The 57,671-nt window shown below is 31.8% G+C and carries 53 protein-coding genes, 1 tRNA gene and 2 pseudogenes (2 of these 56 cut by a window edge); 28 read left to right on the forward strand and 28 right to left on the reverse strand.

What is annotated here, in order from left to right; all coding sequences use genetic code 11:
• A protein-coding gene (locus tag LFT63_RS08225) for a cell wall anchor protein (protein WP_029055908.1) crosses the window boundary here: on the reverse strand, positions 1 to 1,327 show its 5' portion. It extends 692 nt beyond the left edge of the window; 1,327 of the gene's 2,019 nt are visible here — the first part of the coding sequence; its start codon is at positions 1,325 to 1,327; the stop codon falls past the left edge of the window.
• A gap of 230 nt (positions 1,328 to 1,557) precedes the next feature.
• Between LFT63_RS08225 and LFT63_RS08230 the strand changes: the two genes are divergently transcribed.
• The 6 genes from LFT63_RS08230 (at position 1,558) to LFT63_RS08255 (ending at position 8,823) form a co-directional block, all read left to right on the forward strand.
• Positions 1,558 to 1,986 (forward strand): organic hydroperoxide resistance protein, encoded by a 429-nt coding sequence (locus LFT63_RS08230; RefSeq protein WP_017637249.1) that lies wholly within the window; start codon positions 1,558 to 1,560, stop codon positions 1,984 to 1,986.
• A gap of 479 nt (positions 1,987 to 2,465) precedes the next feature.
• Positions 2,466 to 5,180, forward strand: coding sequence for an MMPL family transporter (locus tag LFT63_RS08235; protein WP_208970291.1), 2,715 nt, complete (start codon positions 2,466 to 2,468; stop codon positions 5,178 to 5,180).
• Positions 5,181 to 5,203: 23 nt separating this feature from the next.
• Complete coding sequence (locus LFT63_RS08240) at positions 5,204 to 6,130, forward strand: glycine betaine ABC transporter substrate-binding protein (RefSeq protein WP_029055906.1); 927 nt, start codon at positions 5,204 to 5,206, stop codon at positions 6,128 to 6,130.
• A gap of 212 nt (positions 6,131 to 6,342) precedes the next feature.
• Positions 6,343 to 6,933, forward strand: coding sequence for a TetR/AcrR family transcriptional regulator (locus tag LFT63_RS08245; RefSeq protein ID WP_017637252.1), 591 nt, complete (start codon positions 6,343 to 6,345; stop codon positions 6,931 to 6,933).
• 51 nt (positions 6,934 to 6,984) lie between these two features.
• Positions 6,985 to 7,542, forward strand: coding sequence for a TetR/AcrR family transcriptional regulator (locus LFT63_RS08250; protein ID WP_017637253.1), 558 nt, complete (start codon positions 6,985 to 6,987; stop codon positions 7,540 to 7,542).
• An 87-nt stretch (positions 7,543 to 7,629) separates the two neighbouring features.
• The gene (locus tag LFT63_RS08255; RefSeq protein WP_029055904.1) at positions 7,630 to 8,823 is read left to right on the forward strand and encodes an MFS transporter; all 1,194 of its coding nucleotides are present in this window, start codon (positions 7,630 to 7,632) and stop codon (positions 8,821 to 8,823) included.
• A gap of 50 nt (positions 8,824 to 8,873) precedes the next feature.
• Here the strand turns inward: LFT63_RS08255 and LFT63_RS08260 are convergent, their stop codons facing one another.
• Positions 8,874 to 9,560: a flavin reductase family protein gene (locus tag LFT63_RS08260; protein WP_017637255.1), complete on the reverse strand. Its 687-nt coding sequence runs from the start codon at positions 9,558 to 9,560 to the stop codon at positions 8,874 to 8,876.
• Between the two features lie 162 nt (positions 9,561 to 9,722).
• A complete protein-coding gene (locus LFT63_RS08265) occupies positions 9,723 to 10,898 on the reverse strand; it encodes an MFS transporter (RefSeq protein ID WP_046466935.1) in 1,176 nt (391 codons plus the stop codon).
• A gap of 249 nt (positions 10,899 to 11,147) precedes the next feature.
• Between LFT63_RS08265 and LFT63_RS08270 the strand changes: the two genes are divergently transcribed.
• Both LFT63_RS08270 and LFT63_RS08275 read left to right on the forward strand, forming a co-directional pair.
• On the forward strand, positions 11,148 to 12,200 hold the full coding sequence (locus LFT63_RS08270) for an LLM class flavin-dependent oxidoreductase (RefSeq protein ID WP_017637257.1): 1,053 nt from the start codon (positions 11,148 to 11,150) through the stop codon (positions 12,198 to 12,200).
• Between the two features lie 14 nt (positions 12,201 to 12,214).
• Positions 12,215 to 12,574 carry a hypothetical protein gene (locus LFT63_RS08275; protein WP_029055901.1) on the forward strand — a complete coding sequence of 120 codons (360 nt, stop codon included), beginning with the start codon at positions 12,215 to 12,217 and terminating at the stop codon, positions 12,572 to 12,574.
• A 38-nt stretch (positions 12,575 to 12,612) separates the two neighbouring features.
• On the opposite strand, the gene LFT63_RS08280 is transcribed toward LFT63_RS08275, so the two are convergent.
• Positions 12,613 to 13,089 (reverse strand): peptide-methionine (S)-S-oxide reductase, encoded by a 477-nt coding sequence (locus LFT63_RS08280; RefSeq protein WP_029055900.1) that lies wholly within the window; start codon positions 13,087 to 13,089, stop codon positions 12,613 to 12,615.
• 215 nt (positions 13,090 to 13,304) lie between these two features.
• Between LFT63_RS08280 and LFT63_RS08285 the strand changes: the two genes are divergently transcribed.
• From LFT63_RS08285 to LFT63_RS08300, 4 genes are all read left to right on the forward strand, one after another.
• Positions 13,305 to 13,604: an LPXTG cell wall anchor domain-containing protein gene (locus tag LFT63_RS08285; protein WP_029055899.1), complete on the forward strand. Its 300-nt coding sequence runs from the start codon at positions 13,305 to 13,307 to the stop codon at positions 13,602 to 13,604.
• A gap of 292 nt (positions 13,605 to 13,896) precedes the next feature.
• The gene (locus LFT63_RS08290) at positions 13,897 to 14,781 is read left to right on the forward strand and encodes a trypsin-like serine peptidase (protein ID WP_029055898.1); all 885 of its coding nucleotides are present in this window, start codon (positions 13,897 to 13,899) and stop codon (positions 14,779 to 14,781) included.
• A gap of 54 nt (positions 14,782 to 14,835) precedes the next feature.
• On the forward strand, positions 14,836 to 16,026 hold the full coding sequence (locus LFT63_RS08295) for a C47 family peptidase (RefSeq protein WP_029055897.1): 1,191 nt from the start codon (positions 14,836 to 14,838) through the stop codon (positions 16,024 to 16,026).
• A 40-nt stretch (positions 16,027 to 16,066) separates the two neighbouring features.
• Positions 16,067 to 16,390: a cysteine protease inhibitor staphostatin B gene (locus LFT63_RS08300; RefSeq protein WP_029055896.1), complete on the forward strand. Its 324-nt coding sequence runs from the start codon at positions 16,067 to 16,069 to the stop codon at positions 16,388 to 16,390.
• Between the two features lie 83 nt (positions 16,391 to 16,473).
• Here the strand turns inward: LFT63_RS08300 and LFT63_RS08305 are convergent, their stop codons facing one another.
• The 12 genes and pseudogenes from LFT63_RS08305 to LFT63_RS08360 all read right to left on the reverse strand — a co-directional run bounded on the left by LFT63_RS08305 (position 16,474) and on the right by LFT63_RS08360 (position 29,027).
• On the reverse strand, positions 16,474 to 16,815 hold the full coding sequence (locus LFT63_RS08305) for a DUF4870 domain-containing protein (protein ID WP_029055895.1): 342 nt from the start codon (positions 16,813 to 16,815) through the stop codon (positions 16,474 to 16,476).
• Between the two features lie 122 nt (positions 16,816 to 16,937).
• The gene (locus LFT63_RS08310; protein WP_029055894.1) at positions 16,938 to 17,975 is read right to left on the reverse strand and encodes a glycosyltransferase; all 1,038 of its coding nucleotides are present in this window, start codon (positions 17,973 to 17,975) and stop codon (positions 16,938 to 16,940) included.
• Between the two features lie 100 nt (positions 17,976 to 18,075).
• Positions 18,076 to 19,287 carry a glycosyltransferase family 4 protein gene (locus LFT63_RS08315; RefSeq protein WP_029055893.1) on the reverse strand — a complete coding sequence of 404 codons (1,212 nt, stop codon included), beginning with the start codon at positions 19,285 to 19,287 and terminating at the stop codon, positions 18,076 to 18,078.
• A gap of 48 nt (positions 19,288 to 19,335) precedes the next feature.
• Entirely contained in the window at positions 19,336 to 20,655 is a 1,320-nt protein-coding gene (locus LFT63_RS08320) for a hypothetical protein (RefSeq protein ID WP_029055892.1), read from the reverse strand.
• On the reverse strand, positions 20,639 to 21,937 hold the full coding sequence (locus LFT63_RS08325) for an O-antigen ligase family protein (RefSeq protein ID WP_029055891.1): 1,299 nt from the start codon (positions 21,935 to 21,937) through the stop codon (positions 20,639 to 20,641). The genes LFT63_RS08320 and LFT63_RS08325 overlap by 17 nt, the downstream gene beginning before the upstream one ends.
• A complete protein-coding gene (gene wecB, locus LFT63_RS08330) occupies positions 21,938 to 23,062 on the reverse strand; it encodes a non-hydrolyzing UDP-N-acetylglucosamine 2-epimerase (RefSeq protein ID WP_340768687.1) in 1,125 nt (374 codons plus the stop codon).
• Positions 23,063 to 23,064: 2 nt separating this feature from the next.
• The gene (locus LFT63_RS08335; protein WP_340768689.1) at positions 23,065 to 24,201 is read right to left on the reverse strand and encodes a polysaccharide biosynthesis C-terminal domain-containing protein; all 1,137 of its coding nucleotides are present in this window, start codon (positions 24,199 to 24,201) and stop codon (positions 23,065 to 23,067) included.
• Between the two features lie 25 nt (positions 24,202 to 24,226).
• The gene (locus LFT63_RS08340; protein ID WP_108017151.1) at positions 24,227 to 25,249 is read right to left on the reverse strand and encodes an SDR family NAD(P)-dependent oxidoreductase; all 1,023 of its coding nucleotides are present in this window, start codon (positions 25,247 to 25,249) and stop codon (positions 24,227 to 24,229) included.
• A gap of 161 nt (positions 25,250 to 25,410) precedes the next feature.
• Positions 25,411 to 26,178 carry a tyrosine-protein phosphatase gene (locus LFT63_RS08345; RefSeq protein WP_029055890.1) on the reverse strand — a complete coding sequence of 256 codons (768 nt, stop codon included), beginning with the start codon at positions 26,176 to 26,178 and terminating at the stop codon, positions 25,411 to 25,413.
• A pseudogene (locus LFT63_RS08350) lies at positions 26,175 to 26,867 on the reverse strand (polysaccharide biosynthesis tyrosine autokinase). Before LFT63_RS08350 ends, LFT63_RS08345 begins: the two are co-directional and overlap by 4 nt.
• 11 nt (positions 26,868 to 26,878) lie before the next feature.
• Positions 26,879 to 27,550, reverse strand: coding sequence for a Wzz/FepE/Etk N-terminal domain-containing protein (locus tag LFT63_RS08355; protein ID WP_017637274.1), 672 nt, complete (start codon positions 27,548 to 27,550; stop codon positions 26,879 to 26,881).
• Positions 27,551 to 27,857: 307 nt separating this feature from the next.
• Positions 27,858 to 29,027, reverse strand: a complete 1,170-nt coding sequence (locus tag LFT63_RS08360) for an MFS transporter (protein WP_029055889.1) — start codon at positions 29,025 to 29,027, stop codon at positions 27,858 to 27,860.
• Positions 29,028 to 29,413: 386 nt separating this feature from the next.
• Between LFT63_RS08360 and LFT63_RS08365 the strand changes: the two genes are divergently transcribed.
• A complete protein-coding gene (locus LFT63_RS08365) occupies positions 29,414 to 29,557 on the forward strand; it encodes a hypothetical protein (protein WP_017637276.1) in 144 nt (47 codons plus the stop codon).
• Between the two features lie 312 nt (positions 29,558 to 29,869).
• Positions 29,870 to 29,959: transfer RNA gene (locus tag LFT63_RS08370), tRNA-Ile, on the forward strand.
• Positions 29,960 to 30,071: 112 nt separating this feature from the next.
• On the opposite strand, the gene LFT63_RS08375 is transcribed toward LFT63_RS08370, so the two are convergent.
• Both LFT63_RS08375 and lip read right to left on the reverse strand, forming a co-directional pair.
• The gene (locus LFT63_RS08375; RefSeq protein ID WP_029055888.1) at positions 30,072 to 30,410 is read right to left on the reverse strand and encodes a cell surface protein; all 339 of its coding nucleotides are present in this window, start codon (positions 30,408 to 30,410) and stop codon (positions 30,072 to 30,074) included.
• Between the two features lie 300 nt (positions 30,411 to 30,710).
• Complete coding sequence (gene lip, locus LFT63_RS08380; RefSeq protein WP_123186381.1) at positions 30,711 to 32,897, reverse strand: YSIRK-targeted triacylglycerol lipase; 2,187 nt, start codon at positions 32,895 to 32,897, stop codon at positions 30,711 to 30,713.
• Between the two features lie 385 nt (positions 32,898 to 33,282).
• On the opposite strand from lip, the gene LFT63_RS08385 reads away from it, so the two are divergent.
• Both LFT63_RS08385 and LFT63_RS08390 read left to right on the forward strand, forming a co-directional pair.
• Positions 33,283 to 35,541: an excinuclease ABC subunit UvrA gene (locus LFT63_RS08385; protein ID WP_340768691.1), complete on the forward strand. Its 2,259-nt coding sequence runs from the start codon at positions 33,283 to 33,285 to the stop codon at positions 35,539 to 35,541.
• Between the two features lie 363 nt (positions 35,542 to 35,904).
• Positions 35,905 to 37,470 carry a YfcC family protein gene (locus LFT63_RS08390; protein WP_445684204.1) on the forward strand — a complete coding sequence of 522 codons (1,566 nt, stop codon included), beginning with the start codon at positions 35,905 to 35,907 and terminating at the stop codon, positions 37,468 to 37,470.
• Between the two features lie 2 nt (positions 37,471 to 37,472).
• On the opposite strand, the pseudogene LFT63_RS08395 reads toward LFT63_RS08390, so the two are convergent.
• Both LFT63_RS08395 and LFT63_RS08400 read right to left on the reverse strand, forming a co-directional pair.
• Positions 37,473 to 38,283, reverse strand: a pseudogene (locus tag LFT63_RS08395) (alpha/beta hydrolase).
• 54 nt (positions 38,284 to 38,337) lie between these two features.
• Positions 38,338 to 38,865, reverse strand: coding sequence for a VOC family protein (locus LFT63_RS08400; protein WP_340768693.1), 528 nt, complete (start codon positions 38,863 to 38,865; stop codon positions 38,338 to 38,340).
• A 223-nt stretch (positions 38,866 to 39,088) separates the two neighbouring features.
• On the opposite strand from LFT63_RS08400, the gene LFT63_RS08405 reads away from it, so the two are divergent.
• Complete coding sequence (locus tag LFT63_RS08405; protein WP_017637283.1) at positions 39,089 to 39,604, forward strand: YceI family protein; 516 nt, start codon at positions 39,089 to 39,091, stop codon at positions 39,602 to 39,604.
• A 112-nt stretch (positions 39,605 to 39,716) separates the two neighbouring features.
• On the opposite strand, the gene LFT63_RS08410 is transcribed toward LFT63_RS08405, so the two are convergent.
• The 3 genes from LFT63_RS08410 to LFT63_RS08420 all read right to left on the reverse strand — a co-directional run bounded on the left by LFT63_RS08410 (position 39,717) and on the right by LFT63_RS08420 (position 42,740).
• Positions 39,717 to 41,126 (reverse strand): DHA2 family efflux MFS transporter permease subunit, encoded by a 1,410-nt coding sequence (locus LFT63_RS08410; RefSeq protein WP_340768694.1) that lies wholly within the window; start codon positions 41,124 to 41,126, stop codon positions 39,717 to 39,719.
• A 162-nt stretch (positions 41,127 to 41,288) separates the two neighbouring features.
• Positions 41,289 to 41,738, reverse strand: a complete 450-nt coding sequence (locus LFT63_RS08415) for a MarR family winged helix-turn-helix transcriptional regulator (RefSeq protein WP_029056206.1) — start codon at positions 41,736 to 41,738, stop codon at positions 41,289 to 41,291.
• Between the two features lie 30 nt (positions 41,739 to 41,768).
• A complete protein-coding gene (locus LFT63_RS08420; protein ID WP_340769025.1) occupies positions 41,769 to 42,740 on the reverse strand; it encodes an SMP-30/gluconolactonase/LRE family protein in 972 nt (323 codons plus the stop codon).
• 269 nt (positions 42,741 to 43,009) lie between these two features.
• Between LFT63_RS08420 and trhO the strand changes: the two genes are divergently transcribed.
• Positions 43,010 to 43,972 carry an oxygen-dependent tRNA uridine(34) hydroxylase TrhO gene (gene trhO, locus LFT63_RS08425; RefSeq protein WP_340768697.1) on the forward strand — a complete coding sequence of 321 codons (963 nt, stop codon included), beginning with the start codon at positions 43,010 to 43,012 and terminating at the stop codon, positions 43,970 to 43,972.
• A 127-nt stretch (positions 43,973 to 44,099) separates the two neighbouring features.
• A complete protein-coding gene (locus LFT63_RS08430; RefSeq protein WP_340768699.1) occupies positions 44,100 to 45,080 on the forward strand; it encodes a choloylglycine hydrolase family protein in 981 nt (326 codons plus the stop codon).
• A 75-nt stretch (positions 45,081 to 45,155) separates the two neighbouring features.
• On the opposite strand, the gene LFT63_RS08435 is transcribed toward LFT63_RS08430, so the two are convergent.
• Positions 45,156 to 46,529 carry an MFS transporter gene (locus LFT63_RS08435; protein WP_029056210.1) on the reverse strand — a complete coding sequence of 458 codons (1,374 nt, stop codon included), beginning with the start codon at positions 46,527 to 46,529 and terminating at the stop codon, positions 45,156 to 45,158.
• 158 nt (positions 46,530 to 46,687) lie between these two features.
• Positions 46,688 to 47,878 (reverse strand): NADH-dependent flavin oxidoreductase, encoded by a 1,191-nt coding sequence (locus LFT63_RS08440; RefSeq protein WP_108000445.1) that lies wholly within the window; start codon positions 47,876 to 47,878, stop codon positions 46,688 to 46,690.
• A 243-nt stretch (positions 47,879 to 48,121) separates the two neighbouring features.
• On the opposite strand from LFT63_RS08440, the gene LFT63_RS08445 reads away from it, so the two are divergent.
• The 6 genes from LFT63_RS08445 (at position 48,122) to pcp (ending at position 53,211) form a co-directional block, all read left to right on the forward strand.
• On the forward strand, positions 48,122 to 49,126 hold the full coding sequence (locus LFT63_RS08445; RefSeq protein ID WP_029056212.1) for an LLM class flavin-dependent oxidoreductase: 1,005 nt from the start codon (positions 48,122 to 48,124) through the stop codon (positions 49,124 to 49,126).
• Positions 49,127 to 49,147: 21 nt separating this feature from the next.
• The gene (locus LFT63_RS08450) at positions 49,148 to 49,480 is read left to right on the forward strand and encodes a glycine cleavage system protein H (RefSeq protein ID WP_029056213.1); all 333 of its coding nucleotides are present in this window, start codon (positions 49,148 to 49,150) and stop codon (positions 49,478 to 49,480) included.
• A complete protein-coding gene (locus LFT63_RS08455; protein ID WP_029056214.1) occupies positions 49,481 to 50,278 on the forward strand; it encodes a protein-ADP-ribose hydrolase in 798 nt (265 codons plus the stop codon).
• Positions 50,265 to 51,155, forward strand: a complete 891-nt coding sequence (locus LFT63_RS08460) for an SIR2 family NAD-dependent protein deacylase (RefSeq protein ID WP_017637293.1) — start codon at positions 50,265 to 50,267, stop codon at positions 51,153 to 51,155. The genes LFT63_RS08455 and LFT63_RS08460 overlap by 14 nt, the downstream gene beginning before the upstream one ends.
• An 11-nt stretch (positions 51,156 to 51,166) precedes the next feature.
• Positions 51,167 to 52,189, forward strand: coding sequence for a lipoate--protein ligase (locus LFT63_RS08465; RefSeq protein ID WP_340768704.1), 1,023 nt, complete (start codon positions 51,167 to 51,169; stop codon positions 52,187 to 52,189).
• Positions 52,190 to 52,572: 383 nt separating this feature from the next.
• On the forward strand, positions 52,573 to 53,211 hold the full coding sequence (gene pcp / locus LFT63_RS08470) for a pyroglutamyl-peptidase I (RefSeq protein ID WP_029056216.1): 639 nt from the start codon (positions 52,573 to 52,575) through the stop codon (positions 53,209 to 53,211).
• Positions 53,212 to 53,269: 58 nt separating this feature from the next.
• Here the strand turns inward: pcp and LFT63_RS08475 are convergent, their stop codons facing one another.
• Positions 53,270 to 53,830 (reverse strand): tubby C-terminal domain-like protein, encoded by a 561-nt coding sequence (locus tag LFT63_RS08475; protein WP_017637300.1) that lies wholly within the window; start codon positions 53,828 to 53,830, stop codon positions 53,270 to 53,272.
• Positions 53,831 to 53,992: 162 nt separating this feature from the next.
• Between LFT63_RS08475 and LFT63_RS08480 the strand changes: the two genes are divergently transcribed.
• Together LFT63_RS08480 and LFT63_RS08485 are read left to right on the forward strand one after the other, a co-directional pair.
• Positions 53,993 to 54,460 carry a bacillithiol transferase BstA gene (locus tag LFT63_RS08480; RefSeq protein WP_029056217.1) on the forward strand — a complete coding sequence of 156 codons (468 nt, stop codon included), beginning with the start codon at positions 53,993 to 53,995 and terminating at the stop codon, positions 54,458 to 54,460.
• 174 nt (positions 54,461 to 54,634) lie between these two features.
• A complete protein-coding gene (locus LFT63_RS08485) occupies positions 54,635 to 56,053 on the forward strand; it encodes an anion permease (protein WP_126567708.1) in 1,419 nt (472 codons plus the stop codon).
• Positions 56,054 to 56,120: 67 nt separating this feature from the next.
• On the opposite strand, the gene rarD is transcribed toward LFT63_RS08485, so the two are convergent.
• Entirely contained in the window at positions 56,121 to 57,020 is a 900-nt protein-coding gene (gene rarD, locus LFT63_RS08490) for an EamA family transporter RarD (RefSeq protein ID WP_340768709.1), read from the reverse strand.
• A 154-nt stretch (positions 57,021 to 57,174) separates the two neighbouring features.
• The gene (locus LFT63_RS08495) at positions 57,175 to 57,381 is read right to left on the reverse strand and encodes a zinc ribbon domain-containing protein (protein ID WP_029056220.1); all 207 of its coding nucleotides are present in this window, start codon (positions 57,379 to 57,381) and stop codon (positions 57,175 to 57,177) included.
• Positions 57,382 to 57,619: 238 nt separating this feature from the next.
• Here LFT63_RS08495 and LFT63_RS08500 point away from each other — a divergent pair, with 238 nt between their 5' ends.
• Positions 57,620 to 57,671: the 5' end (the start) of a HoxN/HupN/NixA family nickel/cobalt transporter gene (locus LFT63_RS08500; protein WP_117238824.1), read on the forward strand. The gene runs 956 nt beyond the window's last position; the window shows 52 of its 1,008 coding nt (coding positions 1-52); the start codon lies at positions 57,620 to 57,622; its stop codon lies beyond the right edge, outside the window.

Below are 57,671 nucleotides of genomic sequence, written 5' to 3' on the forward strand. Positions count from 1 at the left end.
GGGTAGAAAGTAATTGTTTAATCAATTGTTGCTTATCTTTAGACTGGTCTAGCATTGATTTTAAAATGTTATCTGATGAAGTATGGGATAAGTTATCAAATTGTTTTGCAATTTGATTAGCGATTTGTTCATCTGATCGACCTTTGGTTTGTATTTTTTTCAGTGTTTGATTCGCTTCATTTTGGCTCATAACGTTATTTAATATCGCTTTAACTGATTTATTTTTGTCTTTAGAGTTATTGAGCTCATCAAGTATTAAATCACGTTGTTGATTTGTACGATTTTGAGTTTGACGAATATCTCGTTTCAATTCCTTTTTACTTTGAGTAGATAATTCACTTTGTTGATTAACATTATTTTCTAATTGCTTTAAGGCATCTTGTTTATTATTCAAATATTGACCATTATTTGCATGACTTTCAGCTAATTTTTTAGAAATATCATGATCAATTTTGTCGCTGCCTTCTAACTTTTTAGTAACATCATTCACTTTATCTTTAGCTTTATTATTAGTACTCTCTGAATTTGTATCTTTGATTAATTGTTGAACTTGAGATGATGTTTGATTTTCTTTATCTTCAACATTATTTTGCTTTTGCAAATTACTCTTCGTTTGTTCTTTATGATTGGATTGTACTTTCTTAGAATTGTTTGATGGTTCAACTTTTTCCAGTTGATCATTGTTGTTATCTTCTTCGCCATTTATTGTTGCATCTTGTTTGATTTTATCCAAATCATCGATGATATTGCCCTTTTTATCATCTGAATTCGTTTTATCAAGTTGTTGATTTTGTTCCTCGGTCACATCTTTATCATTATCGGAATAGGAATCTCCTTCACTTAGTTGACTATTATCAACTTTCGAGGATGAAATGTCTAAATCCTTTAACATTTTGTCTAAATTCTCTGTCACATCTTTATTATCATCAGTATTACTGGAATGATTTACTTGTGAATTTGATTTTTCATTCTCAGTACTCTTAGCAGTCTGTTTCTTTATTGTTTTTATTTTTGTATCTTCTTGCTTAGCATTTTTAATAATTTTGTCCAAATTAGTATTATCAGTCACGTCATCCAATTGTTCTAGATAATCTTGCTGTTTTTCTTCATTCAAATGGCTGAGTTGTTTAATGTCATGTTTAGCTTTTTTGATTTGACCTTGCAAACTTTCTTCTTTCGATTCAAGTGTGCTATAAGATGATGAATCCTTTGCTTGGACTTTCATATTATTTGTAAAACCATATCCAATCATTGAGCCACTGATTAAAAGCGCTGAACAAGATAGTTTCAAACATATGCTGACTTTATTTGTTTGTTTATCTTTCATGTTTTCAATCTCCTTTAGCCGATTAGCAATTTTAAATTTGTTTTTATTATATAACAAACTCCTATAAAATTACACTTTACATTTTAAATAGAAGGTATTTGATATCCTTATAAATTTTATCAAACAAATACGTTGTATTTCTATGTATATAGCTTTATAATTCAACCAAGCTAAATTAATTGGTTTTTGTATATAATTTAACTTAATTAAATTTAAAAGGAGTTTTTCAGATGGCAGAGTCAATTTATTCTACTACTATTATTAGTAATGGTGGTCGAGATGGTCGTGTATTTAGCCCGGACAATACTTTCGTACAAAATTTAGCGACGCCTAAAGAAATGGGTGGTCAAGGCGGTAACGACACTAACCCTGAACAATTATTCGCTGCAGGATATAGTGCTTGTTTTAACAGTGCTTTGTCTTTAATTCTATCTCGTAACAAAGTCAACGATGCAAATCCTGAAGTAGAAATAACGATTGAATTAGTTAAAGATTCTACGGATAACGGTTTTAAATTAGCTGCAGACATTCAAGTTACTTTAGAGAATGTATCTCAAGAAGAAGCAGAACAATATGTTGAACAAGCTCATCAATTCTGCCCATATTCTAAAGCAACACGTGGAAATATTGATGTTTCGTTAAAAGCAATTGCTCAATAATAGTAGATAATTTTTAATTACCCCTATGATTTCATTAATATATATTAAATATCTTGAAAGTGGTGGAGAATGAATGATTCTCCCCACTTTTTTTAATATTTTATGATCTTATTCAAAATATAATGGTAAACAAGTACATCCCTATCCCAATTTTCAACAGTTATATTCAAAAACATCCTATTTCACTAATTATTTATATAAATTAAGGGAATAAGGTACAACAAGCTCTATAATTAATTCCCTATTCAATGAGAACAACAACGTTACAGCTAACATTATCAATTAATTTTCCAACAATTTTTGCAATCTGTTTCATTTTTCAACGCCTTAAAAAAATTAATGGTGTTTCATATAGTTGAATCTTGTTAAATTGATAAATGTAACTTTTACACACCATAGATTTCACTCAATTAAATTGAGCTTAACTTCATATGTACGACATAAGTTTACTAATAAAAAAACAAATAGGAGGAAATGTCTTGGCAAAACTTTTATACAAATTAGGCAAATTTATCGCTGAGCACAAATGGTTAAGCATTATTTCATGGCTTATCATTCTTGGCGTAATTATCACACCACTATTGATAAGCTCCCCAAAATTCGATAGTGATATCACTATGAATGGACTTAAATCATTAGACACAAATGACAAAATGTCTAAAGAATTCCATCAAGATAGTGAGAAGGCATCGATGAAAATTGTGATTCATTCTGATAAAAAGAATGGCATCACTGATAAAAATACTAAAAAAGACATAGAAAAAGCTTTAGATAATATTAAACAAGACGATGATTACGTACAAAATGTAAGTAATCCATATGAAACAAATCAAGTAAATGATGATAAAGATACTGCTATTGCAACAGTAAACTATGTTGTAAATCAAACATCATTACAAGATTCTTCTAAAAAAATTATCAATCGAGAAATGAAAGATGTTAAAGATGACCACAATGTTCAAATAGAACAAACAACTGGAAGCTCAATGAATTCTGAAATTGGTGGTAATTCAGAACTTGTTGGTATCATCACAGCATTTATTATTTTATTAATTACATTTGGCTCATTAATCGCTGCAGGTATGCCGATTGTAAGTGCCTTAATCGGTTTAGCTTCAAGTGTGGGAATCATTTCATTACTAACTAATGTATTTGACATTCCAAACTTCACATTGACGCTAGCAGTAATGATTGGTTTGGCAGTTGGTATCGACTACTCCTTATTTATTTTATTTAGATATAAAGAAATTAGGAAAAAAGGTACACCTCCTGTTGAATCCATCGCTTTAGCAGTTGGAACAGCCGGAAGCGCCGTTATCTTTGCCGGATTAACAGTAATGATTGCTGTCTGTGGATTATCATTAGTAGGTATTGACTTCTTAGCAGTTATGGGATTCTCTTCTGCACTTAGTGTTTTATTTGCTGTATTAGCAGCCTTAACACTATTACCTGCATTAATTAGTGTATTCCATAAACAAATTAAGATTAAAAACAAACCAGAAAATAATAAAGACCCTAAAGATCATAAATGGGCAAATTTCGTAGTTGGTAAACCTATAATTGCAATTATTATTAGTTTAATCATTTTAATTATCGCTATCATACCTGTATCCGGAATGAGATTAGGTATCCCAGATGATAGTCTTAAAGCTAATGATTCATCAGCACATAAAGCTTACAACTTAATCACAGATAACTTTGGTGCAGGCTATAATGGACAAATTGCAATGCTTGTTAATACTAAAGATGGCGGTAGCAAAAAATCTATCGAATCTGATTTAAACAGCATGAGAAAAGATATTAAAGACATGGATAATGTAGATACTGTGGAAAAACCACAATTAAATGATAATAATCATTATGCACTTATCCAAGTTATTCCAGAAGATGGTCCTAACGCTAAATCTACAAACGATTTAGTTTATGATTTACGTGATTACAATAAAGATGCTAAAGAAAAATACGATTTCAATTCTGAAATAACAGGTCAAAGTGTTATTAACATTGATATGTCAGAAAAACTTAACAACGCTATTCCAGTATTTGCAGGCGTTATCGTATTATTAGCCTTTGTATTATTAGTATTTGTCTTCCGTTCAATCCTTGTACCATTAAAAGCAGTACTTGGTTTCGTACTTTCATTAATGGCTACATTAGGTTTCACAACTTTAGTAATGCAAGATGGTTTCTTAGGTGGCTTATTCGGTGTCGAAAACACTGGACCAATATTAGCCTTCTTGCCAGTTATAACAATAGGCTTACTCTTCGGTTTAGCTATCGACTATGAATTATTCTTAATGACACGTGTTCATGAAGAATATAGTAAGACTGGCGATAACGACCACTCTATTAGAGTAGGTATTAAAGAAAGTGGCCCAGTTATTGTTGCTGCAGCATTGATTATGTTCAGTGTGTTTATTGCTTTCGTTTTCCAAGATGATATGGCAATTAAATCAATGGGTATTTCTCTAGCATTCGGTGTTTTATTTGATGCATTTGTAGTACGAATGACATTAATTCCAGCATTAACAAAATTATTCGGTAAAGCTTCATGGTACATGCCTAAATGGTTGCGTAACATCCTCCCTGAATTAGATATCGAAGGTAAAGCATTAGAACAAGATTCAAATAGAGCTAATTCTCAAGCACATTATAATGAAGATAATTATAATGCTTATGCCGATGACCGTCGTCAAAGAGAAGATAGAAATAGCGTAAGCAACCAATATCGTTCAGATGAGCAACGTCGTTTCCATAATGAAAATGGACAACATTATAACGACAATCGTGATCACTCAACATATACTAGTGAATCGCACTTATCTCGACTTTCTTCAAACGAACCTAATGATGATGTAGATTATGAATCTTTATATAACAAAGAAGGAAATGGACAATATGTTGGTAATCGCAGAAATGATGATTACAGACACTACGATAGTCCAAATAATTATGATAACCATAACACTTCGTACGCACGTCGTTCTCAATCAAATCAACAAAGCAATGAAGTACGTACGACTGAATTATTTAAAGATTTATCAAGTAAATCAAATGGTCAAGATGTGTTATTCCATGCTCTAATGTTATATGCAAGAGAAAATGATCACGATGTTTATAATCAATATAATCATCACTCTGATCAACAATCTCATGACGACACTCAACGTAATAACGATAGAGATAGATATTAATTTTTAATAGGAGGAAATGCTGAATGTTTAAAACAAGAAGTTTAAAACTTTTAGGCCTATTTGCCACTATTGCCTTAGCCATTGTGCTAAGTGCATGTGGTAACGGTGGCGGAAGTTCATCAAAAGAAAAAGGCACATCACTTGGTAATAAAGAAATCGAATTACCTTACGTTGCTAGCGATAACTCTGCACCACGTACATTAGTCATTGCTGAAGTTTTAAAGAAAGCTGGTTATGATGTAACAACAACACCTGTTCAAGCAAGTGGCCCGTTATATGCTTCTGTAGCTGAAAATCCGGATTCATTCCATGCATCAGGTATTTTCCCATCTACAGATAAAAGCTATTATAATAAATTCAAAAGTAAATTATCAGTTTATGACAAAGAAAATCTTGTAGATGACGTTAAAGTTGGCTTGGCCGTACCAAAATACGAACAAGATATCGATTCTATTGCTGATCTTAAAGACAGTAAAAAATTCGATAAAGACATTCAAGGTACTGACGCAAGAAATGGCGTTATGAAACAAACTAAAAGTGAATTAGATGAAGATAATTTAGACGGCTATAGTCTTAAAGAATCTTCAGACCAAGATCAATTTAAAGCGATTCAAAAAGCTTATAAACAACAACAACCAATCCTATTTACAGCAATGGATTCAAGTTGGTTCTCTAAAGAATTAGATGTAAAAATGTTAAAAGATCCAGATAAAATCTATGGTAAAGAAGATCAACATATCAATTTAGTATTCAACAAAGAATTTAAAGAAAATCATCCAGCTGCGTATACAATTGCAACACGCATGTCAGACGACTGGAGCAAAAAAGATGAAGATCAATTAGCTAAGAAAATCTTCAAAGACCAAAAAAATCCAGAACAAGTTGCAAAAGATTATGTAGATGACCACGACAATAAAGTAGACGAATGGTTAGAAGGCATCGACCACTAATCTTAGCTACGAATTAATAACTCCGAGTAACAATCATGTAAAGGACTTGAAAATGAAGACATTCTCAAGTCCTTTTTTGTGTATTTAATTGAAGATAATTGTTTAGTTTATGTAAAAACCATTTATATTTGGTAAGATAAAATTATTCGTGATACATTACTAAATAAACATTGTTATTATTAATTAACATTATTACTTGAGGAGTCATAGTTATGCCAACATCAACACAAAAACGCATGATTAAACATATTAATCAAACTGCCTTTGAATTGTTACACCATAATCATTTTGATGAAATTACTGTACAAAAGATTTGTGAAGCAGCCGAAATTAACAGAAGTACATTTTATCGATATTTTCAAGATAAATATGATCTACTTCTACCACTTACAGAATTCTTAATGGAAGAAGAAGTAGTGAAGTATGATGGCCATAATGCTTCAACAGATGCGTTCGAACTGTTTATCCATTTTATTGATAGTAACAAACGCGTTTTTAAAAATTTATTAGTAGCTTCAAGACAAGAAGATGTATTTCGTCTGTTCACTCGATATGGTAGTGAAAAAATGATTGAAGAAGCACAAAACAATAATGACCCTCTTTCTAATAAAATTAATAATAGTAAATTCCCACAATTAATTGCTGATTTTTATAGTAGTGGTTTAATAGAAATTATTCGTCGGTGGGTTGAAAATGACTATAGTTATTCAGCTGATGAAATTTTAGAAGCTTTATATGATAGTTTGGATATCAATATCCCCTCTTGTTATAGCAGACAAACACAATTTGACAACCAAAATTGACAGTGTTAACTTTAACTAGAATGACTATTCTATTTTTAATGAGTGATGAAGATGTCCAAGAAGAAACAAGATTTATTAGAAGTAGCTGAACGATTATTTTATCAACACGGTTTCCATGGTGTTGGTCTCAAACAAATTATTCAAGAAGCTAATGTAGCCACAATGACACTTTATAATCATTTTGATTCAAAAGAAAAATTAGTAGAAGCTGTCCTTAAACAACGTGAATCACGTTATTGGCATTATTTAGAAGATGGTGTTAATCAATCTCCTCATCAACCTTTTATTTCAGCTGTTGATGCACATTGTAAATGGTTAGAAGACTATTCTTATACTGGAGATATGTTTATGAGAGCTATCGAAGATTATAGTGACAGTGATAGTAATATAGAATCTATCGCTCGTGGTCATAAAGAGCGTCTTTTAAACTTTCTTGAAAATTTAGCTACTCGATCTAACTTTAAAAATGGTCGTGATTTAGCGATTAGATATACTTTACTTATGGAAGGTACAACTTCTATGACAACACTATTAGGTGTAGATGAAGCGACAAAGCATGCACGTTATATTGCACATCTATTTATAGATGAAGCAACCAAATACAATTAATATTTGAGATTGATGTTTTCATCAATCTCTTTAATTTCAACCTAAAATAGAATGAACGTTCTATATAAAAGAGGGAGTGATCATATAATGAATTTCTATAAACTTGTATTTCCAGGTATTGCCATGATTGCTACAATCTATGGTTTAGGTAGATTTAGTTTTGGCCTATTTCTCCCTGATATTTCTAAAGATTTACATTTAAGCGCTTCAAGTGCTGGAATTATATCATCTTTATTTTATTTATCTTATTGTTTTACCATCATCTATGCTACGTTAAGAACTGCAAAAACTGGTCCTAAATATATGATTATGTTAGCTAGCTTATTAGTTATTTTAGGTTTAATCACCATTAGCATAGCCTCCAATGCATTGACGCTTTCTTTAGGTGTTATATTTGCTGGAGCGAGTTCGGGCCTTATCTCTCCACCTTATGGTTATGCTATTTCATTATGGATTAAATGGGAACAACAAGGTAAAGCTAACACATGGATTAATTCAGGTACGAGTATGGGTTTAGTGTTTACTGGAATAACTGCTATGTTAGTTTTTATAGATTGGCGTTCAGTATATTTAATTTATGGTATTATCGCCATTTTAATTACCGTATGGAACTTCTTTATTATTCCGTCTTTAAAACACAACATAAACATAAATCCAGGTTCTCTTAATATTCTAGATATAAGTGCCAGTAAAAGAATTATCTTTGCATCTACAATATTAGGTATTTCAACTGCACCATATTGGACCTTTTCAAAATCATATGTTCAAAATACTGATCACTACTCGCCTATCGCTTTATCTATATTTTGGATACTTATTGGTGTAGCTGGTGTATTAGGCGGTATTTCCGGTCGAATGATTGATCAATACGGACTTAAGTTCTCATATTTTTTAGGTGTCATTTTAATGGCAGCTGCATCTATTCTACTGGCATTAACACCTTTTATTTGGATAGTACCTTTCCTAGCTTCTTTACTTTTTGGAGCAAGTTATATATTCATTACAGGTGTATTGCTTGTTTGGGGAGTTAAATTATTCGTTAAAAACGCTTCTCTTGGTATAGGAATTCCATTTTTAATGTTAGCAGTAGGACAAGTCATTGGTTCTGTTTTAGCAGGCCCTATTGTAGAAGAATTAGGTTATACATTCACCTTTGTAATATATGGCATTATTGGTTTAACACCAGTCTTAATCTATCCAAAAGTCGAAGTTAAACCTCCGAAAGTTAATATCGACGATGAATATACTAAACTACAAAAAGCAAATAAAGATTTACTATAGATATAAAAGAAAGCTCCTCAAAGTGAATTGAGGAGCTTTCTTTGTTTATATTAATCTTCATTTTTATTATCGAAATTTCTTCCTTCTAGTCCTGCTAATTCTTCTTTAGATGCATGTGGTGCTTTCATCTCAAACACTTTATCTACAACAGTGTAATCATAATATCCTAAACGTGCAATTGGACGAATTGAAGGTATATCTAGCTTTCCATCTTCAGTAATCACTTTATCATCGATATGAACTTGAGCAACACGACCAATTACAATATCCACTGTAGATACCGGGTCACCAGTTGGTATACGAATAGTTTGAACATATTCACATTCAAAATGAACAGGAGATTCCTTAACTCTATATCCAGGTGCTTCAATACATTCTTCTTTAGTCACACCAGCATATTCAAATTCGTCTTCTTCGGGTGCTAACGCTTTGGATGATAAATTAACAGCTTCTCTTAAATCATAAGTCGCCATATTCCAAACAAACCAACCTGTTTCTTCTGCATTTTTCACTGTATCTTTACGTTCGTGGTCTCCTAAAACAGATTGATTAGCGGCAAACATAACCATTGGCGGGTCCCATGTTAGATTCTGATATTGACTATAAGGTGCTAAATTATCTTTACCATCCTTAGAAACAGTTGATATCCATCCTATAGGTCTTGGTACTGTACTACTTTTAAATGGATCATGTGGTAATCCATGAGATTTAGTGCCTTGCTTTGGTGAATAATTCATTGTTCCTCACCCCTATTAAATATTTATATTTCTTCAAGCATACAATAACTTTATTGATAATTCTAATACTAAAAAACGATTTACTTATAGTCACATACTATAAATAAATCGTTTAAAAATAATTAATAACTATTAATCTAACTATATTCGCTTAACTTTTGTTTAATAAGCGTTAGCATCACTAGGCATAAATAATGATACGATAAATGCAACAAGACCTATACAAGCGATTGAAGCAAACATCATAAAGTAACTAGACAACTCACCAATATAAATCATTATTATTGGAGCAATGGCTGTTCCCATAAATAATATCACTGTATTTACAGATAAAAAGAATCCTTGGTTACGATTAACTGTAATTCCTACTTTTGAAATGACTGAAGGGATTGCAAAGGCAATACCAGCTACAAACGTAACGCTAAAAATAGTTATGCAAATAATGTTAGTAGTCATTCCCATAACTAAAAGTGAAATTGTACTTGTTAATAAAGCTAATGAGATCAATCGTTTGATACCTATACGACCGCTCAAACGTCCAGCTAATAATGATAGCAACATACCAATAACACCAAATAGTTTTACTAATGATGCTGTAGAAATGTCACCATTCAATTTATCAGATAGTATATATAAATTTAAAATAGCGTACATACTAATAAACATAATCAATAAAGTAAATGAAATGAATAAACAGTAAATAACTTTTAAATTATCTCGAAAGTCTTTGAAGTTATTAAAAAATTTAAGTAATTTAACATCAGTATTTCTGCGAGGACTTTCAGGTACAAATTGATAAATAACAAATACCAATAACAAATATAATACTGTTAAAGTAAAATACACCCAATGCCAATTTAAATGATGAACTATCATTTCACTTAAATTTTGTCCTAACACACCAGATAACATAAAACTTGTACTAATAAAGCTAATTGCTGTAACTCTCTTTTTAGCAGGGTAAGTTTCTGTGGTATAAGTAATGGCTACTGGAGAAAATGCAGCGGCAAATATTCCTTGTAACGCACGCATAACAAGTAATAATGTAAATGAATTTACAAAGCCAATAATAAAGCAAATCAATGTCAAACCACTTAATCCTATTAATATTGTTTTAATTCTCCCGTATTTATCAGAAATGGTTCCATAAAATAGACAGCTAATTGAATACATAATAGAGAAAATAACACCATTTAAAGTAGCAACAGATTGTGGAATGTGAAATGAATGTGCAAATGCTGCAGTAAGCGGAAGTGCAGTATATAAACTTCCCATAACGATAATTCCTGAGAAAAAGAGAATTGTAGTTATAAGATTATAATGACGTTGTTCTTCCATTTATCTTTATACTCCCTTCCTATTTTTTATTAACGTTACCTATTATTACACTTTAACTCATAAAACTAAAGAACCTATTTAATTTGCAAAAAATTTAAAATTTATAGCAAATTAAATGCCACGTTGATATACGCTGTAATTTGCTCATCTATCCCTTTTATAACCTGCAAACAATTCGTATTGACTTTCATCACTCTAAGATATATAATATATCTAGTATAAAAATTATATTAAATGGAGGTGACCCATATGAAAGTAGAATTAGGTTTAACATCTTTTGCTGATAACACTGTTATTCACATGCCAGAAGGTTCAGAATTACCTATCTCAAACGCGGAAAGAATTAGAAATATCGTTGAAGAGATTCAGCTTGCTGATCAATTAGGATTAGATGTGTATGGTCTTGGAGAACATCATAGAAAGGATTATGCAGTATCCGATCCTGTTACAGTATTAGCTGCAGCTGCTGCAAAAACATCTCACATTAAACTTTCCTCTGCCGTTACCGTATTATCGTCTGATGATCCAGTCAGAGTATACGAACGTTTTTCAACATTAGATGCCGTATCTAATGGTAGAGCTGAAGTAATGATTGGTAGAGGTTCATTTATTGAGTCATTTCCTTTATTTGGTTACAATTTAAATGACTATGAGGATTTATTTAATGAAAAGCTTCAAATGTTGCTAAAAATCAACAATCATGAAATGATAGATTGGGAAGGTAAATTACGACCTAGCATTGATAAGACAGGTATATATCCAAGAATAGAACATGGACAATTACCTATTTCAATTGCTACAGGAGGAACGCCTGAATCTTCTTTAAGAGCTGGTGCATTAGGTTTACCAATTACTTATGCTATTATTGGTGGTAATCCTAAACGTTTTACTCGCAACATTGAGATTTATAAATCTGTTGCTGAATCATATGGTCACAATCCTTCTGAACTGCCGATTTCAGTCCATTCTTGGGGCTATATTGCTGATACAGATGAACAAGCTAAACGTGAGTTCTTCCCGTCATTAAAAGCACATCAAGATATACTTGGTAGAGAACGCGGTTGGCCAACTTTTGATGAACAAGCCTTTGAAAGAGAAATTGGAAGCAATGGTGCGATATACTTAGGAAGTCCAGAGACTGTCGCACAAAAGATAATTGAAACTATAGAAACTCTAGGTCTTAATCGTTTTATGATCCATACACCAGTAGGATCAATGCCTCATGAAAAAACAATGCATTCAATTCGTCTTTTTGGGGAAAAGGTTAAACCTATAGTAGATAAATATTTTAAAGATAAATAGGAGGAAATATTATTATGATATTACGTTATGCTACAAATTTAAAACTTGCTAAAGAATTATACGATGCATCAAAACCAAAATTACAAGGTGATCAAGGTATGGTTGATACATTCACAAATGTATTCGGATTACCAGAACAATCTGTTAAATTAGCTGGTGGTGTTGAAGCTGCAGCTGCAGGTTTATTCGCAGTTAGTTTCTTAAGTAAAACAGCTTCACGTTTAGGTTCATTAGCTACTATTTCAGTATTAGGTGTAGCAACTTATAAACACTTTGAAGCTGGCCATGGTAAAAAAGGCGCACAACACGCATTAGACTTACTAGGATTAGCAACATTAAGTTTACTAGATACATTTGATGGTAAACGCAAATAATTTTGACCATAAAATAGACCACATCCTTGTGGTCTATTTTATTTATATTTATTTAACAAATGTAATGGAATATGACACATATGATGATCTTCAGGATAATGTTCTAATCTATCTTGATGTTCTAACGCACTTTTTACATAATTAGACAGAGGTAAGACTTCCACCTTTATTTTAAAACAATCTTCTCTTTGATTTATAAAGTCTTTCGCTTCTTGCAAATGTTGATCATCCTTACTATAAAAACCTGTTCTATATTTTTTACCTACATCATGCCCTTGTTTATTTACACTATATGGATCAATGACTTCAAATAAATACTCCATAATTTTATATATTGTTAACACTTCAGGATCATAAGTTAATTTTACGCATTCTGCATATCCATCATAATTCCCATCTAATGTTTGAGTCTTTCCATTGGCTCTTCCAGCTTCTGTTGAAATAATGCCTGGTATTGTTTTAAAAAATGCTTGCACTCCCCATAGACATCCACCAGCCACATATACTGTTTCCATACTATTCACCTCTTTAGTTGAATTATACAAAAATAAATTAAAAGTACTTATTACTTCTCTATATAACAAAATATTCATAAACAACCAATGCAAAGTGACAAAACTGTTATTCAATTGACACCTCATACATAGGTCTTTTAAAAGTTTAAATGATATCTTTAATTTAGATATTAAATAGCTTTAATCATTTACCATTTACTCAAGGGGAGATCTATTTGTTTCATCAATCTATCAAATATTTTATCAGTGCTATTGTCATTGCTATAGCTTTATTACTTAATTTCAACCAAAATGTTTTAGCTACTACAAACGAAGATCCACATAAAAACCACATTTCAAATCAAAAAGATAATACATATACATTTAAGACAACAAAAGAAAGACATGTGCAACAAATGAAATTGTTGCCTGAAACTGGTCAAAACAGAAAGCATACACCCCTCCTAGGGTTAGTAGTGCTTTTAGTATTAGGTATTACTTTTATCTTTATAAAACGAACTTCATCTAAAAAATAATATATTTTATATTAATTTCTCCTTTCTTAAACTTTCATAAATTAATCTTTTTTTCATATAAGTATCGATAAATACCAACTTCTTATAGTTTTTATCGATACTTTTTTCTATAGTTAAATCGAATTAACGACAATTAAATAATATTAAATTATATTTAATTAAATAAAATAAAAAGAATTCATTTCAAAACTTAAATTCCATAAACATTTTTTAAAAAAATATATATTTATATTGACTTAAAAATATCTGATGTTATATTTGAATCGTAAATAAATTTTTTGGAGGTTTTTATATGAAAGCAAAATTTTTCACAGCTAGTTCTTTGTTAATTGCAACTTTAACGTCCGCTACTCTTCTCAACTCAGCACAAGCCGACACTATGTCCACGCAACATCAAGATAATAACCAACAAGTTAAACAGAGCCAACACCAAAAGAAATCTAACATTCAGAACAAAGACAACATTAAACCTATCGAGAAAAAAGAAAGAGCAAATGTTATATTACCTAACAATAATAGACACCAAATTACAGATACGACTTTAGGACACTATGCACCAGTAACTTTCATTCAAGTCAAAACTAATGGCGGTACTGCAATTGCATCAGGTATCGTAGTTGGTAAAGATAAACTTTTAACAAATAAACATGTCGTCGATGCTACTAATGGTAATCCACAAAATCTAACTGCAGCCCCTTCCGCTATTAATGAAAATGACTTCCCTAATGGTAGCTTTACTGCTGAAAATATCACTAAATATCCTGGTAACGCTGATTTAGCTATCGTAAAATTCTCTCCTAATCAAAACGGTGAAAATATTGGAGATGTTATTCAACCAGCAACAATAGACGGTAATGTAGATTCAGAAACTAACCAACCTATTACTGTAACTGGATATCCTGGTGACAAACCACTTGCTACTATGTGGGAAAGTAAAGGTAAAATCACTAAACTTCAAGGCGAAAATATGCAATATGATTTAAGTACTACTGGTGGTAATTCCGGTTCCCCAGTATTTAACTCAAGAAATGAACTTATCGGTATTCATTGGGGTGGCGTTTCTAATGCTTATAATGGTGCGGTTTACTTCAATGATGATGTATTAGATTTCTTAGAACAAAACATTCAAGATATTAACTTTGCAAATAATGACGATGGCAATGATGACGCCGCTTAATTTTAAAATATTTTAAATATAGCTATAAAATATCCATCTAATGGAGGTTTATAAATGCAAACTACATCTAAATACAAATTATTTAAGTTAGTTACTTTTTCTATCATTGTTGCTTTGCTGTTATCACTAAGCGCTATAACTAATATTAAAACAGCTCAAGCTAAACAAGATTCAGATCAACTTGAAATTAATGTAAAGAGTAACAAAGTACCTCAAAAAGTAGAACAATTAGCACAACAACAGTATGTTGGCTATGCACAAGCACTTGATAAACAACACAATAAGCAAAGTGGGAAATATCAATTAGGCGAACCTTTTAATATTTATAAATTTAATGGCGAGGAAGATAATAGTTATTATTATCCTATTTTGAAAGATGGCAAAATTGTATACACACTAACAATAAGTCCAAAAACAATTTCTGACTTAAAAAAATCTAAAGAAGACGCTAATTATAGCGTGAAAATATCTAATTTTATTGCTAATGATTTAGATAAAATTAAAGATAAAAATTCAAAAATCACTATCCTTACTGATGAAAAAGGATTTTACTTTGAAGAAGATGGCAAAATAAAATTAGTTAAATCTACACCACTACCTACTAACACTAAGGAAAAAGAAAGCAGTAAAACTGTTTCTTCAACACTCAAAAAACAATTAAACAATACATCTGAACCGACTAAAATTAAAGAAACTCAATATGCAGAAAATGAAAGTAATAATCAAGTTCAATATGAAAACACCCTAGATCATTTCAAAATTAGAGAACAACAATTTGATAATTCTTGGTGTGCAGGATTCAGTATGGCTGCCCTACTTAATGCTACAAAAAATACAGATAAATACAATGCATATGACATTATGAGAACTTTATATCCTAATGTTAGCGAAGCAGAATTACCACAATATTCTACTAATCCAAATCAAATGATAAGATACGGTAACTCACAAGGTAGAGATATCCAACATCAAAGTGGCATGCCTTCTTATAACCAAGTTGATCAATTAACTAAAGATAATAAAGGCGCTATGATTTTAGCACATAGTGTTGAAAACAGACCAAATGATCCTCATCTCGGTCACGCTCTAGCCGTGGTTGGTAATGCTCAAATTAATAATGAAGATAAAATTATCTATTGGAACCCTTGGGATACTGAATTATCTATTCAAGATGCAGATTCTAACTTATTACATCTATCATTCAACAGAGACTATACATGGGATGACACAATGATAGGTTATTAATTAACATAGTCATTGATATTGATTAGAGGTAGGTGAAAGTATGTATCAACTTCAATTTATTAATTTAGATTACAATCCATCAACACTCACAAAGAAACAGCTTAATTTGATTCAACAATTTTTAGGTAATTGGAAAAACCAATCACTTCAAAAATCAATTAGTATTCGATACGAAAGACATACTCATCTTAATCAATATCAAATTATTCAAATTGATTCTAACCATCAGCGTATCAAAATACTACCTGAAGATAATCAGCAAATAATATATACGTTAGACTATGAAGATGCACAACATATTTTAATACAAACATCGATTCATCATTCTTATGGCACTTCAAGACCAATAAGATATGAAAAATAAATTACATTAAAATCACAATATGAATAACGCCGTTCAAAGAAAGATACATTAAAGTATCCCCTTTGAACGGCGCTTTAATATGATTAATTAATGAGTAGTTGAACTCCTCTTACTATGTTAATGATAAATAGTATGCCTGAACCAATGATTAATATAGTAGCTAAAATAAATAATAGTACCATTAGTGTAGTGTTACTATCGTAAAATGCTGGTGCCATTGCAAAACATATTAAAGACACGACGATAAATAACCACGATAAAATATGATTGAATAATGCATTTCTAGAATGTGTAGATGCAGGTTTTTCACCCACAATCCAAACAATAAGTGGGAACAGTACGGGTGCAAAAAAGATACTTAAATAGCTTAACGATCCCAGTACATTATTGGTTCTATTATCCAATTCTCTATTGTTATCTTCCATCTGTTGCCACCTCTTTTTTTATTTTATTTCTTTGTATATACTCAATTATTTCCTAGGTTATTTATTTATACCTCTAGTAGCGTTGATTTACACATTATCGTCTATATATCCCATTTAATTAACTATCTAATAACATAACCCTGTTTACCTAATATATCTAAAATACTTTTAGCCTGTATATTCATACCTTTAGTACTGATAATTGGATAATTATAAAAATTTAATACTTGTTGTTCTAAATTTGTATCATTAAATAAAAATTGATGAGGATAATGTTCTAATAATTCTTCAGTAACAGCTTGTTTTAACGCTAGTATTTTAGCACCGTAATGCATACCTTCTATAAGTGGCAACCCAGTACTTTCTACTTCAGAGGTAAACAACAAATGATTACTACGGTAATAAGTCTGCATTTTCAAACAATCAATTGAACCAATAAATCTTACAGGTAGTTTTTCTTTACGACATTGCTTAAACATTCGTTTTATTGAACGTGTTTCATCTCCGTTTAATGTAATTTGTATATAAGAAGGAATTTGAAATTTCTTAATTGCTTGTCCCACTTTTACTACTAAATCAAAACGTTTATAGTTTTCAGTATTAGTCGGATAAAATAAATGGATGGCTTCATCATGTACTTCAGGGTACGAAGTAAATAGTTTTGGCTGACAAACTTGAACTTGGTCGTTATATGGTTCTACTAACTTTTTCATTTCATTAGTCTGAACAATAATACAATCTGCATCACTCACACTTTTTCTAATCTTTTTCTTTAATATATTCATTTTCAATCGCTTAAGCATACTATCTGATTGTTTGTACGATTCGTTTATGAATGCAAGTGCTTGATGAACATATAAAATCTGCTTTCCACTAAATCCCGAGACACCATAATTTAGTAATGACACAATACAATCTGGTTGTAATTTTTTTATCATGCGCTTTAATGTAACAAATTCAAAATAGATTCTGTGCAAAATTGAATATTTAATAAATGGAAACGTCATGCCTTTAACGTGTTTAGATTCATAGACTCGTCTTTTACTTGTAATAAATAGCCATTCATTATGTTTATCTTTTAATACTTCCTTATTAAAATAATCCGATATGGTTTTTGCTCCTCCATATTCACTTGCATAATCTAATACTAAAATCTTCATCTTTCCATCTTCCTAATCTATCATTAGAGGCTAACATTTAATCTTTCGAAATATTCACCATTAGAATTGATTTCAGTATATTTATAGCTAACCCCTACATTCATTTCTTTAATTGTTTGATCTGTTTCATCATCGCTTCTACATTTTGTTCGATCTTAAATTCACTTTCATAAAATCGGCGGGCATTCGTTCCCATTTCTGCTCTCAATGATTGGTTATCAGTTAATTGACTTACATATGTTAAACATTGGCGATAATCCCCATTATTCACCCAATATCCGCATTGCTGTTTGACAATTTCACTGCCAGCATCTGTATTACTATCAGTCATAGCAATCACTGGTTTACCAAACATAAAATAACTTGTTAGTCGTTGAGGGTAATTAGGTATAGTAAAACGTTCGTCTAAAAATATAAATCCTACATCACTTTCTTTTAACAGTTGATGATAGGCGCGTTGAGATAATCTCTGTATAGTAATTACATTGTCAATATGTTTAGTAGCTTGAACAACATCTTCAAATTCAGTGCCATTACCTACAATCACCATTTGAGCATTGGGTATTTTGTTAAATCCTTGTGCAACTGCTTTAATCTTGTCTGGTGATTGTGGTACGCCAATATTCCCACCATAGATAAATGTAACTTTTTTTGCATCTAAACCATATTGACGAAAGATTTTTGCCTTTTTATGACTAAATTTTTGTGAAATATCGTATAATCCATTTCTAAAAATGTGTATTTTATTTTTCACAATATTAGGATGATGATTTGTAATAAATTTCTCATTAGCTTCTGACATTACACCAATATAGTCTGAAACTTTGTATAGTAATGTTTCTTGCTTTTTAAAATATCGATACATAAAGCTATCTTCTTTTAACATATTTAAATCAACAGCATTTTGTGGAAATATATCCTTTAACAATAAAGCCGTTATTGCATTAAATTGTTGCTTCAAATCTCGAACTAGTGGCCCAATTGTGACAGGTGGGGTTGGGTATAGAATCAACTGAAACGTATCGTTAGGAAAATATTTACCAATGGCACGTTTAAATAATCGACTAATGATTAGCATACTAATGCCTCGTTCAATTGCATTTGTTTGATTAATATTTGTGGGTAATTTCACTCTTAATATCGATACATTATCTTCTTTAATTACATGCGTCTTTTCTACGTGTCGTCTCTCCAAAGGACAGAGCACAACAACGTCTTCATAATATTGTTTTAATTCATTAATTAAATCAGGATATAACCCAATGTCTTTAATCGTTGAAATATTGACTACCGTTAAAAATATTGCTTTCATGTCATCACCAAGTTGTTTTTATAAATTTATCATCGAAAGGCTATAACACTATAGTTTCGATTGAGTATATTGAATTGATAATTTATGTAAATTTTTTCTAAAAATCAAAGGCAATACTATAGCTGGTATACATATACCGCTATTAATCGCTAATAAGAAATAATAAGGACCTAAATTAAACACTTTGAGTAAAATAAACATTAATCCCAAGCTCACAATTACACCGCATAAATAAATGATTGCTTGTGAATAAACAATGTTCATTGCATTTAATAACGTTTGATAAGTAAAGGCAATAATAGATAACATCACTATAGTTGCGGTTAAAAAAATAAATATCCATTCGATTTGATATGATTTACCTATCCAAATATTTATGACTAAATTCACCATCCATGTCATGAAAAACATACTTATCAAAATCATGCATATAATGATCATTAATTTTTTATGTATACGTTTAATATCTTGAAACTGTTGCGCTGTTAATTTAGCTATCATTAACGTCCAAAGTGGGGATAAAATAACCGTTGCCATAGTTAAAAATATTGAAAATAGTTTATACGTTAATTGGAATTCCACGGAATAAAAAGGACTGAAAAAATAGCCAATAAGTAGTGGTCCTGAATTTAATAAAGTTAATGAAGCTACGTCTAATAAAAAGAAACCTCCACCAAGTGACAATAATGGTTTAATTAAATCCTTTCGATACCCACTCATGTCTAATTTGACTATCTTTCTATATTTCTTAAAATAAAATACTGTAAAAATCAAAGATACACTTACATTTATTGAAAAATAAATTACGCATAACGATACAACGCTGTGTAAGCCAATCATGTTCATCGCTAATATTAATAAAGTACTAATGAATAAATTTAAAAATTGCATCAAATTAACAATATAAGATTGAAAATGAGCATGATAAATATAAGTTATGGTATTTAAATAAAATACAAATGGAAACATAAAGAATGTGATTAAAAACATTTGATTTACGTCTGATTTTGAATTTTTTATATGAAATAATGTTGTCCAATCCACCCATTGATTAACGATTAACCCTGCATAAAGTAATATAATTAAGGGAACAATCATCGCTACGTATGTCGTGTTGATGACTTCGTTTATACCATGTCGATCTTTCTTTTGAATAGCAATTGTTAATAGATTCCTTAAAGAATTAGAAATACCAAAATCCATAATATAAAACCATGTCATTGTAGATAATATAATTAACCAGATGCCATACAATTCATCATTGTTTAAGTATTGATTTGTCACTCGATAGAACAAGAAATTTGCACATAGTGATAATCCTGTAAATAATCCAATTAAAAGAACATTATTTTTATAGCTTTGATTCATGTTGTAATTCCATTCCTTCTTTTAAATAAATGCCCCATAATATATAACAAAAAATGCCAGCATTCGTTGAACTAAACATAATCATTTCTCCCATATTAACGAGTAACGTCGATATAAATAGTACGATAGTTAAACGAAATGGATGCTGTACAATGAACAACATAAACACGAGATAGATCAAATAACAAATTAATCCGAAAATACCTGTAAATATAATTAATGCAAAGAAAATATTCCCCGCTTCAAAGGTAAAGTTAAGTAAATCTAAACTTGTATTATTCACTGGTATACCAAATCCTCCACCAAATAAAGGGTACTTATCTAGTGCGTCCATTAAATATTCAATTTGTATATATCGAGAATATAATGCTTGGTCACTTCGCTGTCCTTTAACTAAAAAGGCTTTAATGCGTTCCTGAATAAAAGGATTCATAAAAATGATTACTACAGTCATAACTACACTACCGAAAATCAACCATTTATAACGCTTATGCATATTCATCAATAAGAAATACAAGCAGACACAAACAACAAATGATAATACACCTGTACGTGAATTAGTTTTCACTAGTTCATAAGTGCCAATTGCTACTATAATAAGTTGGCATATAATAAATTGTCTTTGATAATTGATTGATACAAGTATAAGTGTCAAACCCATTACCATAATGATTGCAAATAAATTTGGATGATTCAGTATACCTTGAAACGAATAACCATTAAGCAATTTCCCTATTGGTTGATTAATATAAAATGACGAACTTATAATCAACAACTCGATGTATACGGCTAACCAAAATATCAATTTTTTAAAGTCTTTGATCTGTGAAATTAATAATACAATGATCATTAACGGTAAAAAATAATTGATTAATTTAAGAATTGCAACCAATGGAAAGGCTGATGTCAACAAACTCGTAATCGCATATATTGTCATTAATAAGCACGAACCAAACACAAATAATGACATTACTTTACTTGTCGCCCATTGTCTTGAAGATTGATATAAGAAATAGCTACCACAAATGAAAATCAAGACATATTTCATTATATTAATGAATAATTGACTACCTTCAAAATCAATACCAGGCGAAATAAAATAACGCATCATATAAAGAAATATAAGTTTAACGACACCTATCTCACCTTGTTTAATGAGCAGCAAAGAACAACACATTGTAATCAATAATAAAGTTTGATTCTGTATGCTTAAGATAAATAAAATAATCGTTAATAAACACTCAATCCAAAACGAAATATTGATTTTAATACTTTTCTGCATTTACTTTCTCCACACCGTATCATTAATGATATCTTTATAACTTTGTATAATTTTCACTACCTTTTGAGAAACATGTATATCTTTATAGTCATTTGCCTCAATGATTGGAGATGCATTATCTTGCATCTTTTTAACCAGCGCAACCGACTGTATGATATTGTCAAAATGGATGCCGCCTAATACAATCGTTCCTTTATCTACTACTTCCGGTCGCTCTGTAGAATTTCTTAGTAATACTGCTGGAAATTTAAGTATTGCAGATTCTTCAGATAAGGTACCACTATCTGATAACACAACATATGCATTTTTCTGTAAGGCATTATAGTCTATAAAACCAAATGGTCGTAAACGCCGTACTAAAGGATGGAAGTTCACTTGTTGTTCATCAATCATTTTCCAAGTTCTAGGATGTGTAGAATAAATAATAGGCAATTGATAGTGTTCAGCGATTTGATTAATCGCATCCATTAATGATTGAAAGTGGTCTTTGTGGTTAATATTTTCTTCTCTATGTGCAGAAACAACGATATATTGTTGTGTTTTTAAATTGAGTCGTTCTAACACATCACTCGCTTCTATTTTAGACAACTGCTCATGTAACACTTCTTTCATTGGTGAACCTGTAACAAAAATATGTTCTCGTTTAATCCCTTCATCTAATAAATAACGACGACTATGTTCTGTATAAGGTAAATTAATATCACTAATATGATCTACTATTTTACGGTTAATTTCTTCTGGAACATTTTGATCAAAACAACGATTGCCCGCTTCCATATGAAAAATAGGAATTTTCAATCGTTTGGCAGCAATAGCTGATAAACAACTATTTGTGTCACCAAGTATTAGCAATGCATCTGGTTTCTCTTTCTTTAATACGTCATAAGCCTTTTCTATAATATTTCCCATAGTTTGACCCAAATTATCACCAACTGAATCTAAATAATAATCTGGTTCTCTTAACGATAAATCTTCGAAAAACACTTGGTTTAAGGTATAGTCGTAGTTTTGTCTTGTATGCACTAATATGTGATTAAAGTAAGTATCACATGCTTTAATTGTTGCTGATAATCTTATAATTTCAGGTCTCGTACCTATAATCGTCATTAATTTCAACTTTTCCATATTTATACCTCCAAGAAATATGTATCTGGATGTTCAGCATCGAAGATCTCGTTAGCCCACATCAAAGTGACCATATCTTCTTCACCTAAATTTTCAATATTGTGTGTATAACCTACAGGTATATCTATGATTTCCAATTTATCCGAAGACACTACATATTCAATAATTTGTTTGCTATCAGGTAATCGAAAGCGAATGATACCTTTCCCAGCTACGACTAAAAATTTTTCATTTTTAGTATGATGCCAATGATTTCCTTTAACTATACCTGGCTTAGAAACATTAACAGAAATTTGTCCTCGATCTGACGTTTTAAATATTTCTGTAAATGAACCTCTGTCATCTTTATGCATATGCAATGGATAGCCGAATGCATTATCAGGTAAATAACTTAAATATGTGCTGTATAACGCCTTTTCAAAAGGATCTTCTAAATAAGGAAGCGACAATGTTTCTCTCATTTTTTTGAAACGTCGTAATAACTGTTCAATTTGACCTAACGTTTTACGATGTACATTGGGTACAATTGCAAATTCTGCTTGCTTCGTTGGATGGCCATTAATCGCTCTTATTAATTCACGAATAACATCATCAATATAATTCAATTTAAGTTCTTTAGTTGAATCAGTGACATGGATAGGTTTATTTCGAGCAATGTTATAACAAAATGTCGCAACCACTGAGTTATAATTAGGCTTACACCACTTACCAAATAAATTTGGCAACCTGTATATAATAACTTCATTTCCATGGACTTGTTTAAATTGTTGTAGTAACAATTCTGCTTGTAATTTACTTCTTCCATAATGATTATCTAATTCTGCTTGTATTGACGATGTAAATATAATTGATGGTCTTTTTTTATTTTTACTAACGATTTGTAACCAGTCTGAAAGTTGATTCACATTACATTTATTAAATATATCTTGTCTCTGTGTATCACTTATATCTTTTGTGGAATTAAAGCGATTCAAAGCAGCTAAATGAAGGATAATATCAGCATTTAATAGATATTGTTCTACTAATTTGGAGTTAGTTTCACGAGATATTTCATAGACTTGATATTGACTATAATTTCTCAATTCAATACAAAGGTTTCGTCCTATAAATCCTTTCGCACCAGTTACTACAATATTCATTCTTAATGTTCCTTCCCTGCAGTTGTTATTGAGTCTGATATACTTTTAATTCATTTCTTACATACTCTAAAGTTAATAATTTTTCTTTAATTTCTGCTACATTTAGTCTTTGTGTATTATTAGAATTATATTCATAAATCGTTTTGTCATGATGTTGTCCTTCATCAAAGTACTTATCATAATTTAGGTTACGTGCGTCTACAGGTATTCTGAAATATTCTCCTAAATCCTCGCAGCGTGCATATTCTTCTTTAGTTAACAAAGTTTCTGCCTCTTTTTCTCCATGCCTTGTACCTATAATTTGGATATCATTATTTGCCTCAAACAATTCTAATAAAGCTTGTGCTAAGTCTTGAATTGTACAACTAGGTGATTTTTGAACCATAATATCCCCATTTTCAGCATGTTTAAAAGCATAAATAACAAGTTCAACAGCTTCGTCCAAGCTCATTAAAAATCGAGTCATTAAGGGATTCGTAATTGGTAACGGCTCTCCTGCTTTAATTTTTTCAATAAATAAAGGAATAACGGAGCCACGTGAAGCCATGACGTTACCATATCTTGTTCCACATATAACAGTTGCTAACGGGTCTACCTTTCTCGATTGAGCGACAAATGTTTTCTCCATTAATGCTTTAGACATGCCCATAGCATTAATCGGATATGCCGCCTTATCTGTAGATAAACAAATAACCTTTTTTATTTTGTGATGTATAGCACTTTGTAACATATTGGCAGTACCTAAAATGTTTGTCTTCACCGCTTCTAATGGAAAGAATTCACATGAAGGAACTTGCTTTAATGCTGCTGCATGAAAGACAAAATCAACGCCGCTCATAGCTAAATCAATACTGGATAAATCACGTACATCTCCAATATAGAATTTTAATTTTTCACTTTTGTATTGTTTTCTTAAATCATCTTGTTTCTTTTCATCTCTTGAAAATATTCTAATTTCTTTAATACCGGTGTTAAGCAACCTTTGAAGAACAGCGTTTCCAAAAGATCCAGTACCACCCGTGATTAGTATCACTTTATCTTTAAACATAATAAAAAATCTCCTATTTATAAGAATATTCTGACTAATAATCTTAAAATGACTTCCACCATTATCCATTCACAGATCCATAGATTCATTTGACTACGAAATAATAACATTTAGTATTTTGAATGTTATTATTCAGAGGTGATACACAACCATTTCTTTTATTAAAACCATTTTAAAAATCGTTTAATTGTTTCCGGTTTACATGGTCTATCTGAATATATCACTTCGTTATTTACAATTGCTTTAGCATTTTGAATCATTTCTTCTATTTCATTACGATATGATGATAGCTTTCGCTCATTAAATAATCCATTTAATGCGAAGGGGCGTTGTTCTATAGAATGTGCATCCGAAGCAATAAAGTGAGCTAGATGACAGTCAATTAAACGTATAGATAACCTTTGAATATTTTTACCAAATTGACCTAATAACGAATCTGCTGTCAATTGACTCAACGCACCATTGCAAATTAACTCGTATAAGATACATGGATTTTTAGCAATCATTTTATTCCTTTCAGGATGAGCTATGATAGGTATGTAACCTCTGGTTTGTAATTCAAAAAATAAACGTTTGGTAAAATGAGGAACTTCTCCAAAAGGGAATTCAATTAATAAATATCGAGATCTATTTAATCCTTGAATACTCCCCTCTTCAATACCCTGTATAATTTCATCTGTTATTCTTATTTCCTGACCTGGATAAAACTCAATCCCTAATGATTTAATTTCAGTTAATTGTTTTAATTCCGCTAATTTAAGTGACGTTTGTTGAAAGCTATTTTGATATTTAGGATGTAAATGATGTGGCGTAGCGATGATGCAAGTAATTCCTTCTTGTTTTGCTTGTTTGAGCAATTGGATCATTGCTTCTTTTGATTGTGGGCCATCATCCATATTAACCAATATATGGTTATGAATATCAATCATGATTTGTCATCTCCGTAGTAAGCATAATATTTAGAGTTCTTCTCTTGAGGTGCTTTATTTAATACGATACCAATAATTTTTGAGCCACTTTTTTCAAGTAATTGTTTACCTTTCTTAACTTCTTCTTTATTATTTGATTCAACGTTAACGACATATACTGCATGTTGCGTATAGTTAGAAAATAATTGTGCATCTGTGACTACATTTACGGGTGGCGTATCAATAATGACAAAATTATATTTTTCCGAAATATGATCAAACATATTTTTAAACTATCTTGAGGTAATGAGTTCTGAAGGATTTGGCGGAATAGGTCCTGACGTAAGTACATCCAATCCTTCAATGTGAGTAGATTGAATCGCACTTTCATAATCTGACCATTTAAGTAATAAACTAGACAATCCTTCATTATTAGGCAACTTAAAAAGATAGTGCTGTGTCGGTTTACGCATATCACCGTCAATAAGTATCGTTTTATAACCAGCTTGGGCAAATGAAATTGCAAGATTAGCAGATGTGGTTGATTTACCAGACCCTGGTCCATCTGACGTAACTACAACACTCTTAATAGGATCATCCGCACTTGCAAATAAAATATTTGAGCGAATACCTCTAAATTTTTCACTAATAGGAGATTTCGGTTGTTCATTAACAATTAATTTGGGATATTTTCTTCTTACATTTGACATTGTACTTCCTCTTATACTTTAAATTTTTGTATGACACCTAAAACTGGTAACTGCAATTCATCTAAAACATCTTGTTCAGTTTTAATGCGTCTATCTAAAATATGTTTTAAATAAATGATAAGCAATGTTAAACCTAAAGCCGCAAGACCAGTAAGAAGCATATTATTAGTTATATTCGGTGCTACTTTATTCTCAGTATCGCTCGCTTTAGATAATACAGATACATTATCTACATCCATAATATCGGGCACTTCTTTAGCAAAAACTTTTGCAACTTTATTTGCTATCTTCGCCGATACCTTGGCATTTTCTGTCACTATAGAAACATTAATAATTTGAGAATTCGATTGATTCGTCACTTTTACAAATGAACTTAATTCCTTAACATCGTATTTATAGTCTAGTTCTTTTGAAACTCTCTCAAGTATCCTTGGACTTTTAATTATTTCTGCATATGTATTAACTGACTGCAAACTATTTTGCACATTATTTGGGTTTACGACATTGTTCTCAATTTGTTTCTGATTAACTAAGATCTGTGTCGAAGCCGCGTATTTCGGGGTTACGAATAATGATGTAAAAATTGCACTTAAAATCATAAAGATAACAGGGATGGTGATAAGTTTTTTAATATTTTTACGTAATACTTTGAAAATGCGACTTAAGTCTACCTTTCCTTCCATCATAGGCCTCCTCAATTAGACGTACTATCATTGCTGTGTTGAAGCGCTATTTCGACTATTTGTTCTATTTATAAAATTGTGCCAACGCTCACTATTATAAAATTAATTTTATAATAAATATATCGAATTTTATTATATCATGTTTTTTGAGCGATATATATTCAAAAAATGTATTATTAGGTCTCTTTTTTTCGAATAATTCGTATCATTTTCTCTAAGCCATAAAATATGTGAATCAATTTATACTCAGTTCTATCTTATATAAATAAAACACCTACTCGATACAACTTCGAGTAGGTGATCTCACTTAATTATGAAATTGTATATGTTTTTTCTCATAAAAATGGTTCACTGTATTGAGTAAAATACCTAAAATAATGATGCTTCCTGAAATAAACGTAATCGTCAAATAAGGTAAACCTATAGATAGTAAAATTGATCCTAATATAGCTCCAATAAAATTAGCAACGTTAAATATAGATGCAGCTAATGTACTCGCAAGTAATGGTGCTTCTTGAGCACTTAAAATAATTTTACTATTAAGCAATGGCGTTGTTCCAAATGTACCAAAACCAAATAAGAAGCAGATTAAAAATGCTAATATCGCATAATGCACGAATGTTACAAATAAAATGATTGTGATAAATAGCAATAAGAAAGTATAGAATAAATATTTAGTTAATGCATGTTCTGGTACACTTCCTGTGACTAAATTGCCTATTACCCCACCGAGACCAAATAAAAATAAACATATTGTTAAGCCGACGATTTTGAATGGTGCAAACTCATGTATCATTGGTTCCATAAATGTATATGTTGTAAATACACCTGAGTAACCAAAGACAATGATTGCTATAATGATTAAGATGTGAGGGTTTTTGAATACTGTTAATTCTTTAGAAATATTTACTTCTGAACTTAATGATACATGTGGCGTGAATTTCATCATGCCTAGCATTGTTATGATAGCTAACATAATCATAATGCCAAAAACAACTCTCCAATTTGCTAATCCACCTAAAAATGATCCAAATGGTACGCCTATCATTACTGCTATAGTCAATCCAGCTTGCACTAAGGCAATGGCTTGTGGTTTTTTAGCAGGTGGTGCAACTGCTGCTGCTACACTCATACAAACACCAAAGAAAGGTGCATGCATTGCAGCAGACAGTACTCTAGATAATAATAATATATAAAAATTAGGTGCTAACATTCCTATTACATTACTAATAACAAATATCGCTACGAGAAGAGGTAATAGTCGATGTGCATGTACTTTCATAGTAGAAATTCGCATGAAAGGACCTATTACTGCAACACTAATGGCATAAACACTTACTAATAAGCCTGCACTTGAAATAGATACACGCATATCATTGGATATTTGAGTTAATAATCCTGTTACGACATACTCAGCCATTCCTACAGTAAATGTACCTAACATAAATATGAAAAACATCATTTTATTTTCTCTCATCACTGCTTCCCCCTTTAATCGTTTCGTTAAAAAATCAACATGCGTGATATATTACAAAAAAATTGGAGGTACGTGAAGAGGGAAATTAATATTTTTTAAATACTCCAAGCGAGTTCTCATAAGCTTTCATTTTATTTTCATTATATTAAAATTAAGACAATTTTTAATTAAGCATTCTAAAGCATTATCTTTAAAAAATCATAATTCTTCTCTCTGAATTACTTTGCATTATAATGTATATTTTTTAAAATTGACGATTATGTGACACTAAGTAATTTTTTACTACATACTAAATAAGCAGGATTATTCATTTAATATACAGTATTATGTATAAACGTTATAATATAAGAAAATATATTAGGAACTATTATATAGGAGGTATAACATTGGGAAACCAACGTAAAGATCAAGATGAAAAAGTAATTGATCAAGAAGATAAGAAGTATAAGCAATCGTTTTGGGCAGATGTATTGAGCTTTATCCCCGAAATAATGAGTGGTATTGCCCGTGTTATTCGTTCTTTATTTTAGAAAGATATTTTTATCATCTTTAATTTTAATAATTTAATCTAAAATTTATTTGTGAAAGTGAGGTTTATAATAATGGCAACAAAGCATAAAAGAAGTAAAAGAGAGAATTTGAAGGATATTATTTATGAATTCTTCTTTCAATCAATACCAGAGATTTTCGGAGGAATTTCACGTATAATAAGAAACCTCATTTAGAAAAAATTAAAATGGATACTTTGAAATTTACTTATTTTTTACAAAAACTTAATTTTTTTCATCATTTGTCTTTACAAACCGTTTAAATTATTATATACTAGTCTCTGTTATTGATTTGGAGGGATACTCAAGTCTGGCTTAAGAGGCCAATCATTTATGATTGGTAGGAGCTTTTAGCTCGCGTTGGTTCAAATCCTTCTCCCTCCGCTACTTATATTAAAGCAAGTTCTTCTATTGGAGAACTTGCTTTTTTTTATTGCCTAATTAATTAACAAGGAGTATCGAATAAATCGATACTCCTTATTTGGTATATTTAAATTTATTTATGAGGATGGAATGTTTTTTGTGGTGCATAAATTGTAACACCATATTTATCTGCAATTCTTTGTGTTTCTTTATTAACTAGTTGATTATATTCTTTTGCTGAAACTTCACTTGCTTTAGGTAATCTACTTTCTAATTCTTGATATTGTTTTTCAGTCATACCTTTAGGAGCAATACCACCATATGGGCGTTCACCTTGTTTTGTTTGTTGTGTATGTTCTACTTTGTTAGTATCTTGCTTTTGAACTGAGCTTGCATCCGCCACACTAGATACACCTGCCATAGCAATTGTTCCAGCCAATACAGATCCTGCTAACTTTGTCATCTTTTTCATTGTTAAAATCTCCTTCCAAAGTGAATAATTAACTACATACTCATCATATCAATTTTTTTAATTTTAAATCATTTATTTTTATAATTTTTACATAAATTTAACTTTTATATTTTACTATAGTCACTATTAATTTTTAAATATAAAAGAGCACCTAACAAATATATTAAATTTTGTTAGGCGCCCATTAAGACTTTTTATTTAAATAATTCTTTTAACACTTTGAATAATGAACCGATTAATTGGAAGAAGTCTCCAGACATATCGCATTCTCCTTTCTTTATTTTCTATATAATTACTTATTTAAGCATGTGCCTTTTCCTCTGATGTTAGTTTTTCACTTTCTACTAAATCAGCTGCTAAGCCATGCCAGAATTGTTGTAATTCTTCTCTAGTTCTCACTGTATCAGAGCTATCTTGTCCGACAAAGTCAACGTGGTCCCAATCGTGTCTTGTTGGTGTTACTTGCCAAATGCCCTTTTGATTTTTATCTGTAGCATTTGTATATTTTTGATTAAATGGGTGTTGTGAAGAAATAACTGATACAAGGCCATCATTTTCACGCCATTCTTTTTCAGTTGCTTTACCAATTACGTTACCAGTTAAAGTAAACGGCAAGAACATATTTAAATCTGCTTTTTGTCTACCAAACAATCCTTTATGAGTTGCTTCACCTGTATATGTTTTATAGACAATGTTTGGATTTAATGATGTTTTACGGTTTAAATCTGTAGCACCATCTCTAGTTAAATCGTATAACCCGCTATCTTGTGATTTCCATAGTTTAGAATTTTTAACACGTTTGACATAGTCAATGTATGATTCGTTAGGTTTTTGTTTTAATCCCCATTGAGATAGTCCGAAATCCACTCTTGAATCTTTATTACCAAATGCTTTACCTATATCATAAACCACTTGTCTTACAACCGCTTCATTTCCGATTAAATCAGATGCATGTGTACCATTATGTGGCGTTCCTAACGTTGTAATTGAAGATACCATGTTATCATTATTACCTTTATACAATGGAGAGATGTTACCGCCATGTTTTTTCTGATAATCAATTTCTTCTTGATTACCATTTCTTAGTAGTTCTTCAAGTTGACGAATCGTTTGACCACCCATACTATGTCCAACTAAATGAACTTTTTGACCAGGTTGCCAATCTTTATAAACACCTTCGTACGTTTTACCATAGCGGTCATGACCATATTTCGCAGCGTGAGCAGCACCGTAGTCTACACGACCACCTTTAATATAATAGTAAAGTTCTACTGCTCTATCATAGTTACTACCAAAAGCACTGATACTTGCTTCGTATGATTTATAACCATTTTCTTCTAAGTCTTGGCGAATATTCATTTTATCGCCACCCCAATAGTGTGAAAGTACTGCTGGGTTAATATCATCTGTAAAACCATTGAATCCATGTACTAGAATAATTGGATCATGGTTTTTATATTGATCTTGTTTAGCTTTCTTGTTTGTTTGATCTTTATTAGCAACCGTGTCATTATTTTTAGATTTATTGTTTAAGGTTGCTACTGAATTTGATTTTAAAGCTTTCAAACCATCTTTTTCTTCTTTATCTTTTTTACTTGGATTATCTTTTGATAGTGTAGTAGTACCATTTTCTAATTCATCTAAAGAAATAGCTTGTTTCTTTTGTTTTGTTGATTTAGAGGCATCTGTTTGATTTAATCCTTTATTATCTTTCGAAGCAGTTTGTTGAGCAGTTACTTTATTTTGTGGCTGTGTTGTTTTACCTACTCCACTGAATTCTGGATCTACTTGCTTCTCTTTGTCGGCCTTGTTGTATTCTGGATCCACTTGCTTCTCTTTATCTGCTTTGTTGTATTCTGGGTCTACTTCTTTATCTTTGTCGGCTTTGTTATATTCTGGGTCGACTTGCTTCTCTTTATCTGCTTTGTTGTATTCTGGATCTACTTCTTTATCTTTGTCGGCTTTGTTGTATTCTGGGTCGACTTCTTTATCTTTGTCGGCTTTGTTGTATTCCGGATCTACTTGCTTCTCTTTATCTGCTTTGTTGTATTCCGGATCCACTTGCTTCTCTTTATCTGCTTTGTTGTATTCCGGGTCGACTTGCTTCTCTTTGTCGGCTTTGTTATATTCTGGGTCGACTTCTTTGTCTACGCTTTGTTCATTTGTGTTATTATTTTTTAACTCAACAGATGATTCATTATGTAAGTTTGATTTTGCTTCTTCATTTTTATTATTATTCTGTACTTCAACGTTATCATTATTATTTTTTGATTCACTAAATTGATTTAATTGTTCATCTTTAACATCATTCCCATGTTGTTCCCCAATAGATTGTGCTTGTTTAGCTTCAGAATCTAGATTTCCCTGATCTTGATTTTCAGCTGCTTGTGCAGAACCGCCACCGATAAATAATAAGGCTGCAATTAAAATCGATGATGTTCCTACGCTAAATTTACGAATACTATATTTATTTTCTCTATTTTTCATATTCAGCACCTCTATTTTATTTTTAATTTTCAAATCAATTCTATGTGACTAAATAAATAAATTAATGATTGCACGTGGTAAAAATTCAAATAGTTTAGTAAACCAAGCTTTCATAATGACCATCCTTTCTCATTTAATAGTAAGCGCTTTCAAAAGCATTAAAATAAAAAATCCTTTTTACATTAAAACCAACACTTACTTTAACTGGTTATTTATTAAAATGTTACGAATTTTTGTACAAAAAGTCAATCATCAATTCCAATTTTATATAATTTTTATTTTTTACCTAGATATATTTTATATATTAATAGTTAATCTTAAAATACAAACATTAAACGAGTTGGATATCAATTTTAGGGTAAAGTCGACTAAGAGGTGAAGGCATATGTCAGATATTAAAGTCATTGGCGCCAAACAAAATAATTTAAAGAATATTGATGTTACTATTCCTAAACATCAACTTACAGTTTTTACAGGGAGGTCTGGCTCCGGTAAGTCTTCTTTAGTATTTAATACACTAGCAGCTGAATCTGAGCGTTTACTCAATGAGACCTATTCAAGTTATATACAACATCAATTGAGTCAATTTTCAAAACCTGATGTTGATCAAATTCAAAACTTACCTGTTTCAATGATTATTAATCAAAAACGATTAGGAGGAAATTCTCGTTCCACAGTTGGGACGATTTCTGATATTTATGCATCAGTGCGTTTATTATGGTCACGTATAGGAGAACCATTTGTAGGTTATTCTGATGTCTTTTCTTTTAACAATACAAAAGGTATGTGCGAAACTTGTTCAGGATTAGGTTATGTAGAGGATATTGATTTAAATGAATTAATTGATTTTGATAAGTCTTTAAATGAAGATGCTATCAATTTTCCATCTTTCCGACCTGATAGTTGGAGAGGGAAACGTTATTTATATACTGGATTGTTTGATAACGATAAAAAGTTAAAAGATTATACTAAGGAAGAATTAGATACATTTTTATATACTGAACCAACAAAACTTAAAAATCCTCCTTCTAATTGGCCCAGAACCGCAAAATTTGAAGGTTTAATTCATAGGTTCAGACGCTCATTTTTACTAAATGATAATTTTGAGAAAAAGAGATTTGCTAAAGATATAGAACGTGTTGTTCATAAACATGCATGCCCAGATTGTCATGGTAAACGTCTCAATGATAAAGTACTAAGTTGTAAAATTAATGGTATGAATATTGCTGATTTTACTGATTTACAAATTGATGATGCGTTAGACTTTTTACATAAGATTCATTCTACTAAAGCACAAGTAATTATCGAACCGTTAAAAAAACAGCTTGAATCACTTAGTTATGTAGGTCTCAATTATCTAACTTTATCTCGTGAAACCACGTCATTATCTGGTGGTGAATCGCAACGTATCAAACTTATTCGTCATCTCAACAGTCCATTGAGCGATTTAGTTTATATTATTGATGAACCAAGTGTTGGACTGCATCCTGAAGATATTCAACGAATTAATGATTTAATTCAATCTTTAAAAGATAAGGGGAATACTGTACTCGTTGTAGAACATGACCCTGATGTCATTAAAACTGCCGACCATGTTATCGATATTGGGCCATTAGCCGGTAAAGATGGCGGACAAATTACTTTTGAAGGTAGTTACCAAGACTTACTTAAATCTAGTACAAGTACTGGACAAGCGTTGCATCGCTCTCATGATTTAAAAGAACATATTAGAGTGTCATCTGATATGTTAGATATTAAGGATATTTCTAAAAATAATTTACAACATATTACGACTCAATTACCTAAATATGCGATGACTGTTGTTACAGGCGTAGCTGGTTCTGGTAAAAGTTCTTTAATTACAACAGCATTTGAAAAAGATGAGCAAGCTATATTTATCGATCAAAAGCCTGCTCATGCTTCAAACCGTTCGAATCTACTAACTTATTTAAATATCTTTGATGATGTAAGAGCATTCTTTAGTAAGCAAACTGGCTTAAAGAAAAGTATGTTTAGTTATAATTCAGAAGGTGCATGCCCAGAGTGTCATGGTAAAGGAGTTATTAAAACTGAATTAGCATTTATGCCCGATTTTTCTCAAACATGTGAAATGTGCGGTGGTACAAGATATCGTCCCGAGGTGCTTGAAGCTAAAGTAAATGGCTATTCTATTGCAGATATTTTATCTTTAACAGTTCAAGAAGCTATTGAGAAATTTAAAGATGACAATCATATTGTGCAACCTTTACAAGCCCTAGCCAATACTGGATTGTATTATATGACACTTCGACAGTCCCTTGATACATTGTCTGGTGGTGAAATTCAACGTGTTAAATTAAGTAAATATTTAACAGAAACTGTACATGATGCGATATTTATTTTTGATGAGCCCACTACTGGACTTCATGAAGATGACCTGCCCATTTTAATTGAATGCTTTAACCATTTAATTGAAGAAGGTAATACCGTTATTTTAATTGAACATAATTTAACAATGATGACTCAAGCGGATTGGTTTATAGATATTGGCCCTTATGCTGGCGATAAAGGCGGACAATTACTATATAGCGGTGAGCCAAAAGGATTATTAGATATAGATCAATCCGTAACTGCCAAACATTTGAAAAGATATATTCAATCCTAGTTAGGATATCAATATAACAACCAGTACAATAGTGATATATACACCCTTGTACTAGGTTGTTATTGTTTTTAATAAGTAATTAGTATACAAACTTCAAACTTACTTATCTTTAAAAAAAGACTTTGTCAGTCATATTAATAATATATTCTTATTCATAATTTCTTATAGTCTCTTACTTTTATACTAAGTTAAAGTCTTATCCTCTATTTTTTACAAATTTTTAAATTTATAAATATTTGCTCATAAATGTTAAATTTTCCTCACTGTTTATCTCTATCCATGTTATGCTTAAATTGTTTGGAATTAAATGCATATTTATTTATAATAATTCATCAATATAGAATTTGGGTAGGAGGAGATTTTATGAAAGCAGAACAAATAAAAAAAGAAAAGCATACATCTTCACCTAAGAGAAAGTTCAAGTTGAAAATGCCTGGTGCCTTTGCAATTTTATTCATTTTAACCATTTTAGCTGTATTAGCAACTTGGATGATTCCAGCAGGTTCTTATTCAAAATTATCTTATGAAGATCACTCATTAAAGGTCGAAAATCCTCAAGGTAAAGTTGAAACACATAAAGCAACACAACAGGAATTAGACAAAATGGGTGTCAAAATTGATATTAATCAGTTCACTTCAGGTGCGATTAATAAGCCTGTTTCTATTCCAAATACTTATGAACGTTTAGATCAACATCCTGCTAAATTAACTGACATTACAAGTAGCATGGTTAACGGAACAATTGAAGCTGCTGATATTATGGTCTTTATACTTATACTAGGTGGTTTAATTGGTGTTGTTCAAGCGAGTGGTGCTTTTGAATCCGGACTTCTCGCGTTGACTCAAAAGACAAAAGGGAGAGAAATTCTTTTAATCTTCTTTGTTTCTATATTAATGGTACTTGGTGGAACACTATGTGGTATAGAAGAAGAAGCTGTAGCCTTCTACCCTATTCTTGTCCCTATATTTATCGCAATGGGATATGATTCTATTGTTTGTGTAGGAGCTATCTTTTTGGCGAGTTCTATGGGATCAACATTCTCAACAATCAATCCATTTTCAGTGGTTATCGCTTCTAATGCAGCTGGTACAACTTTTGCTGAAGGATTGTACTGGCGTGTTGCCGGTTGTATTATCGGAGCCATGTTTGTTATAGGTTACCTCTATTGGTACTGTAAAAAGATTAAAAAGAACCCTGAGGCCTCATATAGTTATGAAGATAAAGATACATTTAATCAACAATGGTCTGTCATGGAGCATGATACTCAGCAACAAACATTTACTACACGTAAGAAATTAATTTTATTACTATTTGTCATACCCTTCCCTGTGATGGTTTGGGGCGTCATGTCTCAAGGTTGGTGGTTCCCAACTATGGCTTCAGCATTTCTAATATTTACCATTATTATTATGTTCTTAGCTGCGACAGGTCCAAAAGGATTGGGAGAACAAGGTGTTGTAGATGAATTTGTTAAAGGGGCATCAAGTTTAGTAGGTGTCTCACTTATTATAGGGTTAGCACGTGGTATCAATTTAGTATTAAATAACGGAAGAATATCAGATACGATTTTACATTTTTCTTCATCACTTGTTGAAAATATTCAAGGTCCATTATTTGTTATCGCATTACTATTTATCTTTTTCTTCCTAGGATTTATTATTCCATCATCATCTGGACTAGCTGTATTAGCGATGCCTATTTTTGCACCATTAGCCGATACGGTGGGTATTCCTAGATATACGATTGTTACGGCGTATCAATTTGGTCAATATGCAATGTTATTCTTAGCCCCAACCGGTTTAGTCATGGCTACATTACAAATGCTTAACATGCGTTATTCTCATTGGTTCCGTTTCGTTTGGCCAGTGGTTGTCTTTGTACTTGTGTTCGGTGGTGGCATGTTAGTAACTCAAGTTTTATTACATTAACTCTATTTATTAATTTCACGTGTTAACCACTCAACAATTTCCCGGAAAATATTTTTATTATATGATGACTCATTAAATATTTCATGTTGAAGGCCGTCATAAATGTGTATTGATTTATGTTTAGAACCAATTTCATTATACAATTCTAGTGAATCTTGATAACTTACTAATCCATCATCTTTGCCATGCAAGATCAATATCGGTTCAGTAAAATATGCTGCATTTTCTTTCAATATCTTAACACCATCTAATAAAGTATAAATTAAACCCATTGATATATCTTCAGCAATTAAATCATCCGTCTCATATATTTGAACTACTTCTTCATCAGAACATAAGCCTTCTCCTAATTCATTAGGTATATACATATCATAAGGGTGATTACTATCAAGGTCTCCAAACAAATTTAAATGATTCCTCGTTAACGCTCCAGAAGTAATAATACCATCAACAAGCCCAGGATGCTTCGTTCCATATAGAGTAACTGCATAACCACCCATACTATGACCAATCAAATAAATGTTACCTGGACAATTTTCCATCACACATTGTACGGTTGCATCCAAATCTTCAATAATTTCATTTTCATTATTATAATATACAGGTTTTCCTTCTGAACGACCATGCCCTCGTTGATCATAACGAATAACATTAAATTGATTATCGTTCAAAAAAGCCGCCAACTCATCATATCTATCAAGATACTCTGCTAAACCATGTACTATAATGACATTAGCTTTTGAGTTATTAACCGTGTTAATTTTACCGTACAAATTTGTACCATCTGCTGGTTATATATTTTATAAAATTCATGGTCATCGACCCCTTTATATTATTAATACCCCTTTTTCGAACAATCATAACTCATCACTTAATTTCGTTCGGAATGTAAACTTCTGTTTCACTATCAGGAGGATAATAATATCCGTTAGGAATCGTTTGTAATTCAATTAAACTGCCCCATGGTGTTTTGATATAAACTGTTTGATTATCGTTCGTATCTTCATAACGTGTATTTAAATGTGGTTCTGAAATTGGCTCGCCACCAGCAGATTTAACTTGTTCTACAGCATGCTCAAAGTCATCTACATAAAAAGATATGTGCGTATAGCCAATATCTTGCAATGTCTCTGCTTGACGTTGTGTCGCATCTTTAAACTCAAATAGTTCAATATTAGGCCCATTTCCAAATACCATCATTCTTTTTTTAATAATTTTGGCACCTTGTTGTAGTCCTAAGACACGTTCAACAAATTCTCCTTCTCTAGGGTTGTCGTATTTTGTTTGGCTATCATAAGCAATTTTTCCATCTAAACCTTCTTTAAAAAACTGTGTTGCTTCTTCAATATCAGGAACAGTAAGTCCAATATGATTAATACCTCTTGAAATTGTCATATTTAAACACCTCTTTACTTTTATTTTTCCCGTATTTTAATTTTTCTACTTTTTTATTCTTATCATTTGACACTTTTTGTTAATAAATATACTTTTAAAGTAGAAAAAACCTAAAACTTTTAGATATTTAAGCATTAAAAAGTTTGCTTTTCTAAAAATAGTGTAGTATATTATTTATATCAAGTACAAATGATATATTAAAAAGAAAACGGAGGAGTTAATTATGACTCAATTTACATTCGATAGCGTACACAGTTCTTTAGAATTCCAAATCAAACACTTAATGGTATCAAAAGTTAAAGGAACATTTGATCAATTTGACGTAAATGTTGAAGGCGACATTAACGACTTAAGTTCTTTAAAAGCAACAGTAACAATCGATCCAAAATCAATCAATACTGCTAATGAAGATCGCGACAATCACTTAAAATCAGGAGATTTCTTCGGTACTGACGAATTCGACAAAATCACTTTCGTAACTAAAGAAATCAGCGAAAACAGTGTTGTTGGTGACTTAACTATTAAAGGTGAAACTCATGAAGAAAAATTCGACGTTGAATTCAATGGCGTAAGTAAAAACCCTATGAACGGCGAACAAGTTACTGGTTTCATCGTAACTGGTAAAATTAACAGAGAACAATACGGCATCAACTTCAACCAAGCATTAGAAACTGGTGGCGTAATGTTAGGTAAAGACGTTAAATTCGAAGCTTCAGCAGAATTCAGCGTACAAGACTAATTTAAATATATTTTTTTAAAACGTCTGGGTATAAACCTAGACGTTTTTTTATTTTATAACTAAAAAGGTTTGCACACTTAAATTAGTATACAAACCTTAATACTTATTTTTCTTAATTATCTACCTTTGGCTTTTTAACAAATAATGAACAAATTAAACCAATGAATGCTAAGACTACTAAATACCAGAATGCTTTTTCTGCTCCATGTGCTATTAATATTGTTTCTGATATTTTTTCATGAGTTTCTGAAAAATGTTTCATTGCAATAGTATATATTGTAATAGCAATTGTGGTACCAGCTGAACCAGCCACTTGTATTAATGTAGTAATCGTTGCAGAACCATCCGGGTATAATTCTTTTGGTAACTGATTTAGTGCATTTGTTTGAGCAGGCATCATAATCATTGTTATTCCTATAAACATTAACATGAAATTACAGATAATCACCCAAACTGGTGTATGCGCTGATATGGTAAAAGCGAAGATTAACATAGAAATAAATAAAATAACAAAACCAAATATACCAAATATTTTCGCCCCAAATTTATCAAATAATTGACCTATTATAGGGGACAAAATTAAATTCATAATATTGCCTGGTAATAAGATAAGGCCTGCCATAATAGCGCTAAACATTAACGATCCCTTGATATATATCGGTAGAATAATACCTGATCCTAGAATACATAATATAACAAGAAAAACCATAAGAGCCCCTAAATTAAACATGCCATATTTAAATACTCTTAAATTTAACATTGGAGATTTAAGTGTAAATTGACGTCTAACAAAGACTATTAATGCAAGAATACCAATCAACAACGGTCCCCAAACAACTATATTCATGAATGGTTGTTCTGTCATCATATTTAATCCAAAAATTATTCCAGAAAATCCAATTGTCGATAAAATAATAGATAATATATCAATTTTCGGTTTCGTAATTTCTGAAACATTCTCTACTTTATTGATAGCTATAATTAAAATAACGACATATAATACTGCACTAATCCAAAAAATATAGTGCCAACTAAGAGATGAAATGATGATACCAGCAATAGTTGGTCCTAAAGCTGGTCCTGCAGTCATTACAAGTCCCATAATCCCCATAACTACCCCTCTTTTTTCAATGGGGAATATAAGCATTAACACTGTAACCATTAACGGCAGAATAATTCCAGTACCTAACGCTTGGACAATACGACCTAATAGTAAAAAGGAAAATGCAGGTGCTATTGCAGCAATTACAACCCCTGTGAGAGATAATATAATACCTGATGTTATCAATTTTTTTGTGCTAAACCATTTAGTTAAATAGACAGATACGGGTACCATACATGCCATCGTTAATAAATATCCTGTAGTCAACCATTGGGCTAAAACAGCACTAACATGGTAATCGCTCATTACATTTGTTAATGCCATGTTTAATGCTGTTTCACTAAACATTCCCATAAATCCACCTATCATTAATACAAAAGCAAACATTTTGGGACTTTTTACTTTTACTTGAGTCGTCATTCTATACCTCTTCCCTTATAACATTCTTTTTTTCAAAGCATTAGCACTAACTTTAGCAAATGCGCCTTATTTTTGTCAACTTAGTTGACAAAAACAAGACGTAAAATAACTGTTGAACTACAATCTGTGTAAATTCAACAGTTTAATTAACAAAAGATATATTCAGTTATTTTTAAACTCCTTTAAGTTCCAATCTTCACTTAAAAGTTTCTTTAAGGTTTTCATATTTTCAGTACCAAGTTGTTTTTCAATATGCGATTCTAATTGTTGATTAATTTTTAAATACTGTTCATAACATTTTTCTCCATATTTAGTGAGCTGTACACTTTTCTCTTTTTTATTACCTTCTACATCTTTTATAACAGCTATTTCTTTATCTTGTAATTTATTTACAACTTTATGAATGGCTTGACGTGATAAATTCACTGATTGATTTAATTCTACAAAACTTAATTGCTTTTTATAAATTCTAAAAATAACGTACCACTCAGAACTTGATAATTTTCTATCTGGTATTTCTTGGTTCGTTAAGTCTTCAACTATCCCTCTTAAATGGCTATGGCGTTCACTCATTAAATCTACAAAATCCAATTTTTCATAGTCTTCATACATATTTTTCACCCGTTAACTTAATCTATTTTCTTATTGAAATTGATAACTGTCATGGCCTTTTGCGAATCCATTAACTGTATACAACATAGAACCGCCACCCATTTCTATATCATTCGCACATATGATTAATTGATTTGTACCAGGGATAAATTGAGGGTGTGTAGAACGTAACATATGACCTTCATCTCGACCTGGCATTAATATTTGTCCAATCGGATAGCCTTTTTTATTAAATACTAATACTCTACCTTGCCCATACATTGCTACATATAAATTATCATCACTATCTATACAACATGAGTCTGGTCCTTCATGACCTGTGAAATAATATGGAATCGTCGCGCCAAATGGTGCAATCGTCACTCCATCTTCTTCTAAGTCTATTCGATGTAGACGATTAGTAGTTGTTTCAGTTACCCAAAGAGTGCGCTCGTCAGTACTTAAAGCAATACCATTAGCAACACTAATATTTTGTATCACAGGTGTTACATGTTGAAAATCTGGTGATACGTAATATACACCGCCTTGAGGATTAGTTGAATACCCTCTAAAATCTGTAAAATAAAATCCACCTTTACTATCAAACACCATATCATCAATACAATATTCAGTAGTTAATTCAGCAATAATTTCTTCAAACTGTTCCCCTTTTTCAGTAGTAGCAAATATTCCGCCAGTTGATTTGAAATCACCTAAATAACAAATAAACAAGCGACCATCTTTATGAATTTTAATTGCTGCTGGATTGTCTTTTTCTGATTGGAATGGACGTGTTACTTCTTTAGATTCGGGATTTACTTTAAAAATATTACCTTTAAAAACATCTAGTAAAAATAATTGACCATCACGATCAAACTGTAGTCCTTCAAGTTGTAGTCCTTTATCGGAAATTTCTACCCATGGTTCAGCCGTAATTGTTTGAAGTTCACTTTCAGAAACAATCGGTGCGACACTTGCTGATTTTCCTTCATATTTTAATGTTGATAATCCATTTTGTTCCATATCCATACCCCTTCTTTCTTTAATATTAATCACTCCTATTTTATCTGAAATTATTTTTAAAGTCATTGAATGGCTAACTCATTTTAAAATTTAATATATAAAATAATACATAATCATTTTTAATTTATAAGCTGAGATATTGAATCATTTGCTAATTTTGGTACAATATTATAATGGTATAAAAAAATGCACAGACATTAACGAAACAAATGATAAATAATCATATATGATGTAGAAATAATTAGATTAATATTTAGAGGAGAATAAGAATGGATTATAGAGTACTTTTATATTATAAATATACAACTATTGATGACCCCGAAACTTTTGCAGCTGAACATTTAGAGTTTTGTAAAAACAATAACTTAAAAGGTCGTATTTTAGTATCTACAGAAGGTATTAACGGTACATTATCAGGTACAAAAGAAGATACTGATAAATATATGGAACATATGCATGCAGACGAACGTTTTAAAGATATGACATTCAAAGTTGATGAAGCTGAAGGTCATGCTTTCAAAAAAATGCACGTACGTCCTAGAAAAGAAATCGTTGCACTTGATTTAGAAGACGATGTAGATCCACGTGAAACAACTGGTAAATATTACTCACCTAAAGAATTTAAAGAAGCACTTGAAGATGAAAATACAGTCATCTTAGATGCTAGAAATGACTATGAATTTGATTTAGGACACTTCCGTGGTGCAGTACGTCCAGATATTACACGTTTCAGAGACTTACCAGATTGGATTCGTGAAAACAAAGATCAATTAGATGGTAAAAACATCGTGACATATTGTACTGGTGGTATTCGTTGCGAAAAATTCTCTGGTTGGTTAGTTAAAGAAGGCTTTGAAAACGTAGGTCAATTACATGGCGGTATCGCTACTTACGGTAAAGATCCTGAAACTAAAGGCCAATATTGGGATGGCAAAATGTACGTTTTCGATGAACGTATTAGTGTAGATGTTAACCAAGTTGAAAAAACGGTTGTCGGTAAAGAACATTTTGATGGCACACCTTGTGAACGTTACATTAATTGTGCAAATCCAGAATGTAATAAACAAATTCTTGTTTCAGAAGAAAACGAAGAAAAATATTTAGACGCTTGTTCATATGATTGCGCTAAACATGAACGTAACCGTTATGTAGCAACTCATGACATTAGTGATGAAGAATGGAATCGTCGTTTAGAAAACTTTAAAGACGTACCAGAACACGCTCACGCATAAATAATTATTGATTGGACCCATTTAAAAAAATGTGGTCCTTTTTTATTTTGCAAGTTCATTGAATTAAATGTTTATCAAGAATATAATTGATAATAGTTATCAATTAAAAGATGTGGAGGTTTGCTTAATGTGTACTGGTTTTACGTTTCAGTCTTATCAAAATGAGACTATTTTAGGTCGAACAATGGATTATGATTGGCCTTTAACAGGTCATCCAGCAATACTGCCTCGTCATTATACTTGGGAGTCTCGCGCTGATTATCAAGGTACTACTTTATATGGTTTTGTCGGCACAGGAAGTGACATGGAAGGCTTTATGTTTGGTGATGGCATGAATGAACATGGTCTTGCTATTTCTACACAATACGACAGAGATTATTGCACCTACGCTTCAGAAATACTAGACGATTATATTAATATTTCTCAAAATGATGTATTAATTTGGGTACTTGGATATCATCAAACGATTGAAGAACTCATTCAACATACAAGCAAAGTTAATGTCGTCGCCGTAACACTTAATGATATTAATGACGTCCCACCGCTTCATTATCATGTATCCGACGCAACTGGACGTTCTGCAGAAATCACTTTTGAAGACAGACGTATGGTAGTTCGTGATAATCCAATTGGCGTATTAACGAATCATCCAGACTTAAATTGGCATTATGAGAATCTCAAACAATATATTAATATCACACCTTATCAACCACAATCTCAATTAACCAATGGAGCTACATTACAACCTTTAGGAGCAGAAAGCGGTACACACGGCTTACCTGGTGGTTATACATCAACTGAAAGATTTGTCCGTGCTGCTTATTTAACACGTCATCTTAAACCATCACCAAACGATAATCCTATCTTAGATGCTTTTAGAATTTTAGACACAGTGAGCATTCCAAAAGGAGCTGTGCGTCCTATAGGCAGTGACTTTTACTATACGCTATATCAAACTGTATTTAATTTAAGTACTAAAACGATGTACGTCAAATACTATCAATCTAATCAAATTTTAGAATTACAGCTCAATGAAGATCTTTTAAATCAACATGATTTAATTATTTATGAACCCATACAAGGCATTTCAACAACGTCTTTAAATTAATATATAGCATATATAAAGGCAGTACTGATACGTTTTAATTTGTATCAATACTGCCTAATTTAATATTATTTGTTATTATGCTTTTACATTTTTTGGAATAAGTATGAACGCAGAAATAACACCTAATACCATCATAACTGCACCTGTTAAGAATGAAATCGATGCAGCAGTGGCAACTGGATAAAATTGCGAACAAACAGTAAAGATTGTGGTGTTAATTGCAACACCAAATGCCATACCAAGCGTTGCTCCCATTTTATATAAACCAGTGGCAAAACTTACTTTATCATCAGGCATATTAAATACTGCAACAGTTAGACCAGGTGTAGCAACTAAGCCGTTACCAATGGCACATATCACAAACGCTACCACTACTACTCCAACATACCAATGTGGCACAAAGAACGTCATACTAATTAAAATGATTCCTAATGTTGGGAATAGTGGACCGGCAATTAACATACTTTTACCACCGAAACGTTTAATCGCAAGCTCACCGAAACGAATCATCAGTATCGCCATAATTGTATAAGGTACGATGACTAATCCCGTTTGTGCTTCGTTTAAGCCAAGTTGTTGTTGAGCATAGCTGTTAAATACAACTGTTGTACCTGTACCAGTATTAACAACAAAGTTATTAATCGTTGCTCCTAAAAATGATTTATTTTTTATAATTGAAAAGTCAATAAACGGTACTGTCTTTTTCTTTTCATAAAAATAAAATATTAATAATGCAATGACAATAATAACGACAAGTGTGATTGTGAATTTCCCAATGCCGTATGTATATCCTTGAGTCATTAGAATCATCAATGCCGCGATAAATATGCCAAACAACACCATACCAACATAATCAAATGGTTGATGATTACGTTCTTCTCGAGGTGCTTCTTGTTTATTTCGTAATATTATTAAAGCAATGATTGATAACACGATAGAAACTATAAATATAGATTGCCAGCCTAAGTGACCAGATAACCATCCACCCACATATGATGTAAGTCCTATACCACCTACCGTTGCAATCATTAAATAGCTATATGCTTTACGTAATTGTTGTCCTTTAAAATGATCTGTAACTAACCCTATCGTCGACGGTAATAAAATCGCCGCTGATAAACCTTGAAATGCACGTCCAATAATTAAAAACGCAGTAATATGCGTACTAATCAGACTTAAACAACCAATAATACTAAATAATAGGCCTAATTTCGTCATTCTTAAGTTTCCTATTTTATCGGCAACATCCCCTGCACAAACCATAAATATACCAGTTACAAAGCCTACTAGACTGATAGATAAGTTTTTAGTTGCATCCGTTGTATCAAATGTTTGTTGCACACTAGAACCTATATTGATAAACGATTGTGCGAACATCCAATATGTTAACACTGCAAAGCACGCAGCTAATACGAGACTGCCATCAAATTTATTTACCTTGATAGACACATTTGTCACTCCTTATATTTTAAATGAGAATTATTATCAATTAAGACATAAGTTATTATAGCATGCTTCACTCTCATTAAACATATCTTTTTTATCATTTTTAAAGGTATAAATAACTTGATTACGATATTTATACCTTTTCATCTCATCATGTAAGATTATTCATCATAGTTTTGTTCTAATTTGCGAAGCTCATCGCGAGTTTGTTTTTTTAATCCTTCTCCATAATCCATCATTTTCACTATATCTTTGAATGCAGCATGTGGTATCGCTAATGCATCGAATTCTTCCGGTTGTACGTGTAAATTGATTTGTTCAGGGTGACCTTCTTTTAACTTACTAACAAAATCTGGCTCAGTCACAAATGGTGATGACATACCTACCATATCTGCATTTTGTAATGCGTCTAAAGCTGTTTCAACGGAATTAATACCACCACTAGCAATCATAGGAATTCTACCATTTAAATGTTCATAGACAACTTGATTCACACGTCGTCCAAAGTTCTCGCCAGGTGTACGTGTCGTATTTTGATATATATGACGTCCCCAACTTGCGATAGCTAAATATTGTATATCAGCAACTTCCATTACCCAGTCTAGATGTTGATTAAATTCATCTACCGTGTAGCCTAAGTCACTACCGCGTGTTTCTTCAGGTGTAGCACGATAACCTAATATAAAACCTTCAGGCGCTTCTTCATCTATTACTTGTTGCACAGCTGACATCACTTCTAAACAAAATCGTGTACGGTTTTCCAGTGAATCTACACCATATTTATCATGACGTTGATTGGAAAAGGTAGAAAGGAATGTTTGTAGTAACAATCGTTGTGCTATAGAAATTTCAACACCATCAAAGCCCGCTTGAATAGCTCTTGAAGTCGCATCTGCATATTGTTGAATGACCTCTTGAATTTTTTCTTGTGACATTTCTAATACTTCATGTTTGATGGGTGAATGTAATGTCATAGGGCTTGGACCATATACTTGTCCGTAATTAAGAATAGCTTGATTCGAAAAACGTCCTGCATGAGCTAACTGTATAATTGCTTTGTTGCCTTCTCGTTTCATTGCTTGAGCAACTTTTTTCAAACCTGGAATACACGCATCATCCTGAATGTTAAATCCATATTCAAATAGTTGACCATAAGGTTCGATGTACGCAGCACCCGTCACTTGTAATGCTGCTGAATGTGCACGTCTTTCAGCATATCGTAAGTCTTCATCGGTGATATGTCCTTCTTTCGTTGATGAATTAGTTGTCATCGGTGATAAAACAAATCGATTGTTAAGTTGTAAACCATTAGGTAATTGAATAGGTTGTAACAATGCTGAGTAATCTTCCATGTCGTATCCTCTTCTTTCGTTCACATTTATTAAACTCAACGTATCACTAACATGCCCAATAATCAATTTAAGAAATTGTGTCACCCATTAATATGATTTTTATATTTTAACTATGGCGCTTTTAGTACGAATATACTTTAACAATTATTTTTTATTTTTTAATCCAAAAATTTAACAAATTAGGGCAATGACAGTTACAATAAGGATGGGTATATAAAACGGAAGTAAGATGGAGATGAGTCTTTGGTGGAACTAAGTATTCTTGATTATGCAATGATTGATGAAGGAAAAAATGCACAACAAGCTTTAGATGATACAGTCCGATTAGCTAAACTGGCTGATAAATTAAATTACAAACGTTTTTGGATTACAGAACATCACAATGTGCCTGCCTTTGCATGTAGTAGTCCAGAACTATTAATCATGCAATTGTTAGGACAAACATCACATATTAAGTTAGGGTCTGGTGGCGTAATGCTTCCACACTATAGTCCTTATAAAGTGGCCGAAAACTTTCGTATGTTAGAAAATTTTTATCCTAATCGTGTCGACTTAGGTATTGGTAATAATGTGGGGACGCCTATAGTCAAACGTGCTATGGATGAAGATAAAGCTGATTATCTAGATTATCAACAAAGCATTATCGATATCAGACAATATATAACGGATCAAACAGCGGAACAGCGTTTTCCATCTATTGTTGCACAACCACAAATTACACATCATTCAGATATGTGGTTACTAGCTATGAGTCAACGTTCAGCTAAGATGGCAGCAGAACAAGGTATGGGCTTTGTCTTAGGTACATTTTTATTACCTAACGAAGCTGCTATTCAATCAAGTAAGTTAAGTATTCAAACGTACCATAATCACTTTCAAACAACATCATTACAAATGGAACCAAGAGTCATCATCACTGTTTTCACTATCGTTACTGATACAGAAGAACAAGCTTACAACTTACAACAAGCTTTAGATGTCTGGTTATTAGGAAAGGAAAACTTTTCAGAGTTCGATAAATTCCCTTCTCCTGAAACAGCAGCAGCATATCAATTATCCGACCGTGACCGAACACGAATACAAGATACACATGCTTCGATATTAGCTGGTACAATTGATACTGTTAAACCAAAACTAGATAAAATGGTTGAAGATTTTAATGCAGATGAAGTGTTAATTGTTCCACTTTTACCAGGTATTGATAATCGTTGCCGTACTATCGAATTACTAGCACAAGCATATTTATAAATATTGAAAGGAAGATGCAAAATGGCTAAATTAGCAAATTATATCAAAGTTGAAAAAGAAGGAAATCAATACGTGTACTATATGACTCCAGAATTACAAGATGACGTAGGTACTGTTGGTTATGTAGAATTCATGTCTCCAGATAAAGTCGAGAAAAATGATGAAATTGTAAGTATTGAAGCTTCTAAAACAGTATTAGATGTTCAATCACCTCTTGCAGGAACAATTGTTGAGCGTAACACTAAAGCAGAAGATGAACCTGCTATCTTAAATTCTGAAAAACCTGAAGACAATTGGTTAGTTAAATTAGAAGATGTTGACGAAGACGCATTCAATGCATTACCAGAGGCATAAATGATACAGACACAACAAGAGCGACTACACTATCTCATTCACTATCTGTGGCAAGAAGCACATGGTGATAAGCCTTTTAACATGCCATCTAATGAACAAGACCAATGGGAATTGTTTAGAGGATTAGTGAATGTACGATCACCTAAACCAATTGACGATGAATTTCTTAAAATACAAGATGCGTATTTAAGCACTTTAAATAATGAAAATCCGGTTAACATCAATGAATTATCACCTATTTTAGGAAACAATATTTATTTATGGCAAGGTGACATTACTCGTCTTAAGGTAGATGGTATTGTGAATGCTGCAAACAGTCGTTTATTAGGCTGTATGCAAGCAAATCATAACTGTATAGACAATATCATTCACACTAAAGCAGGTGTACAACTTCGTTTAGCATGTCATGATATTATCGAAGAACAAGGTCGTAAGGAAGGCATGGGCAAAGCCAAAATAACGTCTGCTTATAATCTTCCATCACAGTATGTCTTGCATACAGTTGGACCTCAAGTTCGTAAATTGCCTGTTTCTCAAATGAATAAAGATTTGTTGGCTAATAGTTATCTTAATTGTTTAAAATTAGCTGATAAATACGACATGAAACATATCGCTTTCTGTTGTATATCTACCGGTGTTTTTGGTTTTCCTCAACAGGAAGCGTGTAATATTGCTATTGAAACAGTTTTAGATTATTTAAAAGAATCTCAGTCATCGTTAAAAGTTGTATTCAACGTCTTTACTAATGAAGACCACGCATTATATAAGGAGGCGCTTAGTCATTATGAATCAAACTAATTGGAAAGCGCTCCAACTTGCTCAAAGCGAAGCATCACAATCAAGCATTTTAGCACAAGCCATCGATGAAGCCGATGCAGTGGTTATCGGTATCGGTGCGGGTATGTCCGCATCAGATGGTTTTACATATGTTGGAGAACGTTTCACGTCTAATTTTCCTGATTTTATCGAAAAATATAACTTCTTCGATATGCTTCAAGCCAGTTTATATCCATATGGTAGTTGGCAAGAATATTGGGCGTTTGAAAGTCGCTTTGTCAAACTCAATTATTTAGATCAACCAGTCGGCGCTTCTTATGTAGCACTTAAAAATATATTAAAAGATAAAGACTACCACATCATTACAACAAACGCCGATAATGCTTTTCTCGTAGCTAATTATGATTTAAATAAAGTATTTCATATTCAAGGTGAATATATTTTATGGCAATGTAGTCAACACTGCCATGCACAGACTTATCGTGATGATGATGCCATTCGTGAAATGGTAGCCAAACAAGAAGATATGAAAATTCCTTGGGAACTTATTCCTCATTGTCCTAAATGTGATGCCCCTATGGAAATTAATAAACGTAAAGCAGAAGTTGGCATGGTAGAAGATGCAGATTTCCATGCACAACTAGACCGTTATAATGCTTTCCTTGAAGCACATCAAACGGGTAAAGTATTGTATTTAGAAATTGGTATCGGCTATACGACACCTCAATTTGTGAAACATCCATTCCAACGCATGACACGTCAAAACCCAGACGCTATTTTTATGACTTTAAATAAAAAGGCTTATCGCATTCCAAATACAATTAAAGATAAAACAATTCATTTAACTGAAGATATTTCGACATTAATTACAGATGCACAACAAAAATTAACAACTTAGGAGCTAAAAATATGTATTTAATTGAACCTATTCGAAACGGCGAATACATTGCTGATGGCGCCGTAAATCTTGCGATGCAAGTATATGTAAACCAAAACATTTTCTTAGATGAAGACATTCTATTACCTTATTATTGCAAACCTAAAATAGAGATTGGACGTTTTCAAAATACTGCTGTTGAGTTAAACCAAGACTATGTTGATGATAATAATATTAAAGTCGTACGTAGAGATACTGGTGGTGGCGCTGTTTACGTAGATGAAGGCGCAGTGAATGTATGTTGTATTTTAGAACAAGACACATCTATCTATGGAGACTTTCAAAAATTTTACCGTCCAGCGATTGAAGCATTACATAATTTAGGTGCTACTGATGTTATTCAAAGTGGACGTAATGATTTAGCACTCAATGGTAAAAAAGTTTCTGGTGCGGCAATGACTGTTATTAACAAACGTATTTATGGTGGCTATTCATTACTATTAGATGTTGATTATGAAGCAATGGTTAAATCACTTAACCCTAATCGCAAAAAGATTGAATCAAAAGGTATTCAATCCGTACGCGCTCGTGTAGGTAACATAAGGGACTCACTTTCACCAGAATATCAAAATATCACGATTCAAGACTTTAAAGATCTTATTATTACGCAATTAATGGGTATAGATGATATCAAAGATGCTAAACGTTATGAATTAACAGATGAAGATTGGGCTGGTATTGATCAATTAGTAGCTGAAAAATATGATAATTGGGAATGGAACTATGGTCGTTCTCCACGTTATGAATATAATCGTAACGACCGCTTCGCATGTGGCACGATTGATATTTCTCTATCAATTGCCGGAAATCGTATAGAAGGATGCAGTATCTTTGGTGATTTCTTCGGTCAAGGTGATATTAAGGATGTAGAAGACCAATTGATTGGTACTCGCATGGTCAAAAGTGATTTACTCGATTGTCTTAACAATATTGATTTAAACTTCTATTTCGGTAAAGTAACCGCAGAAGAATTAGTCACATTAATATTGAGTTAGAATAAAAAATTTCGAATATATATCAAAAAATAAAAGCCAGTCAATGAATTTTTTTAATTCATTGACTGGCTTATTTATAATACTTCGTATTATTGGCTCCCATTCCCAGGGTACAGTTTCAGCCAGAAATACTGAACGGATAAATCCGTAAGTATTTCTAAGGTCTTCAACTAGTACTGTTCCCTCGGGAGTCTCGCCATAATACTACGTGTCAGCATGTGAATTAATATGAAAATCACTTTTTTCATTTTTTAAAAGTTGACTACTAAATTAGTTTCTTAAGATTGTTGTTCTAATTTTTTGTCTGACTTACTTTTAATAAATATAGCTAACTCATGTTATGATTTATTAAAATAACTACTTCGATTGGATGGGATATTTTTATGAAAATATTGGTCACTGGATTTGATCCGTTTGAGGGTAATGAAATGAATCCTTCTTGGGAGGCGGTCAACCAATTACCTTCGCAAATCGGGGAGCATGACATCACTAAAATAGAGATTCCTACTGTATTTCATAAAGCTATTGAGGTCATTGAGCAAAAATTAAACTCAGAGCACTATGATGCTGTCGTTGCTATTGGGCAAGCTGGAGGACGCGCAGAAATCACGCCTGAACGTGTTGGAATTAATATTGATGATGCGCGAATTGCAGATAACGATGGGAACCAACCTATAGATATACCTATACGAAAAAATGGAGCTGCCGCTTACTTCTCAAATTTACCTGTTAAGCGTATGACAGAAAGTATAAAAAATAATGGAGTTCCCGCTAAACTTTCGAATACTGCAGGAACATTTGTATGTAATCATATCTTGTATCAATTAGGATATTTAAATGCGACACAATACCCTAATTTATTATTTGGATTTATCCATGTCCCTTATTTACCAGAGCAGGTTACTAACAAACCCGGCACACCTTCCATGTCTTTAAATACAATTGTCCAAGGATTAACCGCTGCTATTAAATCCATCGACCATTCACCTGATTTAAAAATAGCTTTAGGCGAAACACATTAGTGTCACATATAAGAAAAAACCGGAAATGAAAAGCACATTCATTTCCGGTTTTGCTATTTTATATTGTAGGTGGTCCTAACAATGACCATGCTTTTTGACGTCTAACATGATTATCAGCAAAAATATGAAGCATAGCAATACATAATAAAGTATGTTCTTGGAAAAATGAATCTTTTCCCGCTCGAACTTCTGCATAGTCTCCTACTTGCTTCCAACTTGCAATATCTGTATCTAATTTCGCATCTTTAATATATGCATTTTGATTTTCATCGGCATAAATATTCAATATCCTATCATTGAGTTTAATAATGCCATACGTATCTTTACTTCCACTACTCTTTTTATCAAACAATACTTTTTGTTGCGTATTATCGTGATAGTAATCCAATGCAAAATGCTTACTATCTAGCATGGATTTAGCATTTGCTTTAATTATCACATTACCCTCATGATTACGAACTTCATATTTTCTAAAACGTAACGACAACGTTAAAATACTGATTAACCTTTGTATTGGATTATTATAAACTTTTCGAATATAAGCTATGTCTTGATTAGTTTCATCATATACAACAGATGCTTTGGTTGAAAAAGGATTCCTTTTTTTATACTTATACATCAAGTTACCACCTTATAATTCTATTTTAGCTACTTTTCTTAATATCATCTTACTATAAATATCCTACAACTGTACAAGCTTCTAATGCATACAACTTATTAATTACGGGTAAACATTACTGGAATGATAAGTATAATTTTTATACAAAGGAGAATAACTAATATGACTAACACAGTATATGATGTTATAGATACAGGAGTTCATTATTTATTAAATATGTACGAAGATTGGAAAATTGAAGACGTATTAGATAAAGATAGCGACGTATTCCCTAATAATTTACATTGGCAATTGGGTCATGTATTAACTGTTTTCGAAAATGCTTTATCTAAAGGTGACCAAAATGTCGTAGATTTAGATCTTTATAGAAAACTATTTGCGCCAGGTTCTAAACCTGCAGATTGGTCCAACATTGACGGTGACGTTCCTGATATAGAAAGTATCTTAAATGATATTAAAACAATTCCTGAACGTGCAAGAAAATTAACAGATGAACAATTATCTATAGAACTAGATCAACCGATTGCTGGTTTCTCAACTGTTGAAGGTTTATTAATGTTAAATGCCATCCATATTCCACTTCATGCTGGTAAAATGGAAGAAATGGCACGTGTATTAAAAAACAACTAAATTAGACTAAATTTAAGCTGATTTCACAACGGTGTGAAATCAGTTTTTAACGTTTTAGACATATATGCTATATCACTTACCGATTAAATTTAAAATCCCTCTGTACATTAATTTCAATTAGGATTATTCTGATGTTGTACATATGAATTCTCTACAGAAAGAAGGACACTTATTGTGGAAAACTCAATAAAATATAAAAAATTCATTTTACCAATTGTTGTTGGTTTACTGATTTGGGCTTTAACCCCTCTCAAGCCTGACTCATTAGATACACAAGCTTGGTATATGTTTGCGATATTTGTCGCTACGATTATCGCATGTATCACTCAACCTATGCCAATTGGTGCAGTATCAATCATTGGTTTTACATTAACTGTATTAGTTGGCGTAGTCGATATTAAGACGGCTGTGCAAGGCTTTGGGAATACGAGTATATGGCTGATTGCGATGGCTTTCTTCATTTCTAGAGGTTTTGTCAAAACTGGGTTAGGTCGTCGAATTGCACTACAATTCGTAAAATTATTTGGTAAAAAGACGCTTGGTCTAGCATATTCACTTGTAGGTGTTGATTTAATATTAGCTCCGGCAACTCCAAGTAATACTGCTCGTGCTGGTGGCATCATGTTCCCTATTATTAAATCCCTTTCAGAATCATTTGGCTCAACACCAAAAGATGGCACAGAAAGAAAAATGGGTGCTTTCCTGATTTTCACTGAATTCCAAGGAAATCTGATTACTGCTGCAATGTTCTTAACCGCAATGGCTGGGAATCCTCTTGCACAAAACTTAGCTGAAAAAACTGCTCATGTACATATAACATGGATGAATTGGTTTTTAGCAGCACTTGTTCCTGGATTAGTTTCACTCATTGTAGTGCCATTTATTATTTATAAAATGTACCCACCTACAGTCAAAGAAACACCAAATGCTAAAAATTGGGCAGAAAACGAACTAGCAAAAATGGGTTCAGTTTCTCTTGCTGAAAAATTTATGGCAGCTATCTTTGTCATTGCATTAGTGTTATGGATGATAGGAAGTTTTATTAATTTAGATGCTACATTAACAGCATTTATTGCTTTAGGCTTACTTTTACTTACAGGTGTCTTAACTTGGAAAGATGTATTAAATGAAACAGGGGCATGGAATACATTGGTTTGGTTCTCAGTACTTGTATTAATGGCTGATCAATTAAACCAACTTGGATTCATCCCATGGTTAAGTAAAGTAATTGCTCAAAGTTTACATGGCTTAAGTTGGCCAATTGTTATTGTGTTATTAATACTGTTCTTCTTCTACTCACATTATTTATTCGCAAGTTCAACTGCACATGTGAGTGCAATGTATGCAGCATTATTAGGTGTTGCCGTAGCAGCCGGAGCGCCACCATTATTCAGTGCATTGATCCTTGGTTTCTTCGGTAACTTAATGGCTTCAACAACACATTATAGTAGTGGTCCTGCACCAATTCTTTTCGGTTCCGGTTACATTACACAAAAACGTTGGTGGACAATGAACATCGTATTAGGCTTTGTTTACTTCATTATATGGATTGGTTTAGGTTCATTATGGATGAAAGTTTTAGGTATATTTTAATCCTTTAAAATAAAGAAAAGTCATCACCTTACTCACTCGAAACAGTGTTAAGGTGATGACTTTTTTATTAAGTAATTGGTCTTCTTTTCATTTTTAAATATTGAGAGATACTATATAAAATAATACCTATCCATATAAAGACAAATGTAATGAGTTGATGAACATCAAATGGTTCATTAAACAAGAATATGCCTAGAACAAACATAATCGTTGGTCCAACATATTGTATAAATCCTGTTAAAGATAATGGCATACGTTTAGCTCCCGCAGAAAATAAAATTAAAGGGATTGCTGTAATGGCACCTGAAAACAGTAACCAGAATGAAGACATATTCATACCAAACGTTAATTGATGTTGTTGCCATAAATAACCTACATAAATTAGTCCTGCAGGTGCAGTAACAATACACTCTACCGCAATACTACTAATCGCATCGATATGAACAACTTTTTTAAGTAGTCCATAAATACCAAATGAGAATGCTAACATGAGTGAAACAACTGGAAATTCTCCAACTTTCAATGTCATATAAAGTACGCCGATAAATGCGAATAAAATGGCTAGCCATTCAAATTTATTGAATCTCTCTTTTAAGAAAATCAATGCTAATAAAATACTCACTAACGGATTAATGTAATAGCCTAAACTAGACTGTAATACGTGGCCGTTTGTAACTGCCCATATAAATGTACCCCAGTTAACTGTAATAACGTAACCAGCAACAATAATTGCTAAAAGTTGTATCGGATGTGATACTAACTGATTCACATCTCTCATAAAGGACTGTCTTTGATGCTTTCCTACAATCAAAATTAAAACCATGAATATTGCAGAAAAGATAATTCTAAAAGCTAAAATTTCAAACGCACCGATTTGATCAATCAATTCCCAATAAATCGGTAAAATTCCCCATAATACATATGCGCCTAACGCGAAAAATATCCCTTTTTTATATTCGTTACTCATCAAAGTCCTCCCTTCACTCTTTTAAATAGTAATAATATCAGTCTACTAATAATCACCTAGAAAAAACAATAGTTTGTTTATATTAAAAAGCAGCGTGTATGAATATCATACACGCTACTCAAATATCATATTAAATTTACCCTGTACTTTAAATTTAACCAAAGAATAAATCAACGATATCCATTTTATTATTTTTAGTGTCTTTATAAAATTCAGTGTAACCACAGTTTTTACAAGTAATCGTTTTAAAATTATTATGCTGTAAATCAAATACTTTAGATAGACCTGAGCCTGTCGCAGAGAGTGTCCCTTCTTCTACTTCAGTATGACCACATTTAACACAACCATTTTGTTCAGTCATTTCTCATCTCTCCTTTATTTAAAATGTTTATCAATATTACAATACCTAACTCAATAGTTAGCTAAACGTATAGTCATAGATGTCATTTAATATGCACGATATTTAAAAAATTAATAAATTATATGTATTTTCTCCATAACAGTTTTGTTATACGAATCAATTTTTCTTTGAGGTTATCAATAATCAGAGTATGATTAATTAGCATATTTATTGGAAAGAGGGTATTATTTTGAAATTCATGAATCGACAATCATTAAGTTGGTTGCCATACATAAGTATTGTAATTGCAC

Origin of the sequence: Staphylococcus sp. FSL H8-0121 (assembly GCF_038008425.1) — a bacterium.
Classification (GTDB): domain Bacteria; phylum Bacillota; class Bacilli; order Staphylococcales; family Staphylococcaceae; genus Staphylococcus; species Staphylococcus pasteuri.

Bases quoted from the DNA above. Each gene is read 5' to 3' on its own strand.
- LFT63_RS08230 (WP_017637249.1), top strand. From the start codon at position 1,558: ATGGCAGAGTCAATTTATTCTACTACTATTATTAGTAATGGTGGTCGA.
- LFT63_RS08240 (WP_029055906.1), top strand. From the start codon at position 5,204: ATGTTTAAAACAAGAAGTTTAAAACTTTTAGGCCTATTTGCCACTATT.
- LFT63_RS08245 (WP_017637252.1), top strand. From the start codon at position 6,343: ATGCCAACATCAACACAAAAACGCATGATTAAACATATTAATCAAACT.
- LFT63_RS08250 (WP_017637253.1), top strand. From the start codon at position 6,985: ATGTCCAAGAAGAAACAAGATTTATTAGAAGTAGCTGAACGATTATTT.
- LFT63_RS08255 (WP_029055904.1), top strand. From the start codon at position 7,630: ATGAATTTCTATAAACTTGTATTTCCAGGTATTGCCATGATTGCTACA.
- LFT63_RS08260 (WP_017637255.1), bottom strand. From the start codon at position 9,560: ATGAATTATTCACCAAAGCAAGGCACTAAATCTCATGGATTACCACAT.
- LFT63_RS08265 (WP_046466935.1), bottom strand. From the start codon at position 10,898: ATGGAAGAACAACGTCATTATAATCTTATAACTACAATTCTCTTTTTC.
- LFT63_RS08270 (WP_017637257.1), top strand. From the start codon at position 11,148: ATGAAAGTAGAATTAGGTTTAACATCTTTTGCTGATAACACTGTTATT.
- LFT63_RS08275 (WP_029055901.1), top strand. From the start codon at position 12,215: ATGATATTACGTTATGCTACAAATTTAAAACTTGCTAAAGAATTATAC.
- LFT63_RS08280 (WP_029055900.1), bottom strand. From the start codon at position 13,089: ATGGAAACAGTATATGTGGCTGGTGGATGTCTATGGGGAGTGCAAGCA.
- LFT63_RS08290 (WP_029055898.1), top strand. From the start codon at position 13,897: ATGAAAGCAAAATTTTTCACAGCTAGTTCTTTGTTAATTGCAACTTTA.
- LFT63_RS08295 (WP_029055897.1), top strand. From the start codon at position 14,836: ATGCAAACTACATCTAAATACAAATTATTTAAGTTAGTTACTTTTTCT.
- LFT63_RS08300 (WP_029055896.1), top strand. From the start codon at position 16,067: ATGTATCAACTTCAATTTATTAATTTAGATTACAATCCATCAACACTC.
- LFT63_RS08305 (WP_029055895.1), bottom strand. From the start codon at position 16,815: ATGGAAGATAACAATAGAGAATTGGATAATAGAACCAATAATGTACTG.
- LFT63_RS08310 (WP_029055894.1), bottom strand. From the start codon at position 17,975: ATGAAGATTTTAGTATTAGATTATGCAAGTGAATATGGAGGAGCAAAA.
- LFT63_RS08315 (WP_029055893.1), bottom strand. From the start codon at position 19,287: ATGAAAGCAATATTTTTAACGGTAGTCAATATTTCAACGATTAAAGAC.
- LFT63_RS08320 (WP_029055892.1), bottom strand. From the start codon at position 20,655: ATGAATCAAAGCTATAAAAATAATGTTCTTTTAATTGGATTATTTACA.
- LFT63_RS08325 (WP_029055891.1), bottom strand. From the start codon at position 21,937: ATGCAGAAAAGTATTAAAATCAATATTTCGTTTTGGATTGAGTGTTTA.
- wecB (WP_340768687.1), bottom strand. From the start codon at position 23,062: ATGGAAAAGTTGAAATTAATGACGATTATAGGTACGAGACCTGAAATT.
- LFT63_RS08335 (WP_340768689.1), bottom strand. From the start codon at position 24,201: ATGAATATTGTAGTAACTGGTGCGAAAGGATTTATAGGACGAAACCTT.
- LFT63_RS08340 (WP_108017151.1), bottom strand. From the start codon at position 25,249: ATGTTTAAAGATAAAGTGATACTAATCACGGGTGGTACTGGATCTTTT.
- LFT63_RS08345 (WP_029055890.1), bottom strand. From the start codon at position 26,178: ATGATTGATATTCATAACCATATATTGGTTAATATGGATGATGGCCCA.
- LFT63_RS08355 (WP_017637274.1), bottom strand. From the start codon at position 27,550: ATGGAAGGAAAGGTAGACTTAAGTCGCATTTTCAAAGTATTACGTAAA.
- LFT63_RS08360 (WP_029055889.1), bottom strand. From the start codon at position 29,027: ATGAGAGAAAATAAAATGATGTTTTTCATATTTATGTTAGGTACATTT.
- LFT63_RS08375 (WP_029055888.1), bottom strand. From the start codon at position 30,410: ATGAAAAAGATGACAAAGTTAGCAGGATCTGTATTGGCTGGAACAATT.
- lip (WP_123186381.1), bottom strand. From the start codon at position 32,897: ATGAAAAATAGAGAAAATAAATATAGTATTCGTAAATTTAGCGTAGGA.
- LFT63_RS08385 (WP_340768691.1), top strand. From the start codon at position 33,283: ATGTCAGATATTAAAGTCATTGGCGCCAAACAAAATAATTTAAAGAAT.
- LFT63_RS08390 (WP_445684204.1), top strand. From the start codon at position 35,905: ATGAAAGCAGAACAAATAAAAAAAGAAAAGCATACATCTTCACCTAAG.
- LFT63_RS08400 (WP_340768693.1), bottom strand. From the start codon at position 38,865: ATGACAATTTCAAGAGGTATTAATCATATTGGACTTACTGTTCCTGAT.
- LFT63_RS08405 (WP_017637283.1), top strand. From the start codon at position 39,089: ATGACTCAATTTACATTCGATAGCGTACACAGTTCTTTAGAATTCCAA.
- LFT63_RS08410 (WP_340768694.1), bottom strand. From the start codon at position 41,126: ATGACGACTCAAGTAAAAGTAAAAAGTCCCAAAATGTTTGCTTTTGTA.
- LFT63_RS08415 (WP_029056206.1), bottom strand. From the start codon at position 41,738: ATGTATGAAGACTATGAAAAATTGGATTTTGTAGATTTAATGAGTGAA.
- LFT63_RS08420 (WP_340769025.1), bottom strand. From the start codon at position 42,740: ATGGAACAAAATGGATTATCAACATTAAAATATGAAGGAAAATCAGCA.
- trhO (WP_340768697.1), top strand. From the start codon at position 43,010: ATGGATTATAGAGTACTTTTATATTATAAATATACAACTATTGATGAC.
- LFT63_RS08430 (WP_340768699.1), top strand. From the start codon at position 44,100: ATGTGTACTGGTTTTACGTTTCAGTCTTATCAAAATGAGACTATTTTA.
- LFT63_RS08440 (WP_108000445.1), bottom strand. From the start codon at position 47,878: ATGGAAGATTACTCAGCATTGTTACAACCTATTCAATTACCTAATGGT.
- LFT63_RS08450 (WP_029056213.1), top strand. From the start codon at position 49,148: ATGGCTAAATTAGCAAATTATATCAAAGTTGAAAAAGAAGGAAATCAA.
- LFT63_RS08455 (WP_029056214.1), top strand. From the start codon at position 49,481: ATGATACAGACACAACAAGAGCGACTACACTATCTCATTCACTATCTG.
- LFT63_RS08460 (WP_017637293.1), top strand. From the start codon at position 50,265: ATGAATCAAACTAATTGGAAAGCGCTCCAACTTGCTCAAAGCGAAGCA.
- LFT63_RS08465 (WP_340768704.1), top strand. From the start codon at position 51,167: ATGTATTTAATTGAACCTATTCGAAACGGCGAATACATTGCTGATGGC.
- pcp (WP_029056216.1), top strand. From the start codon at position 52,573: ATGAAAATATTGGTCACTGGATTTGATCCGTTTGAGGGTAATGAAATG.
- LFT63_RS08475 (WP_017637300.1), bottom strand. From the start codon at position 53,830: ATGTATAAGTATAAAAAAAGGAATCCTTTTTCAACCAAAGCATCTGTT.
- LFT63_RS08480 (WP_029056217.1), top strand. From the start codon at position 53,993: ATGACTAACACAGTATATGATGTTATAGATACAGGAGTTCATTATTTA.
- rarD (WP_340768709.1), bottom strand. From the start codon at position 57,020: ATGAGTAACGAATATAAAAAAGGGATATTTTTCGCGTTAGGCGCATAT.
- LFT63_RS08495 (WP_029056220.1), bottom strand. From the start codon at position 57,381: ATGACTGAACAAAATGGTTGTGTTAAATGTGGTCATACTGAAGTAGAA.